Annotated in this window: 50 protein-coding genes (1 of these 50 running past the window's edge); 23 read left to right on the forward strand and 27 right to left on the reverse strand. The window is 73.6% G+C overall.

The window, feature by feature from the left end; all coding sequences use genetic code 11:
- Positions 1–286: 286 nt before the first annotated feature.
- Entirely contained in the window at positions 287–3,601 is a 3,315-nt protein-coding gene (locus AB0K25_RS21070) for a BTAD domain-containing putative transcriptional regulator (protein ID WP_219460549.1), read from the forward strand.
- A gap of 76 nt (positions 3,602–3,677) precedes the next feature.
- Here the strand turns inward: AB0K25_RS21070 and AB0K25_RS21075 are convergent, their stop codons facing one another.
- The 3 genes from AB0K25_RS21075 to AB0K25_RS21085 form a co-directional block, all read right to left on the reverse strand.
- Entirely contained in the window at positions 3,678–4,520 is an 843-nt protein-coding gene (locus AB0K25_RS21075; protein WP_208570499.1) for an AfsR/SARP family transcriptional regulator, read from the reverse strand.
- A 469-nt stretch (positions 4,521–4,989) separates the two neighbouring features.
- The gene (locus tag AB0K25_RS21080; protein ID WP_357537213.1) at positions 4,990–6,318 is read right to left on the reverse strand and encodes an FAD-dependent oxidoreductase; all 1,329 of its coding nucleotides are present in this window, start codon (positions 6,316–6,318) and stop codon (positions 4,990–4,992) included.
- Positions 6,318–6,902, reverse strand: coding sequence for a 4'-phosphopantetheinyl transferase superfamily protein (locus AB0K25_RS21085; protein ID WP_219460542.1), 585 nt, complete (start codon positions 6,900–6,902; stop codon positions 6,318–6,320). The genes AB0K25_RS21080 and AB0K25_RS21085 overlap by 1 nt, the downstream gene beginning before the upstream one ends.
- Before the next feature lie 401 nt (positions 6,903–7,303).
- Between AB0K25_RS21085 and AB0K25_RS21090 the strand changes: the two genes are divergently transcribed.
- A complete protein-coding gene (locus tag AB0K25_RS21090; protein ID WP_219460539.1) occupies positions 7,304–8,323 on the forward strand; it encodes a methyltransferase in 1,020 nt (339 codons plus the stop codon).
- A 39-nt stretch (positions 8,324–8,362) separates the two neighbouring features.
- Here the strand turns inward: AB0K25_RS21090 and AB0K25_RS21095 are convergent, their stop codons facing one another.
- From AB0K25_RS21095 to AB0K25_RS21110, 4 genes are read right to left on the reverse strand one after another with little or no spacing between them, the layout of a single operon-like run.
- Positions 8,363–9,292, reverse strand: a complete 930-nt coding sequence (locus AB0K25_RS21095) for an acyl-CoA thioesterase domain-containing protein (RefSeq protein ID WP_363822130.1) — start codon at positions 9,290–9,292, stop codon at positions 8,363–8,365.
- Positions 9,289–10,548: a glycosyltransferase gene (locus AB0K25_RS21100; RefSeq protein ID WP_357537219.1), complete on the reverse strand. Its 1,260-nt coding sequence runs from the start codon at positions 10,546–10,548 to the stop codon at positions 9,289–9,291. The genes AB0K25_RS21095 and AB0K25_RS21100 overlap by 4 nt, the downstream gene beginning before the upstream one ends.
- The gene (locus tag AB0K25_RS21105) at positions 10,511–11,440 is read right to left on the reverse strand and encodes an SDR family oxidoreductase (protein WP_363822133.1); all 930 of its coding nucleotides are present in this window, start codon (positions 11,438–11,440) and stop codon (positions 10,511–10,513) included. Before AB0K25_RS21105 ends, AB0K25_RS21100 begins: the two co-directional genes overlap by 38 nt.
- Complete coding sequence (locus tag AB0K25_RS21110) at positions 11,437–12,471, reverse strand: ketoacyl-ACP synthase III family protein (protein WP_357537223.1); 1,035 nt, start codon at positions 12,469–12,471, stop codon at positions 11,437–11,439. Before AB0K25_RS21110 ends, AB0K25_RS21105 begins: the two co-directional genes overlap by 4 nt.
- 368 nt (positions 12,472–12,839) lie before the next feature.
- Here AB0K25_RS21110 and AB0K25_RS21115 point away from each other — a divergent pair, with 368 nt between their 5' ends.
- The gene (locus AB0K25_RS21115) at positions 12,840–13,118 is read left to right on the forward strand and encodes an acyl carrier protein (RefSeq protein ID WP_219460528.1); all 279 of its coding nucleotides are present in this window, start codon (positions 12,840–12,842) and stop codon (positions 13,116–13,118) included.
- A gap of 178 nt (positions 13,119–13,296) precedes the next feature.
- Here AB0K25_RS21115 and AB0K25_RS21120 read toward each other — a convergent pair whose 3' ends face one another.
- Positions 13,297–19,779, reverse strand: coding sequence for a type I polyketide synthase (locus AB0K25_RS21120; protein ID WP_363822136.1), 6,483 nt, complete (start codon positions 19,777–19,779; stop codon positions 13,297–13,299).
- Positions 19,780–20,066: 287 nt separating this feature from the next.
- Here AB0K25_RS21120 and AB0K25_RS21125 point away from each other — a divergent pair, with 287 nt between their 5' ends.
- From AB0K25_RS21125 to AB0K25_RS21145, 5 genes are all read left to right on the forward strand, one after another.
- On the forward strand, positions 20,067–20,297 hold the full coding sequence (locus tag AB0K25_RS21125; RefSeq protein ID WP_363822139.1) for a hypothetical protein: 231 nt from the start codon (positions 20,067–20,069) through the stop codon (positions 20,295–20,297).
- 176 nt (positions 20,298–20,473) lie between these two features.
- Positions 20,474–21,295 (forward strand): glycosyltransferase domain-containing protein, encoded by an 822-nt coding sequence (locus AB0K25_RS21130; protein WP_219460519.1) that lies wholly within the window; start codon positions 20,474–20,476, stop codon positions 21,293–21,295.
- Positions 21,292–21,990, forward strand: coding sequence for a class I SAM-dependent methyltransferase (locus AB0K25_RS21135; protein ID WP_363822143.1), 699 nt, complete (start codon positions 21,292–21,294; stop codon positions 21,988–21,990). Before AB0K25_RS21130 ends, AB0K25_RS21135 begins: the two co-directional genes overlap by 4 nt.
- Before the next feature lie 190 nt (positions 21,991–22,180).
- A complete protein-coding gene (locus AB0K25_RS21140) occupies positions 22,181–23,602 on the forward strand; it encodes a DHA2 family efflux MFS transporter permease subunit (RefSeq protein WP_363822146.1) in 1,422 nt (473 codons plus the stop codon).
- Between the two features lie 9 nt (positions 23,603–23,611).
- Positions 23,612–24,562 (forward strand): hypothetical protein, encoded by a 951-nt coding sequence (locus AB0K25_RS21145; protein WP_363822149.1) that lies wholly within the window; start codon positions 23,612–23,614, stop codon positions 24,560–24,562.
- Positions 24,563–24,568: 6 nt separating this feature from the next.
- Here the strand turns inward: AB0K25_RS21145 and AB0K25_RS21150 are convergent, their stop codons facing one another.
- The 6 genes from AB0K25_RS21150 to AB0K25_RS21175 all read right to left on the reverse strand — a co-directional run bounded on the left by AB0K25_RS21150 (position 24,569) and on the right by AB0K25_RS21175 (position 28,947).
- Positions 24,569–24,829, reverse strand: a complete 261-nt coding sequence (locus tag AB0K25_RS21150) for a hypothetical protein (RefSeq protein ID WP_363822151.1) — start codon at positions 24,827–24,829, stop codon at positions 24,569–24,571.
- A gap of 175 nt (positions 24,830–25,004) precedes the next feature.
- On the reverse strand, positions 25,005–25,265 hold the full coding sequence (locus AB0K25_RS21155; RefSeq protein ID WP_219460501.1) for a hypothetical protein: 261 nt from the start codon (positions 25,263–25,265) through the stop codon (positions 25,005–25,007).
- A gap of 136 nt (positions 25,266–25,401) precedes the next feature.
- Entirely contained in the window at positions 25,402–25,812 is a 411-nt protein-coding gene (locus tag AB0K25_RS21160) for a hypothetical protein (protein WP_219460498.1), read from the reverse strand.
- Positions 25,813–26,028: 216 nt separating this feature from the next.
- Positions 26,029–26,709, reverse strand: coding sequence for a hypothetical protein (locus AB0K25_RS21165; RefSeq protein ID WP_363822155.1), 681 nt, complete (start codon positions 26,707–26,709; stop codon positions 26,029–26,031).
- A gap of 137 nt (positions 26,710–26,846) precedes the next feature.
- Positions 26,847–27,425, reverse strand: a complete 579-nt coding sequence (locus AB0K25_RS21170; protein WP_363822158.1) for a TetR/AcrR family transcriptional regulator — start codon at positions 27,423–27,425, stop codon at positions 26,847–26,849.
- 13 nt (positions 27,426–27,438) lie between these two features.
- A complete protein-coding gene (locus tag AB0K25_RS21175) occupies positions 27,439–28,947 on the reverse strand; it encodes an MFS transporter (protein ID WP_219460491.1) in 1,509 nt (502 codons plus the stop codon).
- Between the two features lie 175 nt (positions 28,948–29,122).
- Between AB0K25_RS21175 and AB0K25_RS21180 the strand changes: the two genes are divergently transcribed.
- Positions 29,123–29,515 (forward strand): nuclear transport factor 2 family protein, encoded by a 393-nt coding sequence (locus tag AB0K25_RS21180; protein WP_219460487.1) that lies wholly within the window; start codon positions 29,123–29,125, stop codon positions 29,513–29,515.
- Positions 29,516–29,583: 68 nt separating this feature from the next.
- Here AB0K25_RS21180 and AB0K25_RS21185 read toward each other — a convergent pair whose 3' ends face one another.
- From AB0K25_RS21185 to AB0K25_RS21215, 7 genes are all read right to left on the reverse strand, one after another.
- On the reverse strand, positions 29,584–30,465 hold the full coding sequence (locus AB0K25_RS21185) for a fructosamine kinase family protein (RefSeq protein WP_219460483.1): 882 nt from the start codon (positions 30,463–30,465) through the stop codon (positions 29,584–29,586).
- Between the two features lie 156 nt (positions 30,466–30,621).
- Entirely contained in the window at positions 30,622–31,266 is a 645-nt protein-coding gene (locus AB0K25_RS21190; RefSeq protein ID WP_363822162.1) for a hypothetical protein, read from the reverse strand.
- Between the two features lie 84 nt (positions 31,267–31,350).
- Positions 31,351–31,746 (reverse strand): hypothetical protein, encoded by a 396-nt coding sequence (locus AB0K25_RS21195; protein ID WP_219460474.1) that lies wholly within the window; start codon positions 31,744–31,746, stop codon positions 31,351–31,353.
- A 36-nt stretch (positions 31,747–31,782) separates the two neighbouring features.
- The gene (locus AB0K25_RS21200; protein ID WP_219460469.1) at positions 31,783–32,595 is read right to left on the reverse strand and encodes an ABC transporter ATP-binding protein; all 813 of its coding nucleotides are present in this window, start codon (positions 32,593–32,595) and stop codon (positions 31,783–31,785) included.
- Complete coding sequence (locus AB0K25_RS21205; RefSeq protein WP_219460464.1) at positions 32,592–33,626, reverse strand: iron chelate uptake ABC transporter family permease subunit; 1,035 nt, start codon at positions 33,624–33,626, stop codon at positions 32,592–32,594. Before AB0K25_RS21205 ends, AB0K25_RS21200 begins: the two co-directional genes overlap by 4 nt.
- On the reverse strand, positions 33,623–34,663 hold the full coding sequence (locus tag AB0K25_RS21210; RefSeq protein WP_363822166.1) for an iron ABC transporter permease: 1,041 nt from the start codon (positions 34,661–34,663) through the stop codon (positions 33,623–33,625). Before AB0K25_RS21210 ends, AB0K25_RS21205 begins: the two co-directional genes overlap by 4 nt.
- Positions 34,663–35,700 (reverse strand): iron-siderophore ABC transporter substrate-binding protein, encoded by a 1,038-nt coding sequence (locus tag AB0K25_RS21215; protein WP_363822169.1) that lies wholly within the window; start codon positions 35,698–35,700, stop codon positions 34,663–34,665. The genes AB0K25_RS21210 and AB0K25_RS21215 overlap by 1 nt, the downstream gene beginning before the upstream one ends.
- Positions 35,701–35,799: 99 nt before the next feature.
- On the opposite strand from AB0K25_RS21215, the gene AB0K25_RS21220 reads away from it, so the two are divergent.
- Both AB0K25_RS21220 and AB0K25_RS21225 read left to right on the forward strand, forming a co-directional pair.
- Positions 35,800–37,521 carry an ABC transporter ATP-binding protein gene (locus AB0K25_RS21220; RefSeq protein WP_363822172.1) on the forward strand — a complete coding sequence of 574 codons (1,722 nt, stop codon included), beginning with the start codon at positions 35,800–35,802 and terminating at the stop codon, positions 37,519–37,521.
- A complete protein-coding gene (locus AB0K25_RS21225) occupies positions 37,518–39,377 on the forward strand; it encodes an ABC transporter ATP-binding protein (protein WP_363822174.1) in 1,860 nt (619 codons plus the stop codon). Before AB0K25_RS21220 ends, AB0K25_RS21225 begins: the two co-directional genes overlap by 4 nt.
- Here AB0K25_RS21225 and rpsD read toward each other — a convergent pair.
- Complete coding sequence (rpsD, locus tag AB0K25_RS21230) at positions 39,365–39,973, reverse strand: 30S ribosomal protein S4 (protein ID WP_219460451.1); 609 nt, start codon at positions 39,971–39,973, stop codon at positions 39,365–39,367. The genes AB0K25_RS21225 and rpsD overlap by 13 nt on opposite strands.
- A gap of 73 nt (positions 39,974–40,046) precedes the next feature.
- On the opposite strand from rpsD, the gene AB0K25_RS21235 reads away from it, so the two are divergent.
- The 6 genes from AB0K25_RS21235 to AB0K25_RS21260 all read left to right on the forward strand — a co-directional run bounded on the left by AB0K25_RS21235 (position 40,047) and on the right by AB0K25_RS21260 (position 44,728).
- Positions 40,047–40,781, forward strand: coding sequence for a DUF2470 domain-containing protein (locus AB0K25_RS21235; RefSeq protein WP_219460448.1), 735 nt, complete (start codon positions 40,047–40,049; stop codon positions 40,779–40,781).
- A gap of 338 nt (positions 40,782–41,119) precedes the next feature.
- Positions 41,120–41,668: a hypothetical protein gene (locus tag AB0K25_RS21240; protein WP_363822178.1), complete on the forward strand. Its 549-nt coding sequence runs from the start codon at positions 41,120–41,122 to the stop codon at positions 41,666–41,668.
- Positions 41,669–41,691: 23 nt separating this feature from the next.
- Positions 41,692–42,087 carry an Imm7 family immunity protein gene (locus AB0K25_RS21245; RefSeq protein ID WP_363822181.1) on the forward strand — a complete coding sequence of 132 codons (396 nt, stop codon included), beginning with the start codon at positions 41,692–41,694 and terminating at the stop codon, positions 42,085–42,087.
- 140 nt (positions 42,088–42,227) lie between these two features.
- On the forward strand, positions 42,228–42,764 hold the full coding sequence (locus tag AB0K25_RS21250) for an ATP-binding protein (RefSeq protein WP_357537247.1): 537 nt from the start codon (positions 42,228–42,230) through the stop codon (positions 42,762–42,764).
- A 363-nt stretch (positions 42,765–43,127) separates the two neighbouring features.
- Positions 43,128–43,703, forward strand: a complete 576-nt coding sequence (locus tag AB0K25_RS21255) for a hypothetical protein (protein WP_363822184.1) — start codon at positions 43,128–43,130, stop codon at positions 43,701–43,703.
- A gap of 341 nt (positions 43,704–44,044) precedes the next feature.
- Positions 44,045–44,728 (forward strand): lytic polysaccharide monooxygenase, encoded by a 684-nt coding sequence (locus tag AB0K25_RS21260; protein WP_219460433.1) that lies wholly within the window; start codon positions 44,045–44,047, stop codon positions 44,726–44,728.
- A 177-nt stretch (positions 44,729–44,905) separates the two neighbouring features.
- Here the strand turns inward: AB0K25_RS21260 and AB0K25_RS21265 are convergent, their stop codons facing one another.
- Entirely contained in the window at positions 44,906–45,403 is a 498-nt protein-coding gene (locus AB0K25_RS21265) for a cellulose binding domain-containing protein (RefSeq protein WP_363822187.1), read from the reverse strand.
- Positions 45,404–45,791: 388 nt separating this feature from the next.
- On the opposite strand from AB0K25_RS21265, the gene AB0K25_RS21270 reads away from it, so the two are divergent.
- The gene (locus AB0K25_RS21270; RefSeq protein WP_208570537.1) at positions 45,792–46,820 is read left to right on the forward strand and encodes a hypothetical protein; all 1,029 of its coding nucleotides are present in this window, start codon (positions 45,792–45,794) and stop codon (positions 46,818–46,820) included.
- Between the two features lie 127 nt (positions 46,821–46,947).
- Here AB0K25_RS21270 and AB0K25_RS21275 read toward each other — a convergent pair whose 3' ends face one another.
- The 3 genes from AB0K25_RS21275 to AB0K25_RS21285 are packed head-to-tail and all read right to left on the reverse strand — an operon-like array spanning position 46,948 to position 49,370.
- Complete coding sequence (locus AB0K25_RS21275; protein WP_219460426.1) at positions 46,948–47,412, reverse strand: hypothetical protein; 465 nt, start codon at positions 47,410–47,412, stop codon at positions 46,948–46,950.
- On the reverse strand, positions 47,387–48,028 hold the full coding sequence (locus AB0K25_RS21280; RefSeq protein ID WP_219460421.1) for a sigma-70 family RNA polymerase sigma factor: 642 nt from the start codon (positions 48,026–48,028) through the stop codon (positions 47,387–47,389). The genes AB0K25_RS21275 and AB0K25_RS21280 overlap by 26 nt, the downstream gene beginning before the upstream one ends.
- 28 nt (positions 48,029–48,056) lie before the next feature.
- Positions 48,057–49,370, reverse strand: coding sequence for a S8 family serine peptidase (locus AB0K25_RS21285; RefSeq protein ID WP_357537255.1), 1,314 nt, complete (start codon positions 49,368–49,370; stop codon positions 48,057–48,059).
- Between the two features lie 186 nt (positions 49,371–49,556).
- On the opposite strand from AB0K25_RS21285, the gene AB0K25_RS21290 reads away from it, so the two are divergent.
- Positions 49,557–52,169, forward strand: a complete 2,613-nt coding sequence (locus tag AB0K25_RS21290; protein WP_363822192.1) for a CHAT domain-containing tetratricopeptide repeat protein — start codon at positions 49,557–49,559, stop codon at positions 52,167–52,169.
- A gap of 26 nt (positions 52,170–52,195) precedes the next feature.
- Here the strand turns inward: AB0K25_RS21290 and AB0K25_RS21295 are convergent, their stop codons facing one another.
- Positions 52,196–52,978: an inositol monophosphatase family protein gene (locus AB0K25_RS21295; RefSeq protein WP_363822195.1), complete on the reverse strand. Its 783-nt coding sequence runs from the start codon at positions 52,976–52,978 to the stop codon at positions 52,196–52,198.
- A gap of 277 nt (positions 52,979–53,255) precedes the next feature.
- On the opposite strand from AB0K25_RS21295, the gene AB0K25_RS21300 reads away from it, so the two are divergent.
- The 4 genes in view from AB0K25_RS21300 to AB0K25_RS21315 are tightly spaced (at most 6 nt apart) and all read left to right on the forward strand, a layout consistent with a single transcriptional unit that may run on beyond the window.
- Entirely contained in the window at positions 53,256–54,983 is a 1,728-nt protein-coding gene (locus AB0K25_RS21300) for an aminotransferase class V-fold PLP-dependent enzyme (RefSeq protein ID WP_363822198.1), read from the forward strand.
- 6 nt (positions 54,984–54,989) lie between these two features.
- Positions 54,990–55,130, forward strand: coding sequence for a hypothetical protein (locus AB0K25_RS21305; protein ID WP_363822200.1), 141 nt, complete (start codon positions 54,990–54,992; stop codon positions 55,128–55,130).
- Positions 55,127–55,555, forward strand: a complete 429-nt coding sequence (locus AB0K25_RS21310) for a hypothetical protein (RefSeq protein WP_363822202.1) — start codon at positions 55,127–55,129, stop codon at positions 55,553–55,555. Before AB0K25_RS21305 ends, AB0K25_RS21310 begins: the two co-directional genes overlap by 4 nt.
- Before the next feature lies 1 nt (position 55,556).
- On the forward strand, positions 55,557–57,671 hold the 5' portion of the coding sequence (locus tag AB0K25_RS21315; RefSeq protein ID WP_363822204.1) for a DUF4132 domain-containing protein. 318 nt of this gene lie beyond the right edge of the window; only the first 2,115 of its 2,433 coding nucleotides appear in the window; its start codon is at positions 55,557–55,559; its stop codon lies off the right edge, out of view.

The following is a 57,671-nucleotide window of genomic DNA, read 5'->3' on the forward strand; positions in this document are numbered from 1 at the left end:
GGTCGAATCGCCCACCTACCCGAACGCGCTCGCCGCGTTGGCGGCCCGGCGGGCCCGGATCAGCACCCACGGGCTCGCCGTCGATGCCGGCTGGCCGACGTCCCGTTCGGACACCGGACCGACGGGACGCCCGGCCACGGACCAGCGGGACACCCGGTCACGGACCTACGGGACACCCGGTCACGGACCAGCGGGACGCCCGGCCACGGACCGGAGCCCGACCGGAGCGGCCACGGGCGTCGGACGCGGGATCCCCCGGCCCCGCGTGCCCGGCTAGGGTCACCGGGTGACGACGATCGGCGTGTTCGGCCCGGTGCGGGCCAGCCGTGGCGGCGTCACGATCAACCTCGGCGCTCCCCGGCAACGCGCGGTGCTGGCCCGACTGACCGCCGGTGGCGGCCACCCGGTCTCGGTCGACCGGCTGATCGAGGATCTCTGGTCGGGGGACCCGCCCCCACGCGCCCAGGCCGCCCTCCAGGTGTACGTGTCGAACCTGCGCCGGGCGCTGGAGCCGGACCGTCCGTCGCGCACCCCCGCCCGGACCCTGCTCACCGCCGCCCCGGGGTACGCCCTGCGACTGCCGACCCCGGACGTGGACGCCTGGCGGTTCGAGGCGGCACTGCGGGCCACCACGCCCGAGCCGGGGCAGCGACCCGCGGTGGCGATCGCCGGGCTGGACGAGGCCCTGGCCTGCTGGCACGGCGGCAGCCCGTACGCCGAGTTCGTCGGGGAGCCGTGGGCGGACCGGGAGCACGACCGGCTGACCCAGCTGAGGCTGTCCGCCGTCGAGCAGCGGGCGGAACTCCTGCTCGTCCTGCACCGGCCGGGCGAGGTCGTCCGTGACCTCGACCCGCACGTGCGCGACCACCCCCTGCGGGAGCGGGCCGCCGTGCTGCTCGCGGTCGCGCTGTACCGCCTCGGCCGGCAGGCCGACGCGCTCGACGTGCTCCGTACCGTGCGGGCCACGCTGGCCACGCAGTTGGGCATCGACCCCGGCCGTGAGTTGCGGAGCCTGGAGACGGACCTGCTGCGCCAGAGCCCACGCCTGGACAGCGCCGCTCCCGCGCCGCCCGGGGCGACCGTCAGGCTCCTGCCCGCCCCCATCGTCGGGGCACCCGAGACGCGCCCGGTGGGCCGGGCGGCGGAACTGGCCCGGCTCCGGGCCGCCGCCGCCCGGGCCGCCGTGACCGGCCTGGGCATCTGCTGGATCGGCGCCGAGGCGGGGGCGGGGAAGTCGACGTTGGCACGACAACTCGCCGACATCCTCACCGCTGACGGCTGGCAGCCGGTCGTCGGGCACTGCCCGCAGGTGGAGGGCGCACCGCCGGCGTGGGCCTGGCGCGACGTGGTCACCGCCGCCGGACGGCTCCTCCCCCTCGACGAGGCGGAGGCATCGGGCCTGCGCCTGCTGCTCGACCCCGAACCCACCGGCCGGGCCCGTGGCGAGTACGACGAGTTCCACCTGCGCGGGGCGCTGGCCGCCTACCTGGCCCGACTGACCGCGCAGGCCCCCGTGCTCCTCACGGTCGAGGATGTGCACCGCGCCGACGGGGAGACCCTGCGCATCCTTCGGCACCTCGTCGCCGCCCTCACCGCCGCGCCAATGCTCATCGTGGCGACGTACCGGCCGGACGAGGTCACCGACGACCTGGTGGGGGCACGGGCGGCGCTGGCCGCGGTGCCGGCGGTCGATCTCGCGCTGCACGGCCTGGACGGGGAAGCCGTCGCCGAGCTGCTGCGCCGGCACGGGGTGGACAGCACCGATCCCGAGCTTACGCACACGGTCGGACAACGGTCGGCGGGCAATCCCCTGTTCACCATCGAGCTGGCCAAACTGGTCGCGGCCGAAGGACCGGCAGCGGCGCTCGACGGCGTGCCCGCCGGCCTCGGCCACGTGCTGGCCCGCCGACTGGCGCGACTGCCTGCCGACGCGCGGACGGTGCTGCGACACGCTGCGGTGTTCGGTGCCGAAGCCGACGTCGACACCCTGCTCGCACTCGACGGCGGCCCGGAGGAGCCGGTCCTCGACGGCCTGGAGGCCGGAGTGACCGCGGGGCTGCTCGTCGAACCCGCGCCGGGTCGGGTGCGGTTCGCCCACGCCCTGATGCGCGACGCGCTCTACCACAGCGTGCCGCTGCTGCGCCGCACCCGGATCCACGCCCGCATCCTCACCGTGCTGCGGGAACAGGGCAGCGACGACGCGGCGGCGCTGGGGCGGCATGCGCTCGCGGCCCTCACCCGGTCCACCGCCGTCGACGCCATCGGTCATCTCGCCACCGCCGCCCGTCGCGCCGGCGACCTCGGCGCACCGAGGGAGGCCGCCGCGCTCTGGGCCGGTGCGCTGCGCGCCGTCGGCCTGGCCCCGGCCACCGACGCCCGGACCCGGCTCGACCTGCACCGCGAGCTGGCCGCTGCCAGCGCGCTCGCCGGGGACGTGGTCGGCGCCCGCGCCGCCCGCGCCGAGGCGGTACGACTGGCCACCGGCGTCGGCGACCCGGCAGCCGTCCATGCCGCGCTGACCTGCATCGACGCCCCGGTCACCTGGACCATCCGGCCCGACCGCCTGGTCGACGCGCCGCTGGTCGGCCTGCTGGAGCAGGAGTTGACCCGGGTCGGTCGGGACCGTCCGGTGCTGCGCTCGCGCCTGTTGAGCACCCTCGCGTTCGAGATCGAGGGCGCCGACCTGGGCCGTGCCGACGAGGTCACCCGGGAGTCCCTCGCGTTGGCCCGCCGGCAGGACGACCCGGCGGTGCTCTGCCGCGCGCTCAATGCGCGCTACTTCGTCACCGTCGCCCCCGCGTACCGCGCCGAACTGCCCGGGGTCGGCCGGGAACTGCTGGCGACGGCCGAAGCGGCAGGGCTGACCGCGTACCGCTGCCAGGCCCACCACATCCTCTACCAGGCGGCGCTCGCCGACACCGACTTCGACCGGGCCCACCACCACGTCGACCGGGCGGTCGAGGAGGCCACCACCGGGCAGCTCGGCCTGATCCTCGCCGTCATGGGCTGGTTCACCGGCCTGCGCGCCCTGTTCCGGGGCGACCTCGACGAGGCGACACGCCGGTACGCGGAGATCAGTGACCGGATGGGCCGCGTCGGTGGCCCGAACGCGGCGGCGATGGGACTGATGGGCCGGTTCACCGTGCTGACCGCCGTCGGGCGTGGGCACGAGGTGATCGAGGAGCTCCGGCAGGTGCACGCGCGGGTGCCGGACGACGCCCACGACGTGCTGGCCCACGCCCTGCTGTCGGCCGGTGACCACGACGCGGCCCGGGCGGTGTGGCGGCCGGACGCGCCGATCCGCCCGGACTACCTGTGGCTGTACTGGATGACGGTGCGTGGCCAGGTCGCGGCCCGCCTCGGCGACGCGCCCGCCGCCCGGCGCTGCTACCGGGAGTTGACGCCGTGGGCGGGGCGCTTCGCCGGGCTGGAGTGCGGCTCGATCTCACTCGGACCGGTGGACCAGACCCTCGCCGAACTGGCCGCCGTGCTCGGTGACCCGGCCGCCGCCGCGCACCGGGCCGCCGGGCTCGACCTGGCCCGGGCCGTCGGCGCGGTGCCGTGGTGCGACGAGTCGGCGTACGTGCCGGTGCCGGCCTGAACGGTCCACCAGGCCCGCTCCTCCTCGACCGGCCGTTGGCTCCCCGCGTCGCACGAGGGCGGTGCCTGCGCGACGGCTACCGCACGCGGGGACGCTGCAGGACGAGGTGGTCGAGCAGCTGGGTCAGCCCGTCGTCGCGGGGTGCCACCTCCAGCGCCGGATCGTCCGCGAGGACCGCCTGCTGGAGCAGGTGCAGCCGCTTGGACGGCTCCAGCCCCAACTCCTCCACCATCGCCGTACGCAGCCGGTGGAAGACCGCCAGGGCCTCCCGCCGCTGGCCGCTGCGGTGCAGCGCGACCATCAGCTGCGCGCACAGGTTCTCGTTCAGCCCGTGTTCGGCGATCAGCAGGGTGAGCTCAGCCAGCACGTCCTGGTGGTGGCCGAGCCGCATCCGCGCCTCGATGCACTGCTCGAGGGTGTTGAGCCGGACCTGTTCCAGCGCCTTGAGCCGGGGCTCGGCCACGGTGCCGGCCCGCACGTCGGCCAGGGCCGGACCACGCCAGAGCGCACAGGCGCGCACCAGCAGCGCCGCCGCGTCGACGTTCTCGCCGGCTGCCAGGGCCCGCCGGCCGGCCGAGGCGAGCTGTTCGAACAGGCGCAGGTCGAACTCGTCGGCACCGACCCGCAGGACGTAGCCGCCGGGCACGGTGACCAGCACCCGCTTGGCCACCTCGGAGACCGGCACGCCGAGCAGGCCGGCGAAGCACTTGCGGATCTGCAGGACGTACGTCTGGAGCGTCGTCAGCGCGCTCACCGGCGGGGACCCGCCCCACAGCTCCTGGATCAACGCGGAGACCTGCACGGTCTGGTCGGCGTTGAGGAGCAACAGGCCCAGCACGCTGCGGGGCTTCGGGGCGGTCGGTGTGGTGACCGCCCCGGCGTGGGCGAGCACGAGCGGTCCCAGGATCTGGATTTCCATGGCCCCTCCCCCGAGAGCGGTCCGCCCTCTTCTCGACGTGCCGTTGCGGGGATCCGCATGAAAGCGACAGCCTTACCCATCACCATAGATAAGCGTCAGTTCCAAGCAGAATTCACGTCTTTTCGTTCCGTGATCGTGCGCGGTTCGACTGAGAGGCTAGCCGGTTTTGGGGCGACCGTCGCAGATTGCTCAAGCCATCTTCGAGGAGCGATGGAAAGCCCGAGGTCAGACCGCCAGGAGGGGCCGAGAAGGCCGGCCCGGCGGGCCCACCGGCCAGGCCCCGGGCGGGTCGTCACCCGGGCTTTGGCCCGCGACGGCACATCGGTTCGGCGGCACCCCGCACCGCCGCCCGACAACACCACACCGAGCAGCAGAAAGCCCTTTTGTCCACACATCAACACCATTGACAGTCTTCACTCATAAGGGGTTGGTCGTGCGGAAGGTCCGACTGCCGCGCCTGCGGCGGGGGTCAGGCCCGGTGCCGGCGCAACACGGCGGCACCGACCCGCCAGAGGATGTCCGGACGACGCAGCCGCGCGGGCCCGGTCGTCAGGTTGACGACCTCCAGGAAGGCCCGGTGCACCACCTCGTCGGTCACGGTCGCGTGCTGGACCGCCTCGGCCAGGCCCCGGCGCAGCCGCCACCCGAACGGCCGGGCGGCGGTCACGTGCGGCAGGTAACGGTCCTGCGCGGCGGAGAAGTCCCAGGCGTCGTCCACCACCGCCCGCACCCGCCGGAAGTACGCGTACGCCGGCCCGTCCACCGCGCCGGGCTCGGCCAGCCACTCGTCCAGCGCGACCGCCTGGATGGCCGCCACCGAGATGCCCTGACCGTAGGTCGGGTTGAACGAGGCGACCGCGTCGCCGATCGCCACCAGGCCCGCCGGGAACCGGTCCAGCCGGTCGAACTCACGGCGGACGCTGTCCGGGAAGCGGTGCACGTACACCTCGCTGGCCGGCTCGCACACGTCCGGCAGCAGCCGCAGCGGGGTGGCCGGGTTCGACCGGCAGCGGGCCAGGAACTCGCCCAGGTCACGGCCCGGTCGCCGGTCGCCGTAACCGCTGACCAGCGTCAGCCAGCGATCGCCCTCGACGGGGGTCATCGAGCTGGGACCGTTGCGCGCCCGGCTCGGCGTGTGGACCGAGTAGACCGCCACGTGGCCGGCCAGCCGTTGGCCCGGCTCCCGGTGGAACAGGCAGGTGGCGTAGCCGAGGTCCAGGGCCATCCGACGCTTGGCCGGGGCGGGGTAACCGAGCCGACCCAGCCAGTCGGCCAGCCGGCTGGACCGGCCGGTGGCGTCCACCACCAGCTGCGCGCCGTGCCGCTGGGCGTCGGTGCCGCCGGTCGGGCGGACCAACGCGCCGTCCACCCGGCCGGCGGTCGCGGTCAACCCGACGGCGGTGCCCCCGACCAGGGTCACGTTCGGCAGCGCCAGGACCCGCCGGCGGATGTGCCACTCCAGGAACGGACGGGACACGCTGACCACGCTGCCGCCGCGCACCGGGACCTTCGCCCGGCCGTCGAGGAACCACTGCGCGCCGCCGGGACCACTGCCGACCAGTTGGCCACCCTCGCGCACCAGCTGCCGGACGAAGCCGGGCAGCAGCCGGTCGATGACGGTCCGGCCCCGGCCGAGCAGGGTGTGCGCCTGGCTGCCGTGCGGCGCACCCCGGCGGATCACCGGCGCGTCCACCAACACGTCGGGTTCCACGATCCACACCTGGTCGGCGTGGTCGGCCAGGACCCGGGCGGCGATCATGCCGGCGACGCTGCCACCGAGGACGAGAGCGGTCCGCATCAGCGGCCGGGGACCGGCCGTGGGTGCCCGGGGCACGCCGGCGCGCTGGCGAGCGCCAACACGTGGCCGGACAACTCCCGGTGGGTCACCAGGACCCCGGGATCGTCGACGGCGGGCCGCCAGGCAGGTGGTGCCGGTGGGGCGGTACGCCGGCGCAGCAGCCGGCCACCGCGCAACCCGGTGCCGTACACCTTGGCCACCGCCTCCTTGCCGGTCCACAGGGCCAGGAAGTCGACGCCGAGGCGGTCCGCCGGTCGGCCGCGCAGCCAGTCGGTGTCCTCGGGGGCGAACCACCGTCGACTCAGACCGAGCGCGGGCAGCGGACGCACCTCCTCGACGTCGACGCCGACCGGTCCGATCCGGGACACCGCCACCGCGACCAGGCCACGGGTGTGACTGAGGCTGGCGTGCCAGCCCGTGGCGACGCCGCACAGCACCGGCGCACCCGCCGCCGAACGCTCCACCGCGATCGCGGCCGGCGGGGCACCGGCCATCGCCGCGACCGTCTCGACGAGCAGCGCACGGGCGGCCGGCCGGCCGTCGCCCGCCGTGCGGCGCAGCCGTACCACCAGGTCCGGCGTCACCACGGCACGCCGTGCCGGCCGGGGACGGCCCCGGGCACCCGCCGGGCCCTGCGCCGCCCGCGACGACCCCGGGCGGGGCGCGGCCCGGTCCGGGCGGCTCCGACGGCACCCATTCAATCCCCCACCGCCCGCATTTCCGATAATTGTCAGCACGCCCTGGTTAATGCGAGGATGACCCGGGTCGAATTGACGATACCGAGGCGTGGGCGGGCCCGGACCGCACTTCTCTCGACATTCACTAGAGGTTCGGTGGAGAACGATTATGCCGCGGCAGCGACAGGGCACGGAAGGGCATTGCCCCCGGCGACGGGGGCCGGCCGCACCGCCGTGGGGACGGTCGTCGGGGTGGGCCCGGTCGGGTCGCCCGGCCCCGGTGCGGGCCGTGGCGCGGGGAGCCGTCCGTGGCGCGTGACGACGAGTACTTCCGCAAGCGGCTGCTGAACGTCCTCTGTGCCACCTGGACGGCGCAGGCATGCTCGGTCTTCGCCCTGCTCGGCCTGGCCGACCGGATCGCCACGGGCACCACCGGCGGCGCCGCGTTGGCTGCCGCCGCCGGGCTGGACCCGGTCGCGCTGCGCCGGTTGCTCGCCGCGCTCGCCGACGCCGGCGTCCTGCGCCAGACGGGTCCCGACGACTTCGTCCTGTCCGGCATGGGGGAATACCTGCGCACCGACGTCCCCGGTTCGGTCCGCGACACGGCCGTCCTGTACGGCCAGGAGGTCTTCGCCTCGTTCGGCGGCCTGCTCGACACCGTCCGCACCGGCCGGCCGGCCTTCACCGACCGCTTCGGTGAGCCCTTCTACCAGTACCTGGGCGGGCATCCGGAGCTGGCCGCGACGTTCAACGGGGCGATGGCCACCGCCCCGGAACCGCCGCCGCCCCCCGCCCGGCTGTTCGACGACGCCCGTACGGTGGTGGACCTCGGCGGCGGCGACGGCGGCCTGCTCGCCGACCTCCTGCGGGCCCGCCCCGAGCTGCGCGGAGTCCTCGTCGAGCTGCCCGAGGCCGCGGCCCGGGGACGTGCCCGGCTCGCCGCCGCCGGGGTCCTGGACCGGGTCGAGATCGTCGTCGGCAGCTTCTTCGACCGGGTGCCCACCCACGGCGACCGGTACGTGCTGCGGCGGGTCCTGCACAACTGGAACGACGGCAACGTCGCCCGGGTGCTGGCCCGGGTGCGCGCGGCGATGCCGACCGGGGCGCGGCTGCTGGTGCTGGAGGAGCTGCTGCCGGCACAGCCGCAGCAGACCGGAGCCGGCGCGGGCACCTGGGGGGCGCCCCGCAACCGGATCGTGGATCTGCTGATGCTGGTCCTGATGGAGGGCCGGGACCGCACCGCGGCGGAGTACGGCCAGCTCCTCGCCGACGCCGGCTTCGCCGTCACGGGCGTCACCGACGGCGCGATCGAGGCGGTACCGGTCTGAGGGCGGCGGCGGGCCGTCCCGGGTCCGTCGTTCACCGGCTCAGCGGGCGGGCCGGGTCAGCAGCAGGCCCTCCTGGGCCACCGTGGCCACCAGGTCGCCGTCGCGGGCGTACAGGCGGCCGGTCGCCAGGCCACGACCGGTGGCCGCCCACGGGCTGTCGCAGTCGTACAGCAGCCACTCGTCGGCCCGGCAGGGCCGGTGGAACCACACCGTGTGGTCGATGCTGACGCCGAGGTCACCCGGACCCCACTCGGTCGCGTGCCCGGCCACCATCGCGCTGAGCAGCAGGGGCAGATCCGAGATGAGCACCAGCGCGCCGGCGTGCAGCGGCCCGTCGTCGGGCAGCCTCCCGACCACCCGCACCCAGGCCCGGCGGTGCGCCTCACCCGCCCGCTCCCCGTCGGTCCGCCCGCCGGGCGGCGGGCCGAGGTACCTGACGTCGAACGCGAAGAGCATGTCCTGCACCGCGGCCAACCGGCCGGGCGCGTCGGCGAGCAGCCGGGCCAGGGTCGGTACCTCGTCCGGTGGCGGGACCTCGGGCGCCGGCCGCCCGTGCGCCGGCCCGGTGCCGGGATCGTGGAACGAGGCGGTCAGGAAGAAGATCGGGGTGCCACGCTGGAGGGCGACCACCCGTCGGGCGGACATGGACGGGCCGTCGCGCAGGGCCTCGACCAGGTAGGTGACGGGCCTGCGGCTGTCGCCCGGCCGGGTGAAGTAGGCGTGCAGCGAGTGCACCGGTCGACCGGACCGCACGGTGTGCGCGGCGGCGGTCAGCGCCTGCGCGGCGATGAGCCCCCCGTACCGGCGGGTGGTGCCCCGCGTCGTGCCGCGACCGGAGAACACCCCCGCGACGGGCACCAGCCGGTCCGTGGTGACCGTGGCGGGGTCGACGGTCACCAGGTCGAGCAGCCCGACCACCTCCTCGACGACCGCCCGGGCCCGGTCGGGGGCGGCTGCTCCGCCGCTCATCCGGCGAGGTACTTGTCGACCTCGTCGGCGGCGACGAGCGTGCCGTGGGGTTCCGCGCGCATCTGCTCGCCGAGCTGTACCGCGCGCCGCCGCAACGCAGCGGTGGTCAGGTGGGACATGCCGGAGCGCAACACGTCCTCGGACAGGTCGGTGAACCGCACGTGCACACCGACGCCGAGCCGTTCCAGCTGGCGGCCCCAGAACGGCTGGTCGGCGTAGGAGGAGCAGACCATGGTGGGGATGCCGGCACGCACCCCGGCGGCGGTGATGCTGGCGCTGCCGTGGTGCACCACCATGGCACAGTGCGGCAGCACCAGGTCGTAGTCCACGTAGGGCACCACCCGCAGCTGCGGTGACGTGGACGGCGCGACCCCGGCCAGGCCCCAGCCGGTGGCCACCAGGGCACGCACCCCCAGCGACCGGCAGACCCGCTCGATGCCCGCCATCATCGCGGCCGGATCCGCCACGTGCGTGCTGCCGAACGTCAACAGTGCCGGTGGTTCGCCCGCCGAGAGCCACCGCGCCAGCTCCGGATCGAGGGTGGACATCCCGGCGCGGTGCAGGTCGTCCGGGGTCAGCCGGAGGTCACCGACGATCGGACGGTAGGCGTCCCAGGTCAGGCCCGGCACCAGGGTGGGGCTGTAGCCCTGCAGTTCCAGCGGCCGCCGCAGCTGCTTCGGGTGCGGCGGCATCGGAGGCAGCCCGAGCTGGCGACGGAAATCGAACATCAGGTCCCGCCGGTACCGCCAGGCCCGCCGGGTGTAGTGCAGGTAGGTCGCCCGGTTCGCCTCGGGGGTCGGCAGCGGGTCGACGGACACCAGCGGATGCGGCACCACGTCGTTCGGCCGCGACGGCGTGAGGTCGTACGCGATCAGCGGGACGTCGTGCGCCTCGGCCAACGTCGCGGCCCACTGCTCGCTGACCACGGCACAGACGATGGCCTCACAGCCGGCGGTGAGCTGAATCGCCTCGTCGCCGAACCGCCGACCGTAGTCCCGGTACGCCTCGATCGTGATCTGGAGGAAGGAGTCGAGGGTGCTCTTGGTGACCCACTCCCGGCCCCGCTCGGTCTGCATCATCGACTGCTGGTTCCACCCGACCGGCACCACGTCGAGCCCCAGCTGCCGGGGCAGGTCGACCAGGTTCATCGACGCCCCGACGAGTACCTCGTGGCCGTGGCGGGCCAGCTCCGCGGCGAGTGCCGTCAGCGGATAGACGTCACCGCGACTGCCGAGCGCCAGGACGGTGATGCGCATCGTCGTTCCCCTCCGGTCCTCGGTGCGGCGTCGACGGCGTCGACCCGTCGCCTGCGGTCAGGTCGGTGGAGAACGCGATCTCCCGCTGCTCCTCCAGGTCCGCCAGCCGGGCGGTCAGTCCGCGCCGGATCGCGGCGTACGCGTCGCTGCCGAGCGCGAGCCGCAGCGGGACGGTCGGCCCGGTGGCGACGTCGACCACGGCGGCGGCCATCCTGGCCAGGTCGCCGCGGCACGGCAGGCGACCGTCCTGCGCCCGGCGACGCAGGATCGCCGCCGGGGTGCCCGCGTAGGCGGGCGACTCGGCGGTCAGCTCCTTGCTCCGCCCGAAGAATCCGGTGCTCACGGTGCCGGGCTCGACGATCGTCACGCCGATGCCGAAGCCCTTCACCTCGGCGGCCAGTGACTCGAAGAACCCCTCCACGCCCCACTTGGTGGCGCAGTAGACGGCCGTGCCGGGCGACCCTCGTTGCCCGGCCATGCTCGAGATCTGGATGATCCGCCCGCCGCCCTGCGCCCGCAGGTGCGGCAGCACCGCCTGGGCCAGGTGGATGGGGCCGGTCAGGTTGGTCCGGAGCTGCCTGTCGACCTGCTCGCCGCTGGCCTCCTCGGCCGCGCCGACCAGCGCGTATCCGGCGTTGCTGATCACCACGTCGATCCGGCCGAGCGCCCGGGCGGCGTCGTCGACCACCTGCCGGATCTGCTCCGGATCGGTGACGTCCAGTCGGGCCGTCCACAGCGCCTGCGCCGAGGGGGGTCGCAGGTCCGCCAGGGTACGCGGATCGCGGGCGGTGGCCGCCACCGTCTCACCGCGGGCGAGCAGCTCGGTCACCAGCGCCCGGCCGAGACCGGCCGAGCTCCCGGTGACGAGCCAGGTACGTGCGGGCCGGGTCATGCCCCGGCCCACGCCGGGACGTCGAGGATCTCCAGGACCGCGCAGGACAGGGTGGCCGGCGCACCGCCGTAGAGCAGCAGGTGGTCACCGGCGGCCAGCTGCCCGGTGACCAGCAGGTGGTTGAGCGACAGCAGCTGGTCGCTCGCGCCGGTGTGCCCGACGCCGCGCCCGAACTGCCAGGTGGTGCGCTCCATGGTGATGCCCAGCGGCTCCACCAGGTCGTGCTGCACCATGTAGGCGGCGGAGTTTCCGCAGATGACCCGGGTCATGTCGGTCAGCTTGCGGTCGGCCTCGTCCAGCGTCCGTTCGATCAGGTCGAGCCGGGCGCGGGTCCTGATCTCGGCGGCGTCGGTCAGCGACATCACGTTGTTGCGGAAGTGCTCGGCACGTTCGCGCATGTCGATCGTGCGGCCCTGCGCCGCCAGCGGCGGATACAGCGGCTCGCCGCCGCGGTACAGCGGCTCCACCTCGGGCACCACGACGCTGCCCACGGCGCGCAGCCGGGCGAAACCGGTGTCGCGGTCCAGCAGCAGCGCGCTGCCGGCGTCGCCCAGGATGAAGCCGGGCGCGGAGTTCCACCGGTCGATCAGCGGTGTGCCGAGGTTCTCCGCCGTGGTCACCAGCACCGTCCGGCCCGCCGCCGCGACGGCCAGGTGCCCGGCGGCGATCTCCAGCGCCGCGAACACGCCGTTGCAGCCCAACCGGACCTCGAACGCGGGGGTCGACGTGCCGACGACCTCCCGCTGGATGTACGGGCCGGGCAGCCACATCTCCGGACCCTGGTGGTGGATGGAGGCGTGCAGCACCAGGCCGATCCCGGTCGGGTCGACGGCGGCCCGGGTCAGCGCCTGCCGGGCCGCGTGCACGGCCATCTCCGGCGGTGAAACGTCCCCGGCGATGCCGACGCCGGTCAGCCGGTTCTCCAGGTAGGAGGCCGGGCTGTAATCCCCGCGCCGGGCGGCCTGTCCGGCGTCGGTCACGGGCGGTTGAAAGACACCCAGCCCGGACAGGTGAACGTTGGTGATCTTCAACCGCGTCTCCCGGATCGGCCGGCCATGGCACCACGTCCGCCATTCTTCAAGGACTGTAGTGGCCGTCCACGGGGGCACGGCGCACGTGACCTTGACGCCGGACTGAGAACTGCTTGAATCCGGCCGCCGTTGCGACTTCAGCACGCATGGAGGCGACCGGTGTCGCATTGACCGCTGCGAGTGGCCGTTGCTAACTTCGGGCCACGCATCGGGGAGATCTGTCGTCGGCTGGCGTGATGGCGCTGCGGGTCGTCGGTGACCACACACGACGTCGTCGATTGACGGCAGTTCGTCCGGAGAATGTGCGACCGGTCCACCGAGGACGCCGCCCCGCCACTCCCTGCCACCCGAGAGAAGGTAGCTGAACCATGTCAGCCGACGAGGTCCTCGCGTTCACCATGCAGGCGCTGCGGGAGATGAACTTCTACACCGACGACACCGGCCCCGACTCGATGCTCGGACCGTCCGGCGTCGACCTCGACTCGCTCGCCGTGTCCGAGCTCGCGCTGCGGGTCGAGGACCAGTTCGGCGTGACGTTCGACGACGACGACATCGAGACGCTGGCCATCATGACGCTGGGCGAGTTCGCCGCGGAGGTGGCCAAGCGGGCAGAGCTGATCCCGCAGGCCGACGCGGCGCGCGGCTGACGGGCGGTCCGACACCCGGCTCGACGACAGGCTCTACCGCACGACCACGGTGGCGGTGACCGGCACGCTCGCGGTCACCGCCACCGCCCGTACCGGACCAGTCCGCCCCGGGGCCACCGCGTCGGGCGGACGGCGTCGGGCCGCACGGGCGGCAGGTGGTACGGCGGGCCACTCCCGGTCAGTGGCGGCCCGGGTCGCCCAGCTGGCTGAACACCTCGCCGGCCAGGTCGGCGACGCTGTGGCCACCGAGCATCTTCGCGATCGGCAGCATCATGCCCAGGTCACGTTGGACCCGGGTGCGGACCTCCACGGCCATCAGCGAGTCCAGGCCCTGCCGCTTGAGCGGACGCCGGGGGTGCACCTGGGCCGACGGCATGCCCAGCACCTCCGCGAGGACCCCTGCCAGGTAACGCTGCACCGCGTCCTGGTCGGTCAGCGTGTCCGCCACCCCGGGAGCCGCCACCTGACCGACGCCCGGTCCCACCGGTACGGAACCCGTGGCGCTGGCGACGGCGGTGACGGGGGCAGCGGGGACGTGGGCCGTGACGTCGGGGACCGGGGTGCCGGTGTCCGTGGGTCGGTGCGTGGGCGGCGTCGCGGGCGACGGCGACCACGGCACTGCGGGTGCCGGGGTCGCAGCGGTGGTGGGCTCGGCGAGCAGGTCACGCAGCAGCGGCGAGGCCGCCGCGTCCGGATGCGCCGTCGCCCACCGCCGCCAGTCCGCAGGCAGCACCACGCCATGGGTGGCGTCCCTGGCCAGCAGCAGGCGCAGGGCCTCGATGCCCTCCCGAGGGCTGAACGTGTCCATCCCGGCGGGATTGATCGCCCGACCCTGCTGACGCCCGACCCGCGCCGGCATGCCGACCGACCAGAAACCCCAGTTCACGCTGAGCGCGGTCGCCCCGGCGAGGCGGCGTTGGTCGGCCAGTGAGTCCAGGGCGGCGTTCGCGGCGGCGTACGCGCCGAGCATCGGGGAGCTGAGCACCGCCGAGCCGGAGGAGAACAGCACGAAGAAGTCCAGCGGCCGCTCGGCGAACAGCCGGTGCAGCACGGCCGCACCGGTGACCTTCGGGCGCAGGACCGCCGACAGCACCCCGTCGTCCAGCTCGGACAGTGCGCCGTACTCGATGACTCCGGCCGCGTGCACCACGCCCCGGATCGCCGGGCCGTCCTGCTCGTGGTGGCGCAGGACCTCCCGCATCGCCTCCTCGTCGGCCACGTCGACCGCCTCGTACGCCACCCGCACCCCGTGCCGTCGCAGGTCAGCCAGCCAGCCTTCGCCGCCGGTCCGGTCGAGCGGGGTCCGCCCGGTCAGCACGACGTGCCGGGCACCCTCGCGGACCAGCCAGTCCGTGACCACCCGGCCGAGGTCGCCCAGCCCGCCGGTGACCAGGTAGCCGGCGGCCGGATCGAGCCGGACCGGCCGGTGCGGGGCGGCGACCTCGACCGCTGCGGGCACGGTCAGTTCCGCCGTGGACACCAGCACCTTGCCGATGTGCCGGGCCTGGGCCATGTGCCGGAACGCCCCGACCAGCTCGGCAGCGGGAAAGACCCGGTGCGGCAGCGGTTCGAGCAGACCGGCCTGCACCAGGGCCAGGGTCTCCTCCAGGATCGCGCCGAGCCGGCGCGGGTCACTGAGCCCGAGATCCACCACGTCTACCACGAAGAACGAGGCGCCCCGGGCCAGCAGCCGCAGGTCCAACCGGGTGCCCTCGACCAGGTCACGGCGGCTCAGCTCGACGTAGCGCCCCCGGTCGGCCAGCAGCTCCACACTCTTGAGCAGGCCCTCCCCCGCCAGCGTGTTGAGCACCACGTCGACGCCCTCGCCCCGGGTGGCTTCCCGGATCTCGTCGGCGAACCCGGTGCTGCGCGAGTCGGACACGTGCGCGACACCCATCATCCGCAGCAGCGCCCGCTTCTCCGGGCTGCCCGCGGTGGCGTACACCTCGGCGCCACGCCAGCGGGCCACCTGCACCGCGGCCAGGCCGACCCCGCCGGTCGCGTGGTGGATCAGCACCCGCTCGCCCGGCCGCACCTGGGCCAGGTGCACCAGCGACTGGTAGGCGGTGACCAGGGCGACCGGCACGGTGGCCGCCTCCTGCGGGGTGAGCCGGGCCGGCCGCCGGCGTACCAGGTGCGCGTTGACGCACAGGTAGCTGGCGGCGGGCGTCTCCAGTGCGACCGCCACCACCTCGTCACCGGGCCGCAGCCCGGCCACGCCCGGTCCGACCCGGGTGACCGTGCCGGCGCACTCACCGATCACGGTCGCGGGTCGGTCGGACAGGCTCGGATACATGTCCATCGCGACCAGCACGTCGCGGTAGTTCAACGCGAGGTAGTCGGCACGCACCTCCACCTCGCCCGGCCCCGGCGCGCGCCGCGGCACCGGCACCAGGCGCATCCCGTCCAGCATGCCGGGCACGGTGGCCTGCACCTGGTGGGCGACCTCGACGCCGTCCGGCCGACGGACGCCGACGGAGCTGGACCGCAGCCGCGCCGCGTACCGCCGGTCGCCCCGCAGCGCCACCTGGTCCTCCGGGCCGGCACCGGCCAACTCCCGGCCCAACGCGGCGGCGAGTTCGGCCGGCGACCCCGCCGGGTCCAGGTCGACCAGGGCACAGCGCAGATCCCGGTGCTCGTGGGCGAGCACCCTGCCCAGCCCCCAGACGGCACCCTGCCACATCGACACGCTGCGGTCCGTGTCCCCCGCCCGGTGCGCGCCCCGGGTCACCAGGGTCAGCCGGGGCGGCTCGGCCAGGCCGGCGTCGGCGAGGGCCCGCAGCAGGCGCAGGATGCTGGCACAGCCGAGACGCTCGGCGTCCTGCGCCTGCCGCTGCACCGGGGCCGAGTCGTCGGGCTGGTCCACGTCCAGCGCCCAGAGGTGCACCACCTCGGTCGGCGTCAGGCCGTCGAAGTCGGCCCGCACGTCGGCGAGCAACCGGCGGTACTGCGCCGGTGCGGTCGGGTCGATCTCGTAGTGGTCGGCTGCCAGCCGCCGGTAGCCGGTGCCCGCGAACACCCGCACCTCGGCGTCGAGCGCGCCGCCGACGCCGGTCCGGTCGGCGAGGACCAGGCGGCGGTCGCCCGGCCGCGGCACGTCGGACAGCGCCGGCAGCGGCTGCCACCGCAGCTCGTGGAACCAGCCGTCGGGGTCACGTACCGAGTCCGGCGGTTGCAGGTACTGCAGGCGCAGTCCGTTGATCTCCACGATCACCCGGCCGTCCGCGTCGGACACCACCAGGTCGCCGCAGACCGAGTCGGAGCGCCAGGCGGTGACCGCGACGGCGTGCGCCCAGGCGGGTGTGCCGGGATCCGGGTGGATCGACAACTCGTCGATGCTGCCCAGGACGAACGCCGACGACCGGTCCCCGGCCGGGATCAGCGACGCGAGCACCTGCCCGCACGCGTCCAGCAGCGCCGGGTGGCAGGTGTACCCGCTCGGGTCGACCCCGGCGGGCACCTGGATGCGGCCCAGCGCCTGACCGTCGCCCAGCCAGAGCTCCGCGACGCCCTGGAACGCGCCCCGCCACTCGTTGCCCCGCTCGGCGAAACGCCGGTAGAAGTCCGCGCCGGTGAGGTGGTCGGGGCAGGCCGCCCGGATCGTGTCCAGCGGCAGCGTGCGCCGCCCGGCGGGTGGGGTCCGGGTCACCGTGCCGGTGACGTGGGTCGCCTCCGCACCGGTCACCGCGAAGTCCCAGGTGTCCGGCCCGCGCGGGGTGAACGTCGTGGCCAGGGCGGGTGCCGGCTGGTCCGGGCGCAGGAACAGCGCGTCGACGTACCGGATGTCGCGCAGGACGGGCGTCTGCCCGCCGCAGATCCCGTCGGCGGCGGCGTGCACCATCTCCGCGTACGCCGTGCCGGGCACGACCACGGTGCCCTGCACCTGATGGTCGAGCAGGTAACGCTCGCGGGTGAGGTCGACGACCCGCTCCACCCGGTGCGGGGCCGGCCGGCCGGCTACGGGCGGGATGAGCCAGTACCGCTGGCGCTGCCAGGGGTAGGACGGCAGTCGCACGTAGCGGGGCGGCGGCCCGCCGGACACCCGGTGCCAGTCGACCGGGCACCCGGCCCGGTGCAGGGCGCCGACGGTGTCGAGCAGGCTGGCCCGTTCCGGCTCGTCGCGGCGCAGGCAGCCGACGGCGGCACCGCCGGACCCGGCGAGGGCCAGGGCCTCCCGGATGGCCGGCAACAGGACGGGGTGCGGGCTGATCTCCACGAACACCGTCTCGCCCCGCCCGGCCAGGTGTGCCACCGCGCCGCCGAAGCGCACCGGCTCACGCAGGTTGCGTACCCAGTAGGCCGCGTCCCACCCGGAGCCGTCGCACGGCGCGTCGTCCACGGTGGAGTGCAACGGGGTACGCCCCGCGCGGGGCGCGATGTCGCCGAGGCAGGCCAGCAGCTCCTCGCGCAGCTGCTCCATCTGCGGGCTGTGCGAGGCGACGTCCACCTTCACCTGGCGGCAGAACACGCCGCGCCCCTCGAGGTCCGCGACGATGGCGGTCAGGGCCTGCGGGTCGCCGGAGAGGACCGTCGAGCCGGGGCTGTTGCTCACCGCCACGCCCACCAGGTGCTCGTGGCCGGCCAGCGCGGCCTGCGCGTCGGTGACGGACAGCTCCACCGAGTACATGGCGCCCTGCCCGGCGACCGTCTTCAGCAGCCGACTACGCCGGCAGATCACCGCTGCGGCGTCGGCGAGGCTGAGCGCGCCCGACGCGCATGCCGCGGCCACCTCGCCCATGCTGTGCCCCACCACGTGGTCCGGCTCGACGCCCCAGTCGCGCAGCAGCGCGCACAGGGCGGTCTGCATCGCCCACAGGGTCGGCTGGATCGTGTCGATCGACGCCGGGGCGTCCGCCTCGCCGGTCAGCCGGGCCAGCAGCGACCAGCCGGTCTCGGCCCGGACCGCCTCGTCGCAGCGGGTGAGCATGTCGCGGAAGACCGGCGAGCCGGCCAGCAACTCGCGCCCCATGCCGTCCCACTGCGAGCCCTGGCCGGGGAAGACGAAGACGACCGCCGGCCGGTCGCCCTCCACCGGCGCCGACGCGGTGACGCCCAGCCGGGGCCGGGACTCACCGGCGGCGTACGCCCGCAGCCGCTCGACCAGCTCGTCCGGCGACGTGCCGACGGCGGTCAGCCGGTGCTCATGGTGGTCGCGCCGGGTGGCCGCGCTGAAACACACGTCGCGCAGCGGCAGTTCCCGCCCGGCACCACCCGGTTCGAGAAAGCGTGCGTACCCGGTGGCGAGCGCGGCGAGCGCGTCCGGGTCGGGTGCGGAGAGCACCAGCAGCTGCGCCTCGTCCCCGTCGGCAGGTGCGGGTGCGGGTGCGGCCGGTGGGTACCCGCCGAGCACCACGTGGGCGTTGGTGCCGGAGATGCCGAACGAACTGACCCCGACCAGGCCCGGCCGGTCGGTCTGCGGCCACGGGGTGCGTTCGCGCACCAGCCGCAGCCGCAGGCCCGTCCAGTCGACCGCGCCGGTCAGCTCCTCGGCGTGCAGGCTCGGCGGGATCTCCCGGTGCTGGAGGGCGAGCACCGCCTTGATCACCCCGGCCAGCCCGGCGGCCGCCTCGGTGTGGCCGATGTTCGTCTTGACCGAGCCGACCAGACACGGCGACCGCCCGTCCCGACCCTCGCCGGTCACCACGCCGAGGGCCCTCAGCTCCACCGGGTCACCGGCCGCCGTCCCGGTGCCGTGCGCCTCGACGTAGTCCACCAGCCCGGCCGACACGCCCGCGTCGGCGTACGCCGCGCGCAGCGTCTCCTCCTGGCCCGGCTGGGACGGCGTGAGCAGGTACCCGCCGGACTGGCCGTCGTTGCCGACCGCGGACCCGTAGATCACCGCGTGGATCGCGTCGCCGTCCGCCTCGGCCCGGTCCAGCGGCTTGAGCACCAGCACGGCGACCCCCTCGCTGCGGACGAAGCCGTCGCCGTGGGCGCTGCCGAACTTGCACCGGCCGTCGGGCGCGAGCATCCTGGCCGCGGAGAACGGGATGGTCTCCTCGGGAGAGAGGACCAGGTTCACCCCGCCGGCCAACGCCAGCTGGGTCTCCCCGTTGCGGACGCTCTGGTAGGCCAGGTGCAGCGCCGCCAGGCTGGAGGAGCAGGCGCAGTCCACCGCCATGCTGGGGCCGCGCAGATCGAAGGCGAACGACACCCGTCCGGCCAGGAAGCTGCGGGCACCGCCAGTCGCCGCGTGCAGGTCCAGCACCGACGCGTCACTGAGCAGGTGCCCGTAGGCGGAGGACATGCCGCCGATGTAGACACCGGTGCGGGTCGTGGACAACCGCTCGCGGGTCAGGCCCGCGTCGGCGAGCGCCTCGGCCGCGGTCTCCAGCAGCAGGCGCTGCTGGGGGTCCATCCGCTCCGCCTCCCGGGGCGCCACCCCGAAGTAGCCGGCGTCGAACTGGTCGATCTGGTCGAGGAAGCCGCCCCGGCGGCTGATGATCCGGTTCGGCGTGCCCGGTCGCGGGTCGTGGTAGGCGTCGATGTCGTACCGGCTGGCCGGCACCTCGGTGATCGCGTCACCGCCACCGCTGAGCAGTTGCCAGAGCTGCGCCGGTCCGTCGGCCCCCGGGAAGCGGCAGCCGATGCCCACCACGGCGACCGGAGTCCCGGTCGGTTTCCCGACCTGCGACCGTGCCGACTCGCCCCGTCCGGTCATCCGGCCCGCCTCTCTCGGCATCGTGTGATGGCTGCGACCCGAGTCTCCCGGCCACCACTAGGAAATGGCTTGAGAAACTACGGACATCAATGGTCAGACACGCTTGCCTCTCGGTCGGGACCATCGGCGTGAGGCCCCAATTCCCCTCTTCTGCGGGTGCAGATGAAATTCGGATCCTCGGTCCACTGGTCCTCAGGGGTGCGAATCCGCCGGTCAGCGCACAGACCACGCTGTAGACGTACGTCCTGCAGGTCCGCAAGTGCCTGGGCCGGCTGCTGGACGCCGCGGTGACCGAGGTCGCCCGGCGTCTGCTGGTCACCGTGGCCGGCGGATACCGGCTGGGGCTCGACACCAGCGAGTTGGACCTGCGGACCTTCGAGCAGCTCGCCACGACCGGGCGGCGCTCCCTCGCGGCCGGCGAGCACGTCGCGGCGGCGGCGAGCCGGCTCCTCGACCACCTCGTACGTCGTCAGGCCCCCGGGCGGCGGTGCGGGAACCCCGTCGACCACTGCGCTTGAGAACGGCTCGACAACAGCTCTTGCGGGCGGCGGGGGTGGGTGGCGCTGCTCGACAGCGACCATGGTGGATAGATAGTTTGGCAGCCGGTCGACCCCCGCCCAGCTCGGGCAGCCGTCCCAGCGCGCGTCCGGTGCGGTCCCACGCCACGATCCGCCAGCACGATTGGACGCCGAAGATGAGGGTCATCACCATCGCCACCGACCTCGAACATCCCTTCCTACGCAGACTGCTGGAACCGTCCTGCGCGGCTGCGGGACTCAGGCTGGTCGTCCTGGAGGGCACGCAGAAGGGTTTCCGGCCGAGGGACAAGCGCGCGTTACTGACCGAATACCTCGACCGGCACGTGGCGCCCGACGAGTTGGTGATGTTCACCGACGCGTACGACACGCTCTTCCTGCGGGGGGCGGATCACATCCTCGACACGTACGCGGGCTTCCCGCAGCGTGTCGTGTTCAGTGCCGAGTCGAACTGCTGGCCGCTGGGCAACGTCGGCCTCGCCCTGCACGACAGCCCGCCCGTGCGCCCGTACCCCTATCTCAACAGCGGTGGCTTCATCGGGCCGGCCGGCGACATCGTGGCCCTCTCCGCGAAGTACCCGAAGCCCCCCAGCGAGCACTTTCCCCTCCTGGGTCGCCTGAGGGCGCACGGCGTCGACCCGGACCGGCTGCACGCCACCAGCGACCAGTACCACTGGATGCTCGTCCAGCTCCTCGAACCGGACACCGTCGGGCTCGACCACGGCGCGGTCCTGTTCGAGAACTTCGCCCCGGCGGTCGCGAACTTCTGTGAGCTGTCCCGCTGGACGAGTGACTTCCGCACCAACGGCCGGCAGGCGGCCAGCTACCGACGGGAGCGTACGAGGCTCGAGTCGCGGTTGCAGTCACCAAGCGGCGCCGCCCAGGTGCACTTCGCCTCCGCCCTGGCCAAGACGGTGGTCCTCGACCTCCTCGACGAGGGGCAGCTGCCCTCCTGGCTGGCGGGGGTGTTGCCGCGGTGAGCGCCCGGCCGGAATACGAGGAGCGCCACCGCCCCTCCCTGCAACGCAACGAACTCCAACGCAACGACCTGCTGGCCATGCAGGCACTGGCCCCGCTGTCGCTGACGTACCTGCCGTGGAGCGCGAGCGCCATGCGGCCGAGCGGAGTCGTCGCGGTGCTCAACGAGATCCTGGTCAACCAGCGTCGGTCCGTCGTCGAGCTGGGCAGTGGCGTCTCCACCTTCTACATCGGCCGGCTCCTGCGGCAGCGGGGCGGGCACCTGTGGACCGTGGAGCACGACGAACGCTGGGCGGAACTGCTCGGTCAGGAGCTGGCGCGCGAGGGCCTCGGCGACGTGGTGACCGTGGTGCACGCCCCCCTGGTGCCTGTGGAGTCCCGCTGGCCGGACGAGGAGTCGACCTGGTACGAGCAGCGCCGTCTCGCGGAGATGACCGCGGGCCGGGCCGTCGACCTGCTCGTCGTCGACGGACCTCCCGCCTACCAGGCGGCGAACGCGCACGCCCGTCATCCCGCCGGGCCCTTCTTCGCCGCGCGGTTCGCCGAGGACTTCGCCGTCGTGCTCGACGACATCGACCGGCGTGGTGAACAGGACATCATGCGGTGCTGGGAAGACGAGATCGGGGTGACGTTCGAGCACCGCCCGACCAACGGCCGGATCGGCATCGGCCGGCCCGGACCGGCATTCACCGTGTAGGAACGGGCCGACCATCGCGCCCGCCGAGCGCCCCGGCCGGTCACCAGCAGCCGGGTGCGGACCGGGAACAAGCCCCGCACCGCCGCAGCGACGCCCGGCTCCGGCTTGACCTGGAGCGCACTCGAATACCTAGCATCACCCCGGTCACGACGTGACATCAGATGATGACCGTACGTATCGGGAGAACCTGGTGAGCGAGCTCAGCCCACGCCGTCGCACCCTGGTGCTGGCGATCTGCTGCGCCAGCATGGTCCTGGTGGTGGTGGACATCTCCATCGTCAACACCGCCCTGCCCCGCATCCGCGACGACCTGGTCGCCACGGTGACCGGCCTGCAGTGGATCATCGACGCCTACACACTGGTGCTGGCCGCCTTCCTCCTGCTGGCCGGTTCCACGGCGGACCGGGTCGGTCGGCGGCGGGTCTTCCAGACCGGCCTCCTCATGTTCGGCGTCGGCTCGCTGCTGTGTGGCGTGTCGCCGGGCATCGGCTGGTTGATCGCGGCGCGGGCCGTGCAGGCCGTCGGCGCGACCATGCTGAACCCCGTGGCGATGGCGATCGTCGCGAACACCTTCACCGTTCCCGCCGAACGGGCCAGGGCCATCGGCGTCTTCGGTTCGATGTCCGGCCTGTCGCTCGCGCTGGGCCCCGTCCTCGGCGGTGCGCTGATCGACGGCTTCGGCTGGCGCTCCGTCTTCTGGATCAATGTGCCGTTGGCGCTCGTCGCGTTCGCCCTCACCGCGAGGTACGTGCCGGAGTCGCGCGCGCCGCGGCCCCGCCGGTTCGACCCGGTCGGCCAGCTCCTGGTGATCGCGGTGCTCGGCAGCGTCGTCTACGCGGTCATCGGGTCCAACCGGCAGGGCTGGACGGCACCGGTCATCCTGGGGCTGCTCGTCGTCGCCGCGCTGGCCACGGTCGGCCTCGTCGGGTACGAGGCCCGCCGGGTCGATCCACTGCTGGAGTGGCGGCTGTTCCGCAGCGTGCCGTTCAGCTCGGCGATCCTGATGGCCCTGTTCGCGCTCTGCGCCTTCGGGGCCTTCCTGTTCGTGACCACGCTCTACCTCCAGCACGTCCGCGGCATGTCGGCGCTGACCGCCGGGCTCAGCCTGCTGCCGCTCGGTGCGTCGATCGCGCTGCTCTCGCCGTACACCGGGACGGTGGTCGGGGCCCGTGGGCCGCGCCTGCCGCTGCTCGCCTCGGGGACGGCGCTCGCGCTGGGCGGCCTCACGTCCCTGCTGATCGGGCCGGCCACCCCGCTCGTCGCCGTGCTCGCGAGCTATCTGCTCTTCGGAATCTTCCAGGGCACCCTCAACCCGCCGGTCACCAACACCGCGGTCTCCGGGATGCCGCGTTCGATGGCGGGCCTGGCCACCTCACTCGCCTCGGCGGGCCGTCAGACCGGCACCACCCTGGGGGTCGCGATCGCCGGCACGATGGTGGGCTCGGTCGGTGACGGCACCTCGTTCACCGACTCCACCCGGCCGGTGTGGTGGCTGGTGTCCGGTCTCGGCGTGGGCATCGCCGCCCTGGCGCTGCTCAGCACCGGACGGTGGGCGAGGGGCACCGCTTCGCGGGCCGCCACGCGGTTCGGTGCCGTCGGTCGGGTTGGTTAGCATCGGGCCATGATCGAGGAGCTGGTCCGGAAGGTGTCCGCCGGTGACGACGACGCGGTCGAGGAGTTGTCCCTGATCGCGGACACCGAGCCGGGCAGGCTGACGCCGCACCTGAGCTCGCTTCTCGACCACGACGTGCTGTGGCCGGGAAAGCTGTACCGGGCGGCGGACGCCGACGTGGTCCGCCGGGTCGTCGCGCGTGTCGACGGCGGGCGGACACCGGAGCAGCTCAACCACCTGCTGGTCGTCCTGGCGCACACCGCCCACCCGCTGGCCGAGGACGCCCTACGTCGCTGGTCGGCTCAGCCCCCGCCCGGCGCGGACACGCTGCACGTCGACATCCTGGACTACGCGTCCGAGGGCGGCTGGACGGTCGACCCGCAGGGCCACCGGCGCGACCTGTGCGGGGACACCGCGTACCGGTGGCTCATGCGCGAGGCACCACGGCGGCCGGACGTGGCGATCTGCCCGTGGTGCGCGTCGCCGCTGTGGACGGCTGCGGACCTCGACCCGGCGGACCCCGCCGTCGGTGTCGCGTTGGCGCACACCGGCTGGTCCGGTCGCCTGGTGATCGAGACGTGCCACTTCTGCGCCTGTTACACGACGCTGTACAGCCGGGTCACGCCGGACGGCGGCACCGGCTGGTGGACCGGTAACACCCGCCCCGACCATCTCGGTCCCGCCGGGACGGAGGATCCGCCCGCGCTGCTGCCGGTCCCCGGGGAAGCCCGGGAGAGCCCCTATCAGGCCAGCGCGTGGGACCGGGGCGGTTCGACGCTTGGTGGCCGGCCCGACTGGATCCAGGACGCCGACCACCCCGACTGCCCCGGGTGCCGGCAGCCGATGGACTACGTCGGTCTGGTCGGCGGCGCGGACCTGGACGAGTACGGCGAGGGCGCCTACTACCTGCACCTGCACCGGCCGTGCGGGTTCGCCGCCGTCAACTACCAGCAGAGCTGACCTGCGTCACCCCTGCCGCTCAGCGGCGCTGCGGTGCAGGCGGGCGGCGACGGCGGCACCGATGGTGCCCGTGGGGGTCGTGACGACGACCATGACGCCCATCGTCACGCGGTGGGCGGCACGGGGAGAAGGACCGGTTCGGGCGCGATCATCACCCTGGCGCTGCCGACCGGTCACCCGCTCACCGCGCCGCCACGGCTGCGGCTGGCCGACATCGAGGCCGGGCACCAGCAGGTCGTCCCCGGCGCGTACCACTACGTCCGCCACGGTGAGCAGCGGCCACCGTTCGCGGACATGGTGCAGATGCTGCGGCAGATCGAACTCGGACGGATGGTCGCGCTGCTGCCCGCCTCGGTGGCCGCCCGGGCGTACCGGACGGGTGCGGTGAACCCGTCCGGTACGCCCGGGCGGGCCGTGGGCCGGGGCCGCCCGTCGTCGGGGCTCAGCCCGCGATCGAGGCCCGGAAGTACCAGCCGTTGTACTGGCTGTCGGGCAGGGTGCGGTAGACGCAGTTGCTGGCCACCTCGCCCCAGTAGCTGGCGTCGATGCGCCACTGCTCGCATTCCTCGTACGTGGCGAAGGCCCCGTTCCAGTCGAACGGCACGGCGGCGGCCGGGGCCGGCTGGACGGTGAAACTGACGGCGGCCGCCGCGGTGGCGACCACCGCGAGTCGGGTGAACCTGCGGCGCATCGGCTGGGGCATGGGGGTCCTTCCGCAGGGGTGACGGGACTGTGACCGATCGTAGATCCACAGTGGCCGATCGCTGATCCACCGTTCGGGCAGGCCCCGGGGACCCGACGCGGGACGGCCGGGCCGCCCTGCGCCGGCACGGGAGGTGTCAGTCGTGGACGCCGACGTGGAAGTTGAAGACCGCACCGTTGCGGGTGAGGGTGAGGTTCCACTTCCCGCCGTTCTTCAGCACCACCGGGTTGACGGTCGGATACCGCTGGAGGAACCAGTCCTCCAACTGCTGCGCCTGCGCGGCGGCGAGCACCCCGACCTCCCCGATCGCCGCTGCCTGGTGCGGTTCCTGGTTGCAGCCGGCGTTGAACCGGTAGCTGGTGTCGCGGTTCCACCGGCCGCTGCCGAGCATCGTGACCGTCACCGGGCCGGAGTGCTGGAACGCCAACTGCGGGACCGCGGGGTCGGCGACGACCACGCCGGGTGGTGTCTCCAGGGACGGGAACGGCACGGCCACCGTCTCGATGACGGCCTGCGATGCCCAGTTGAAGTCGACCTCGAACGGCATGCCCATCCTCCTGACCGGGGTGTCCCGTCCGCCGGCCTGTCGCGACGGCACGTCAACGTGACCCATCATGGGTGGGACCCGAGGTCCCATGGCGGCTACTGTCCGTGCCCGGACACTGCCGGCCAACCGACAGCGTCCGGCACGGACCCGGCCCCGGCGGGCGGTGGCGACGCCGACCGTCGGTTGACGGATCGGTCGTCGCGCCACCGGCCGTCGTCAGCAGGCGGCGCGCTGGCCGGAGTAGTGGACGCCGATCCGGCCGACCACGGTCAGGTCGGTCAGGGCGGTGTCGGCGGCGCGGTTGACGTAGCAGGAGTACCGGTGCTGGTTGATCACCTCAAGGTGGATGTGCGCGCCGCTGTCCCCGTTGACCTGGTAGCAGCTGGAGTACCGGAACCGGCCGGTCTCACCGAGCTTGGTCCACGGGCCGACCGAGGCCCCGACGACGACACCGCCGGGTTTGTCGTTCACGTGCATCACGTCCGCCCGGCCGATGATCCCACCGGTCGTGGTGTCCCGGGCTTCGAGTCCGATCCGGTAGCCGCCGTCGGCGAGGTTGCCGGTCGCGCAGCCCGGACGGACGGTGACCACGGTGACCGCGACCGGGTGCCCGGCCGCCGTCTTGGTGCCGAACGGGGAGACGACGGTGGCTCCCGGGTTGCGGTAGATGTCGACCGCCCAGTCGTTGGTGTAGCCCCAGTTGCCGAACACGATGTGGTGGTTGGCCGGCCCGGACCCGCCGAACCTGTTCCAGGTGGACGAGTCCTGGATCGGTGGGTACACCGCGATCGCGTCGGCGGTGTCGTGCGCGGCGGCCGGGGTCGCCGGTACGGCGACGGCTCCCAGCACGAGCGCGAGCGCGAGCGCGCCGAGCGTACGGGCGATGCGGAACCTCATCGTGCCTCCGAAAGGGTGCGCGGAGCGGAACGAAACCACCTCGCCGATCGACGAGAGTGGATGAGGATACCGCCGGTGGCGGGACGTGGAACAGCCGCCGACGTCGCGGCCGTGACGGGCCGTGCGGGTCGCCCGGCTCAGGGCGTGAGCGTCTCCCACAGGTGCGGGTTCCGGGTCAGGTGCAGCAGCCGCTCCGCCAGCCGTCGGTGGGCCGGGGTGTGCGTCGGGGCGCCCCACAACGGCGCGGTGCTCATGCCGTCCGCCGCCGCCACCACGAGCGCCAGCACCTCGGCGGGCAGCCCGTCGGCGGCGAGGGCCGCCTCCAGCCGTTCCGCGTCGGCCCGGGCGAGTTCGGCGACCGCGGGCACCGTCATGAGCTGGGTGATCAGCGACAGCGATGCGCGTACCGTGGCGTCGTCGGCGGGCGCCACCGCCGCGCGCAGGTAGGCCCGGGTCAGTCGTCCCGGTGCGGTGTCGCTGGGGTCCAGCGCGGCGTCGATGCTCGCCTGGAAGGCGGCGAGCTGATCGCGGGCCAGTTCGGCGATCAACTCGTCCTTGCTGGCGAAGTGGTAGATCAGCCCACCCTTGGACACCCCGGCGAAGCGGGCGATGTCGTCCAGCGAGGCGTGGATCCCCCGGGCGCGCACGGCGTCCGCGGCGGCGTCCAGCAGGGCACGTCGGGTGGCCTGCGGCGACCGGCCGGCGGTACGTCCCACGGCGACACCGTACCTACGGCCGGGGCGGGCGCGGCGACGGGATCAGCGCCCACGCCAGCACGGCCGCGCCGAGGGTCAGCACCGCCGCGACCGACGAGCTGACCTGCACTCCGGTGATGAAGGCGTCCCGCGCACCGGCGGTGGACTGCGGCGGGAGCACCTGCAGCGCCGAGCCCAGCGAGTCACGGACCCGGGCCGCGTCCCCGGCCGGCAGTCCGGCCGGCACGCTCACCGCGTGGCGGTAGACCAGCGACAGCAGGGAGCCCAGCACCGCGATGCCCAGCACCACACCGAGTTCGTTGGCGGTCTCGGTGATCGCCGAGACGGAACCGGCCTTGCGTGGTGGCGCGGCCGAGAGGATGGCGTCGCCGGTCAGCGTCATCGCCAGTCCGATGCCGAGGCCGATCGGCACCAGCGCCAACCCGAGCCAGAGGTACGGCGCGTGCGCGGCCGCCGCCACCGCGCCCAGCCCCGCGGCGGCGAGGCCCAGGCCGAGCGCGATGGCCCGGCCCCGGCCGAACCGGGCCACGACCAACGCGATGATCACGACGACGACGATCGAGGCCAGGGTGGCGGGCAACTCGGCCAGACCCGCCTGCAACGGGCTGAACCCCCGGGCGAACTGGAGGTACTGCGAGAAGAAGAAGAGCATGCCGACCAGTGCGAAGATGGCGATGACGTTGGCGACGACCGCCCCGACGAACGCCGGGTTGCCGAACAGTTCGACGTCGAGCATGGGCTGTTCCAACCGCCGCTGCCGCCTGACGAACAGCACGCCGGCGACCAGCCCGGCCAGCAGGCAGGCCACGGTCACGCCGTCGAGGCCGGCCCCGACCACGTGCTTGACGGCGTACACCAGGGGCACGACCGCCGTCATGGACAGCACGGCGGAGAGCACGTCGAAGCGGCCCGGTCGCGGGTCCCGGGACTCCGGGAGCAGCAGCAGACCGGAGACCACCACCAGGACCATCACGGGCACGTTGATGAGGAACACCGAGCCCCACCAGAAGTGTTCCAGCAGGAACCCGCCCACCAGCGGCCCGATCGCCGACCCGGCCCCGAAGGCGGTGGACCAGATGGCGATGGCCCGGGTCCGTTCGCCGCTGTCGGGGAAGATGTTGCGGATCAGCGACAGGGTGGACGGCATCAGCGTCGCGCCGGCCACACCGAGCAGCAGACGCGCCCCGATCAGCGCGGGCGCGCTGGGGGCGAACGCGGCCAGCAGCGATGCCGCACCGAAGGCCACCGAACCGATCAGCAGGACCCGTTTGCGTCCGAACCGGTCGGCCAGGTTGCCCATCAGCACCAGCAGCCCCGCCAGGGTCAGCGAGTAGATGTCACCGATCCAGAGGACCTGTTCCGCGGTCGGTGCCAGGCTCGCGGTCAGCGCCGGCACCGCCAGGGAGAGCACCGTCCCGTCGACGGCGAGCAGCAGCACCGCCGCGGCCAGCACGGCCAGCGCCGCCCACCGTCGGCGGGTCGACAGCGCCGCTGCGGCGACCGGGGTCGAGGGCGTGATCATGCCGGAACTGTACCGACCAGCCGGTACAGTTTGTCAGGGTGACGTACCGCACTCCCGCCTGTCGGCCTTCCCGGCCGCTCCCGGCGCGATCGCGGCGGCAGCGCCGCCGGTCCGCTGCCCGCGGTGTGGGCGGTGTGCGGCACTCCATCGTCTGCCGGATGGCAGGGTGGGGCGCATGGACAGGAAGCATGTCGACGACTGGCTCGTCGCCTACGAGCGGGCCTGGCGGACGCCGGGTACGGACACCCTCGGCGCGCTCTTCACCGAGGACGCGAGCTACCAGCAGGGGCCCTACCTGACCCCCGTGGTGGGTCTGCCGGCCATCGCCCGGATGTGGGAGGCGCAGCGCAAGGGCCCCGACGAGGTGTTCCGGATGACCAGCGCGATCGTCGCGGTCGACGGCGACACCGCCGTGTCCCGCCACGAGGTGCACTACGGCGACCCGGTCAGGCAGGAGTACCGCGACCTGTGGGTGATGCGCTTCGCCGACGACGGGCGGTGCCGGTCGTTCGAGGAATGGCCGTTCTGGCCGGATCGGCAGCCGCCCGCGGTGCCGTCGGGATCGTGACGGCGCCCGGCCGCCCGGGTCGGCCGCCGGCTCCCGGGACGTTCCCGGTGCTCGACGATCGCGGCCGGTCAGGCCCGCGACCGGAACGGGGCGAGCGTGGCGCGGATCGTCTCGGCGGCACCCCAGTCGTCGTCGAACTGGGCCAGCACCGCCAGGTGTTGCCGCAGTTGGATGATCGGCATGCGGTCCCGCCAGTCGGCGTCGAGGCCGGTCAGCTCGGCATAGACGGCGAAGAACCGACGCGACTGCGGTGGCGCAGCCGTGGTCCACAGGTGGGCCAGGTCCACCTCAGCCCACAGGTACGACACCGCCGGGTCGATCAACGCCGCCTGTCCGTCCCCGGTGGACAGCACGTTCTGCGACCAGAGGTCGCCGTGCGTCAGGCACGCCGGCCGGTCCGGCAGCAGCTCGGGCAGCCGGGCGCACAGCCGTTGCATCGCGGCCCGGTCGGCGGCACCGAGCGCCGCCTCGACCCGGGGCTCGGAGAGCCAGCGCAGCAGACGGCGTTCGGCGAAGAAGGCGAAGCCGTCGTCGGCCCAGGTGTTGACCTGCCGGCGACGCCCCAACCAGTTGTCGCGGTGCCAGCCGAAGCGGGGGTGGACGGTGCTGGTGTGCAGGTGGGCGAGCGCGTGAGCGAACCGCTCCCAGAAGGCCCCGTCCTGCGGCCTCGGCGACAACAGCGACAGCACCAGCAGTTCGTGGTTCGCCACGAGCACGTCGGGGGTCGCCAGGCCGCCCAGTTCCCGCAGGGCCGTCAGCCCGTCGGCCTCCGCGACGAACGCGTCGCCGTCGGGTGGATCGGCGAAGGTCTTGACGAAGACCGGTGGCGCGTCCCTGCGGTGGGCGATCCCGGCGAGCGCGGCGAGGCCACCGCTCACCGGCTCGACCGTGACGACGTCCCCGATCCCGGCCCGCACCAACCGTTCGGCGAGCAGTTCCGTCGCGGGCATCGGTGCGCTCCGTCCGGGTCGGGGGTGCGGCGGGTCCACCATGGCATTCCCCGTCGCGCACCGCAGCCCCGCCGGCCGGTCGACGCCGCACGGGCACGACCCGGGTGGCGCGGGTACGCCGGACCGAACCGGGTGGCTGGCCCGGCCCGGCCCCGGTCACCCGCCGGTGCCCTCCTGCGCGCCGTCGTGCTGGTCGCCGTCCAGGTAGACGTGCTGGTGGCCGTGGCCGGCGTCGACGTTGACCTGATCGAGTTGGGTAGCGGCGACGGACCAGGCGGCGGCGGCCTGCTCCGCCTGCCGTTTCGCCAGTGCCGTCAGCGCCGCCCGCTGCGCGGGTGGCCCGGTGACCGCGAGGAGGTACGACTCGACGGCCAGGGACGTCTGCTCCACGGCACCACGCAGACCACCGCGTGCCACGTTGGTCGCCGTGCTGCCCGACGGTGGGTCGGCGAACGGCTCCGCCGCCCGCAGCACGGTCTGCTGCCACTGGCGTGCCTGCTGCTGGTCGGCGGTCGGCCCGGCCCGCAGGGCGTCGAGCACGGGGGTGATCTCGTCGCGGAGGCGTCGGGCGGTGGCCGTCAGCTCGGTGATCTGCTGGGCGTCCCGCTTCGCCTCGGCCCGGCGCAGGTCGGCGATGGCCGACTCGGTGGCGTCCGGTCGACCGACCGTGTATCCGATGCCGCCACCGACCAGTGCGACGACCAGCCCGATCGCGGCGACGACGGCGAGCCGGGACGGCCGGCGGCGTGGTGAAGGCGACGCGGCCAGCAGATACGAGGGCCTACCGGTACGACGCGACACGTCATCTCCCTGCTCGACGGGGACTGGTCGCAGCATAGTGCCGTCCGGCCGGCGGCGGGTCGGCCGTTTGCCGACCCGCCGGGGTCACCGCAGCGCCACCACTGCGTCGGTGCCCCCCTGGTGACGCAGCACGGTCTCCGGTGCCGGATCGTGGCGCAGCAGCGTGTGCCGGATGAGGTCGGTGCCGGCGGCGAGATCGTCGAAGACCGCGATGTCCACGCTGACGGCGTGGGTGACGTAGCCACCGGAGGCGTCCCGGCGCATGCTGCTGCCACTCTGCTCGGCGTGGCCCAGGCCCCGGTCGCGCAGCGCCCGGTCGAGGTCGCGGGTCACCGTGGTGGCGTACCCGCGCGAATCGGGCCGTCCGCCGACCTCCAGGTGCAGGTCCAGCCGGTAGCGGCGGGCCACCCGCAGCGCACTCGGGCCGAACCACCGGGTGCAGATCCACGACGGCGAGGGTGGGACAGGGGACCTCCGCAACCCGTACCGGCCGACCCGGCAAGGCTCGTCGTGGGGCTAGGTGCGAGCGGCCGAGACGTGATGGCGACCGATCGGCAGCATCAACGGCCGGCCGGAGACCGGATCGACGATGACCCGACTGTCCAGGCCGAAGACGGCCCGGACGCACTCCTCGGTCAGCACCTCGGTCGGCGGCCCCGCCGCGTACAGGCCACCGTCGGCCAGCGCGATGAGGTGGCCGGCGTAGCGGGCGGCCATGTTCAGGTCGTGCAGCACCATCACGATCGTGGTGCCGCGGGTGGCGTTGAGGTCGGTGAGCAGGTCGAGCACCTCGACCTGGTGGCTGACGTCGAGGAAGGTGGTCGGCTCGTCGAGCAGCAGCAGTTCGGTCTGTTGGGCCAGCGCCATCGCGATCCACACCCGTTGCCGCTGCCCGCCGGAGAGTTCGTCGACCGACCGGTCGGCCAGGTCGGCGGTGTGGGTGGCGTCGAGGGCGGCGGCCACCGCACGGTCGTCGTCCCCGCTCCAGCGCGACAGCAGTCGCTGGTGCGGGTTGCGGCCCCGACCGACCAGGTCGGCCACGGTGATGCCCTCCGGGGCGATCGGTGACTGGGGCAGCAGGCCGAGGGTGCGGGCCAGCTCCTTGGCCGGCGTCCGGTGCACCTGCCGGCCGTCGAGCATGACGTGACCGGCGCGCGGGGCGAGCAGTCGCGACATCGACCGCAGCAGCGTCGACTTCCCGCAGGCGTTGGCGCCGACGATCGCGGTGATCCGGCCGGGCGGGACGAGCAGGTCGAGCGATTCGATGACGACGCGGTCGCCGTAGCCGACGGTCAGTTTCTCCGTCGTCAGGGCGTGGTCGGTGGTCACAGCGAGCCTCCGGCGCGGTTCGTGCGGACGAGCAGGTAGATGAGGTACGGGGCACCGAGCACCCCGGTGATCACCCCCACCGGGAAGCGGATGTCGAAGGCGAACTGGCCGAGGAAGTCGGCGACCAGCACCAGCAACGCGCCGACGAGGGCGGACGGCACCAGCGGTGAGCCGCCGACGCCGACCAGCCGGGCGGCGATCGGCCCGGCCAGGAAGGCCACGAACGCGATCGGCCCGGTGGCCGAGGTGGCGAACGCGATCAGGCCGACGGCCGCGACGATCGAGACCAGCCGGGTACGTTCCAGCCGGGTGCCGAGCGCTGCGGCGGTGTCGTCGCCGAGTTGCAGCATGGTCAGGTTCCGGGCCTGGCTCAGCAGCACCGGGCCGAACAGGGCCAGCGCGGCCAGCACCGGAACGGTCTCGTCCCAGGTGGAGCCGTTGAGGCTGCCGTTGAGCCAGCGGGTCGCCGCCTGCAGGTCCCACTGGCCGGCCTGGTTGAGGACGTACGAGGTGGCGCTGTTGAGCATGGCGGCGATGCCGATGCCGATCAGCACCAGCCGGGTGCCGGCCACCCCGTCGGTGAACGACAGCAGGTAGATGAGCACGGCGACGCCGAGCGCGGCGACGATGGCGAAGATCGAGACGCCGGTCTCGCCGAGGCCGAGCACGATGATGCCGAATGCCGCCGCGGCGCTCGCCGCCGAGCTGATGCCGATGATGTCGGGGCTGGCCAGCGGGTTGCGCAACATGGTCTGGAAGGTGACGCCGCCCATGCCGAAGCAGAGCCCGGTCGCCAGGGCCAGGACGGTGCGGGGCAGCCGGAGTTCACCGACGGTGAACGACGCGCCGGGCACGGTCTCGCCGAGGATCACCCGCAGCACGTCGCCGGGCGGGTAGAACGTCTGCCCGACCATCAGCGAGACGACGACCAGCGCGGCCACCGCCGCCGAGAGTGCGGTCAGCACGGCACGGCGTCGTCGGCTGCGCCGGACCCGGCCGCGGGTGACGGCCCTCAGGGTCGTGGTGCTCACAGTTCGCGTACCTTCTGCCGGCGGACGATGTAGATGAAGAAGGGGGCGCCGATCAGGGCGGTGATGATCCCGGCCTCGATCTCGTCGGGGCGGTTCACCACCCGTCCGGCGACGTCCGCGACGGTCAGCAGCACCGCGCCGACCAGGGTCGCGAACGGCAGCAGCCAACGGTGGTCGAGTCCGACGAGCAGCCGGCACAGGTGCGGGACGATGAGGCCGACGAAGGCGATCGGTCCGGCGACCGCGGTGGCCGCGCCGCAGAGCACCACCGCGCCGGCGGCGGCGATCCCGCGGACCAGGGCGACGCGTTCGCCGAGGCCGGCGGCGAGTTCGTCGCCGAGCGCGAGGGAGTTGAGTGCCCGGGCGCACAGCAGGCAGCTGGCCAGCCCGGCGAGCAGGAACGGCAGGACCTGGCCGATGCTGTCCCAGCTGGCCCCGCCGACGCCGCCGACCTGCCAGGACTGGAAGTTCTCGGCGATGTCGCCACGCGGCAGCACGACCGCGACCACCAGCGAGGCGAGGGCGGCGGAGGTGGCCGCCCCGGCCAGGGCGATCTTGAGGGGGGTGGCGCCGCCGCGACCGAGTGAGCCGACCGCGTAGACGAACAGCGCGGACACCGCCGCTCCGGCGATGGCGACCCAGATGTACATGGTGGCGGTGTACAGGCCGACGGTGGTCATGGCGACGGCGATGGCCAGCATCGCGCCCATGTTCACCCCGAGGATCCCCGGGTCGGCGAGCGGGTTGCGGGTGACGCCCTGCATCACGGCCCCGGACAGGGCCAGTGCCGCGCCGACCAGGGCCGCGAGCACCGTCCGGGGCAGGCGTTTGACCACGGCCGCCTGGTCGAGGGTGTCGTGGGTGCCGCCGAGTGCGGCGGTGATGTCGGCCCAGCCGACGATCCGGGAACCGAAGGCGACCGACGCGATCAGGGCCAGGGTCAGCGCGGCGAGGACGACCAGGAGCCAGGTCAGGCGGGTCCGGGCCGGACGTCGCAGCAGGGCGACGTCCGGCCCGGAGGTGGCTGCACCGGTCATCAGAGCTTGTCGGCGGCTTTGCCGAGCAGATCGACGTAGTCCTTGAGGACGAACGAGACGCCCAGGGGTGTCGGGTTGGCGGCGGTGGCGACGGGGGTGCTGCCGGGCAGCGTGACGAAGGAGCCGCGCTTGATCGCGGGGATCTTGGACAGCAGCGGGTCCTTCTGGAGGGTGGCCAGGGTGGTGCCGTCGGCGTCGCCGTAGGTCACGATGATGTCGACGTCGCTGAGGTTCTGTACCTGCTCGGCGCTCTGGGTGAGGCTGAACTCCTTGGTCGCGGCGGAGGCCTTCGCGATGCTCTGCGGGTGCGTCATGCCGAGGTCGGTGAAGAACTGGGCCCGGGTGTCGTTCGTGGTGTAGAAGCTGATCTTGCTGAGGTCGGTCGGGTCGAGGTGGGTCAGGAACATCGCCGACCGGCCGGCCAGTTTCGGGTAGCGGGCGGCCTCGTCCTTCATCTGCTTCTCGATCTTCGCGATCAGCGCGTCACCCTCGGTGGCCAGGCCGAGGGCCTTGCTCTCCAGCTTGATGCTGTCGCGCCACGAGGTGGCCCAGGGCGCCTGCGGGTACGCGACGACCGGCGCGATCTTCGTCAGGGTGTCGTAGTCCTGCTTGGTCAGGCCGGAGTACGCGGCCAGGATGACGTCCGGCCTGGTGTTCGCCACCGCCTCGAAGTCGATGCCGTCGGTCTCGTCGAACAGCACCGGGGTCGACGCGCCGAGTTCCTTGAGTCGTGCGGCGTCCCAGGGCAGCAGCCCGTCGCCGTCCTCGTCGCCGAAGTTGGCCTTGGCGTAGCCGACCGGGACGACGCCCAGGGCGAGGGGGACCTCGTGGTTGGCCCAGTTGACGGTGGCGACCCGCTCCGGCTTCTTGTCGATCGTGGTGGTGCCCAGCGCGTGGGTGACGGTGAGCGGGAAGGTCGCCGTCGCGGGCCCGGACGCGGCGGGCTTCCCGTCGGAGTCGGACGACCCGCCGCAGGCGGCGAGGGCGAGCGTGGTGGCGACCGCGACGATTCCGGTGAGCAACCGGGAGGGGCGCATACGGAGTACTCCAACTCACATAGTAAGGACAGGCTTACCTAATACTTGATCGGTAAAGTACTCCACGTTCCTGAGCCGTTGACCAGGGGGTATGAGGCAGTGAGCAAGATCAGTGCTGGCACCGTCATCCTGCGTAGGGCGGTCGCCCGCAACGGGCGACGCCTCTGGAGCGGAACGGCACTGGCCGGCGTCTACCAGCTCTGCGCGGCCCTGGTGCCGATCCTCATCGGCGTCATCGTCGACCGGGGCGTCGCCACCGGCGACCTGACCGCACTGCTCGTCTGGATCGCCGTCCTGGCGGCGGTCTACCTGGTGCTGGCGGTGACCTACCGCTTCGGCGCGCGACGCCTGCAACGGGCCATCGCCGAGGAGGGTCACCAACTGCGGGTCGAGCTGGCGGCGCGGATCCTGCACCCACGCGTGCTCCGGGCCGAACGGCACACCGGCGACCTGCTCGCGGTCACCACCACCGACGCCGAGTACACCTCCTACCTGCTCGACCACATCCCCCGGATCACCAGCGCCCTGGTGGCGGTCACGGTCAGCGCGGTCGCGCTGCTGCTGATCTCGCCACCGCTCGGACTGACCGTGCTGGTCGCCATCCCGGTCGTGCTGGCGGTCCTCAACCGCACCGCGCCGCTGATCGCCCGACGTGTCAAGGAGCAACAGGATCAGGCCGGCCGGGCCACCGCGCTCGCCACCGACCTGGTGACCGGGCTGCGGGCGTTGCGCGGCATCGGCGCGCAGGACGCCGCGGTCGAGCGGTACCACCGGGTGAGCCGCCACGCCCTGGCGGCCACGCTGCGCGCCTCCCGGACCCAGAACGCCTACCTGGGCGCGTCCACGATGCTGAGCGCCCTGCTGTCCGGAGGCATCGCGCTCATGGCGGGCTGGTTCGCGCTCACCGGCCGCATCACGGTCGGCCAGTTCATCACGGTGATCGGCTCCGCGCAGTTCCTCGTCGAACCGTTCGGCGTGCTCGCGGTCGTACCCAGTTGGACCGCTGCCGCCCGCGCGGCGGCGGAGCGGGTCGCCGCCGTCGTCGGGGCCGACGTGGTCCTGCCGCCGGGTGCCGCCGTGCCCCGCAGCAGCGGCCACGAGCTGCGCCTGACCGACGTGACGTACGGCCCGCTCGCCGGGCTGCGCCTGCACGTGCGCGGCGGGGAGTTCGTCGGTGTGGTGGCTCGCCGACCGGCGGACGCCGAGGCGCTGGCGCGGCTGCTGGCGGTGCCCGACGGTCACACGGGTGACGTCCTGCTCGGCGGCGAACGGCTCGAGGCCGTGGACCGGGGCCGGGCGCGGCAGGTGCTGCACAGCGAACCGCACCGCACCGACCTGTTCACCGGCACCCTCGCCTCGAACATCGCCCTGCGCGACGACGGAGGGCGGCACGACGACGGACGGCACGACGGCGGACGGCTCGACGAGGCCCTGCGCGCCGCTGCCGCCGCCGAGGTGGCACACCTGCACCCGGAGGGCCTACGCATGCCGGTCACCGAACGCGGCGCGAACCTCTCCGGCGGCCAGCGTCAACGTGTCGCGCTCGCCCGCGCGTTGCTCGCCGCGCCGCCGCTGCTGGTCCTGCACGACCCGACCACCGCCGTCGACGCGGTCACCGAACGGGCCGTCGCCGACGGCATCCGCGCCCTGCGGCACGGTTCGGATGCCGGCTACGGCACCGTCGTCATCACCACCAGCCCGACGCTGCTGGCCGCCACCGACCGGGTGGTGTTCATCGGGGACGGCGCCGTCGCCGCCGAGGGTACGCACGCCGAACTCGTCAGCCACGACGACAGCTACCGCCGGACGGTGCTGCGGTGACCCACCCGATCCTGCCCGTGGCCGGCCCGCACGAGAGCAGGGCGTGGCTCGGTGCGCAACTACGGGCCCGCCCGGGCGGCACCGGCGGCACCCTGGTCGTCGGGCTGCTCGCCGCCGCCACGGCGATCGTCCCCGCATACGCCCTGGGCCTGCTGGTCGACCGGGTCCGGGCCGGTGGCGGCACCGACGCGCTCGTGCCGGTCGCCGTGGTCATCGTGGCCGCGGCGGTCGTCGGCGGGGTGGCCACCGGCGTCAGCGCCCACCTGATCCGCCGGTTGGGTGCGGGGATCCTCGCCGACCTGCGTGAACGCGCCCTGGACGCCGCGCTGCGCCTGCCGGCGGCGGTGCTCGACCGGGCGGGCCGGGGCGACCTGGTCTCGCGGGTCGGTGCGGACGTCAGCGCCATCGACCGGGCCGTCACCGAGGTTCTGCCCACCCTGATCTCGGCCCTGCTGCTGGCGGCGATCAGCCTCGGCACGATGATCGGCATCGACTGGCGGCTGGGGCTGGCCGGCGCGGTCGCCGTCCCGCTCCATGTGCTCGGCCTGCGGTGGTACCTCCCCCGGGCCGCGCCGGCCTACGCGGCGGAGCGGGTCGCCATCGCGCAGCGGTCGCAGCAGTTCGTCGAGAGTGTGCAGGGCATCCGTACGGTGCACGCCTACCGGCTGGAGGACCGGCACCTCGCCGGTATCACGGCGGTCTCGGCCCGCGCGCGGGACATCTCGACGAGCGTGTTCGCCCTCTACACCCGTTTCGTGGGCCGCATCCACGGGGCGGAGCTGGCCGGGCTCGGCGCGGTGCTGGCGGTGGGATTCCTGCTCGTCCGCCGGGACGCCGTCACTCTCGGCGAGGTCTCCGCGGCCGCGCTGCTGCTGCACCGCCTGTTCGGCCCGGTGCTGCACCTGATGGTCACCTTCGACAAGGCCCAGGATGCGGGGGCGAGCCTGGCCCGTCTCGTCGGTGTGCTCGGCACGGACCCCGAAGGCCGTGGCGGCGGCACCGCGCCGACGGCGCACGACCTCGTCCTGACCGGCGTCGGCTTCAGCTACGACGGGGCCACGCCGGTGCTGCGCGACGTCTCCCTGCGGGTCGGGTCGGGCCAGGTCGTCGCGCTGGTCGGGTCCACCGGCGCCGGGAAGACCACGGTCGCGTCGATCGCCGCCGGGGCCCTGCGCCCCGGGCACGGAACGGCCACCCTGGGCGGCGTACCCGTCACCGAGCTGCCCGCCCGGACGGTCGCCCTGGTCAGTCAGGAGACCCACGTGTTCGCCGGGCCCCTCGACGAGGACCTGCGGTTGGCCCGCCCGCACGCCACACCGGAGGAACTCACCGCGGCCCTGGCCCGCGTCGGTGCCCTGACCTGGGTGCTCGCGCTCCCCGAGGGCCTGGGCACGGTGGTCGGTGAGGGCGGCCACCCGCTGACTGCGGCGCAGGCGCAGCAGTTGGCGCTGGCCCGGGTGGTGCTGCTCGACCCCGCGGTGGTGGTGCTGGACGAGGCGACCGCCGAGGCGGGCAGCGCGGGTGCGCGCGACCTCGAACAGGCCGCCGCCGCGGCGTTGGCGGGACGCACCGCCCTGGTCGTCGCCCACCGCCTCACCCAGGCCGTGGCCGCGGACCACATCATCGTCATGGACCATGGCGAGATCGTCGAGAGTGGTCCGCACGCCGATCTGGTCGGTGCGGGGGCAAGCTACGCCCGGCTGTGGGCGGCGTGGACCGCCCGGGCCGCCGACGGTCCCGGGCCGACCCGCACCGACGCCGCTGCGGGGCCCGTGGTGGGCAGCGGCGACCCGCCGGTGCCGCAGCGGCGGCAGGTGCGGAGGGACGGGCCGCCGCTGACCGCTCAGCGGGAGTAGAACTCCACCACGAGCTGCTCGTCGCAGACCACCGGCACCTCGTGCCGGGCGGGCTCGCGCAGCAGCGTGGCGCGCAGCCCGGTCAGCTCCACCGACAGGTACGGGCGGGGTCGGTCGTCGGCGTGCGCGCCGGTGGCGGCGAGCTGGAACGGTGGCAGGGCGCGGCTGCGCTCGCGTACCGCGACCACCTGGCCGGGCCGCAGCCGGTACGAGGGCCGGTCGACCTTGTGCCCGTCGACGGTGAAGTGGCCGTGTCCGACGAGCTGGCGTGCCTGGTAGATGCTGCGGGCCAGCCCGGCCCGGAGCACCACCGCGTCGAGTCGCCGTTCCAGGAGGGCGACCAGCGACTCACCGGTCTTCCCGGCGCCCCGGGCGGCCTCGTCGAACGTCCGGCGCAGTTGGGCCTCGCTGACGTTGTACTGGTGGCGCAGCCGCTGCTTCTCCAGCAGCCGGACCTGGTAGTCGGAGGTCTTGCGCCGGTTGCGACCGTGCACACCCGGCGGGTAGGGACGTCGCTCGAAGTACCGCACGCACTTGCGGGTGAGCGGGATGCCGAGCGCGCGGGAGAGCCGGGCCTTGGGGCGGGGGTGGTTCACGTTCGACGTCTCCGATCGAATGGTCTAGCCTGCAACTTAGGTAAGGCTAACCTACATTGAGGAGTCAGGGATCATGCGACCCAGCCCGGCGGAGATCGTGCGTACCCTCGTCGCGGGCGGGCTGCCGGCCCTCGCCCAGCTGGCCGGCAGCACCGGCCCGCACCAGGTCCGGCACGCCACCGACCCGGCCGGCCGGGTGCTGCTGCTGGTGCCGGCACCCGGCGACCTCGCCACGGCGCTCACGCCGCCCGCCGGGGACACCGCCGTCGCCGCCGTCCTCGACGTGCTCGACCTGCCGCCCACCGCCGGTGCCCCCTCGCTCGGCCGGGCCTGGGTCTCCGGCTGGGCCGAGCGCCTCGACGGCGACGCGGCCCGGCAGGCCGCGATGGACTTCGCCGCCACCCGGCCCACCGGCGACCTGCTCGACGTGGGCAGCAGGTTCCAGCTGCACCGGTTCGAGGTGACCGAGGCCCGCTGGGAACGCGCCGGCGCAACGCGCCCGATCGACCCGCAGGCGTACGCACAGGCCGAGCCCGACCCGTTGCACGCGGCCGAGGCGGGGTTGCTGGCCGACCTCGCCGACCACCACGCCGAGCAGGTCGCGGCCCACCTGCGCCGGCAGTTGAAGCTCACCGGTGCCGAGTCGCCACGGGTGGTCCGGATCGACCGGTACGGCCTGCTGGTCGCGTACGGCCAGCCCGGCGCGGCCCGACGGGCGAGGGTGAGCTTCGCGCGACCCGTCGCCGACGTCGCCGAGCTGTCCCGGCTGCTGCACCCGATGCTCTGCCCCCGGCAGGCAGCCGCCTGAGCCCGTCGCGACGACGCTGACGCCCACCGCCCACCCCGGATCCGGCACGCCCAGGACGTCCTCGACGCACGACGGCTCCTGGCACGCCTGCAACCCGGTCTGCCGGATACGGTGGTGCGGTTCACCGGGAACGTCCCCTGCACGGAGGCGGCAACGCCACGGTTCGAGGGCTTCCTGCGCCGATGGGGGTCCGGAGCCGCCCCGCAGTCCAGCCACCCACCTGCACCACCTGCTCGGCGGCCGCCCTCACACCGCCACCTGGCCGGCCCGCGGCCCGACGGGGTGGACCCGATCGGTCCGGGGTTTCACCGGTCGCCGGTTGCGGGTAGCGGTTGGTCGTGAACCGCGATCTCGTGACGGCGCTGCAGGCCGCCTGGGGCCTGCCGGAGTTCCGCGACGGGGTACGCCACGTCGTCGACCTCGAGGAGGTGGCGCTGCTGCTGGCCACGCTCTCCGTTGCGGACCATGACCGCGAGGTGGAACGCAGCCTGCTGCGGCTGCTGCGGTCCAGTCTGGACACGACCGAGATCCGGGAAGCGGTGTTGCTGCTGCTGGAACGCGACGAGGTACGCCGACCGCTCCTCGCGGCGGTGGTCCGACCGCGTGCCGACCGACCGGGTCAGGCTGCCGCCATCACCTCGGCGGCCGAGGACCCCAGGGTGCGGCGTGAGGTACGGGCGGTGCTGGACGACGCCAGGGTGCGCGAGCTGGTCTGGCAGGCGGTCGAGAACCAGATGGACGCCGACCGGGTCGGCCTGGCCCGCCGCGTCGCCGTGCTGTTCATCCGGCACCCGAGCGTCCCACGCCTCACCTGGGCCCTGCGCCGCCACGGCGTACTACGCGAGCTACGCCGCACCGGCACGCCAGGCGACGGCACCGCGACCTGAGGAGGTGCACCTACACTGCCGCCATGTTCGAGTACCACGGGTGGATCACCCTCCGCTCGACAGCCGAGGCGGTCGACGACGACCCACCCCTGCGCCTCGACGAGATCCAGCACCTGCTCGACGGTCTCACCGGCCACGGGCTGATCGACCTACGCCCGGTCAACGGCGCGTACCACGTCCATCTCGGCGGGTTCCCCAACCACCGGGGCACGTCGGGTGCCGACATCCTCGACCTGTTCACCAGGATCGGTCAGCTCGCCCCCGGGTCCTACGGGCTGCTGTACGTGCACGACGACGAGGACCCCGGGCACGAACTGGCCTTCCGGGTCTTCCGGCTGGTGCGCGCAACGGTCACCGAACACGCCGACCGCCTGCTGTCCCCGGTGATCCCCACCCTCGAAGACGAGTACCTCGGCTGACCATGGCGAGGCCCGCCCGCACCATGTGACACCGCCCGTCCACCCGTCGCCGTACGTCAGCACGGCGGGGAACACCGGGCAACGGGGAGCGGCCCGGGTGGCGGTGCGCGATGATGGGGGCGTCCGGCCGGAGGATGTTGATGGAGAAACCGACACTGTTCCTGACCGTGGGCCTGCCCTGCGCCGGGAAGACCACGGCTGCCCGGCGCATCGAGATCGAACGGAGAGCACTTCGGCTGACCAAGGACGAGTGGGTGAAGGCTCTCTACGGGCCCGGGAATCCGCCCCTGGCGGGAGCCGTGATCGAGGGAAGGCTCATCCAGATCGCGCTGCGCGCCCTCGAACTCGGCACCAACGTCGTGCTCGACTACGGCCTGTGGGACCGCAACGAGCGTTCCGCCCTGCGCCGCGCGGCGCTTGACGTCGGCGCGACGGTGGAACTGCACTACTTCGCTCTCAGCCCGTCCGAGCAGCGGAAACGACGTGACCAACGCCAGGCCGAGGAACCGCACACGACGTGGCCCATGTCCGACGGGGAACTCGTCGAGTGGGCCGCCCGCTTCGACGTCCCCACGCCGGGCGAGCTCGACGGCGGCGAGCCCATCGACGACCCCCCGGCGGGATTCCCGACCTGGTACGAGTGGCGCACCCACCGCTGGCCGCCCTCGGTCCACTGACCCCCGCCGACCGGCCGTGCCGCAAGTACCCGAGCGGGTCGAAAGCCCACTGAGATCCGTCAATGTTGCCAGAGTGCATCCAGACGTGTTGGAATAGCTCATATCGCCGCAGCGCGGGGGCAACCGCACTGAGAACGGCCAGCACGGGAGCAGCACGGCATCGACAGCGCGCCGCCTCGACGGACGCTCGCACACCGCCTCGACGGGCCATCGCCGTGCTGACGGGCACCCCGCCGGGTGGGCACTCCCGCCCGCCACACGTATCCGCCGCCACGCGCCCCGACGGTCGACACGCTCGACGCCTGCCCGGGGTCGCCTGACGGGCCTGCCAGAGCACCACAACCGGCGACGAGGTGAGAAGCGATGAGTTCCCCAGAGAGTTCCGCGTGGTACCGGCACCGCCTGGTGTGGGTGGCGGTGATCCTGCTGGTGGTGTCGGTCGGCACTGTCGTGTTGGCCAACCGGAGCAGCACGGGGGCGGAGCCGGCGGATCTGCAGGCGCAGATCGTGGCCCGGATGCGTACCACGCTCGAAAAGGCGGATCCGGGGCAGCACCAGCATGCCGGGCACGACGCCCAGCAGGGCGCCACCACGGAGAAGCCGCCGGTGATCTGTGGGGTCCGCGTCTACGGCTTCGAACCGGCCGGGGCCACCACGTTCACCGACGTCCAGAAGATCTACGGCTTCCATCTGTGCGGCATCGCCGAGCAGAAGCGCCCCTGGGACGTGGCGGTCAAGCTCGCCGGCCCACTGATCATGGACATGTCCACCGATCCGCCGGGAATCCAGGTCGTCGAGGCGACTGCGGAGGTCAGGTTCGTCGACCGGCTCCGGGAGATGTTCCCGCCCGTGTACGCGACGATCGCGCAGCAGGAGGCGCTGGGTGCCTCGGAGATGGCCGACCTGCGCCGGAGGTACGACGCGGCAGCGAAGCTGTGACCCGTCCGGCCGGCAGGCCGGCACGCCCCGCCACGTGGTGACCGCCCGGCGGCCGACCCGGGGTCACCGTGCCGGGTGGCCGACGCCCGGTTGCCGCCCCCGGTGGTCGGCCCGACACCACGCCGTCCGGCCGCCCGGACCCGGATCTGCGGTGACCTCGGGTCCACGGCCCGGCCGCCCGCCGGCGATGCGGCGATCTCGGACAGCTCGCTCCACATCCGACAGCTCGATCCAATCCGACTAAATATCGATCAACATTGATATTTGGCTGCATGGGTGCAACAGTGGATTCGGGAGCATTCACCACTCGATGTCCCGTACCGACGAATGGAGGATGAACAGTGCGTTCACACCAGTCCGACCGATCCGGCGGACGCCCCCGGTCAACCGTCCGCCGGTCCCTCCAGGCGCTCGTCCTGATGTTCGCCATGGTGGTCGGCACCCTGCCCCTGACCAGCCCCGCCCAGGCCCACGGGACGATCATCAACCCGGCGACCCGGGCGTATCAGTGCTGGAAGACCTGGGGCAGCCAGCACACCAACCCGGCCATGCAGCAGCAGGACCCGATGTGTTGGCAGGCGTTCCAGGCCAACCCGGACACCATGTGGAACTGGATGAGCGCGTTGCGCGACGGCCTGGCCGGCCAGTACCAGCCCAGCACCCCGGACGGGCAGCTGTGCAGCAACGCCCTGTCCCGGAACAACTCGCTGAACACGCCCGGGGCGTGGAAGGCGACCACCGTCGGCCGCAACCTCACCGTCCAGATGTACGACCAGGCCAGCCACGGTGCGGACTTCTTCCGGGTCTACGTCACCAAGCAGGGGTTCAACCCGGCCACCCAGCGGGTCGGGTGGGGCAACCTGGACCTGATCACCACGACCGGGCGGTACGCGCCGGCACAGAACATCTCGTTCAACGTCTCGATTCCGTCCTCGCGCAGCGGAAGCCACGTCCTGTTCTTCATCTGGAAGGCGTCGCACGCTGACCAGACCTACATGTGGTGCAGCGACGTCAAGATCGCCTGATCGGCGACGCGGTACTCCCGGCCCAGGACGTCACCGTCCTGGGCCGGAGCCCGTCTCGGGGTCCTCCAGCGGCACCGCGTGACGCTGGTGGTGGCGGCGGGCCGCCGTCAACCGACGCTCTCCGGTACGCAGCCGACCGCCACGGCGGGGACCCGGCCCGGCCGGCGGGACTCCGCCTCAGGTGAGCGAACAGGGCGTCCCGTTGAGGGTGAACGAGGACGGGCTGCCGGTGTCACCGGTGTGCTCGGCCACGAACCCGATGGCGATCGAGGCCCCCGGCCCGAGGATGACGTGGTCGTCGAGTCCACGGGCCGTGACGGTGCCGCCGGACGGCGAGTACACCGCGTTCCAGTCGGTGGTGATGCGTTGCCCGGCCGGCAGCGGGAACGTCAGCCTCCAGGAGGTGATCGCGCTGGCACCGGTGTTGGTGATGGTGATGCTGCTCGTCAGGAAGGTGTCCCAGGTGTAGACCGAGTACCGGACGGTGCACGCCGCCCCGCTGGGCGGCGGGCTGCCCGGCACCGCCGTACCGAGTGGTGGGCTACCCGGCACCGCCGTGCCGGGTCGTGGGCTCATGCTGGCGGGCACGGTGGTCGGGACGCTGACGCCGTCCAGGGCGGCGGCCAGCGTCAGGGTCGCCGCAGCGGCACCGAGATGACTGCTCCTCAGTCTCATGGCGGCGGTTCCCTCCCGGGGGTCGGCGCACGGCGGGGCGGCGGGACACGGGGCGCGAGCCGCCCCGATGACCGCCCGGCGCACGTTCGCGAGCCCCAACATTAATTCACCACAGTCGATTGTCAAAGGCATCGCGCCGGCCCCGCCGCCGACGGGCCGGACACCCCCGGGGGGCGGACCACGGGATCGATCGCGGCCATCGAGACGGGCGGTCGACCCCCGCATGCATCGATGACTGTCGTTTTTGCCGGTCCTCGCGCCATCTGACGGCAGGCACCCGGGACGGTATTTCCCGGCGCATGGCCAACTCCTCAACTACGTCATCGCGCCGACACGACATCGAAACACGTCGTGATCGACGTCCCCCGCCGATGGGAGAAAACCTGTCATGGGCAAGGTAGGAAAGCGCGTCCGCCGCTCCACGCTGGCCGTACTCACGGGTGCGGCGCTGGCCGGGCTGCTGGCGGTCACCGCAGCCGCCGCGGCACCCGGCGAGGCACCGCAGGGCAAGGCCGCCGCGGCGGCCCGCACCGACGTCTACATGAAGGACGTCGCCGCCGACACCGGCGTCCAGCCGCACTCGTACGGCCCGTTGTGGGCCAGCCCCGACATCAAGGTCTGCCCGACCGCCGTCGAGTGTGCCGTCAGCCAGAACCCGATCGTCGGGGTCACCAACTATCTCTTCCTGAAGGTGCGCAACAACGGACCGTACGGCTCGGGCATCGACAACGGGGTGCTGCGGGTCTACCGGACGACCCCGGGCGGCGGCGCCACCTGGCCGACGCACTGGACCCAGATCGGCGCGGTCAGCGTGCCCGTCTACCCCGGCGTCACCACGGTCACGATCCCGTGGACCGGGGTGCCCGGACCGGGTCACTTCTGCCTGTTGGCGCGCTGGGTGTCACCCACCGACCCGATGACCTTCGAGGGTCCGAGCACGAGCGTCAACACCCAGCACAACAACAACATCGTCTGGCGCAACGTCGACTCGGTCCGGCTCGTCGCTGGCGGACCGCGGGTCGTGCGGCCGTTCGCCATCGGCAACGTGACCACCGCGGAGACCAAGAACGACCTGGTCTTCACCCAGCCGGCGGAGCAGGCCCGGGGCGCCCGGGTCTTCGTCGACCTCGGCCCGACCCTGTTCGAGCGCTGGCAGTCCACCGGAAAGGTCGGCACGGGCATCCGCCAGGTCGGCAAGACCGAATTGGAGATCGTCGAACCGACGAAGGCCAGCATCAGCGGGCTGGTGTTGAAGCCCGGTGAGCGCCTCGAGTTCTCGTTGGCCTTCTCGGCCGAGACCGCCCTGGCCAAGGAGACCGCGCTCAACGTGACCCAGTTCGGGCCGGACGCCGACGGCACCGCCCGCGCCGACCTCGGCGGGGTGCAGTACCTGCTGGCGGACGGGCAGCGGGGATAACCCGGGTCGTCGCCACCTGCGACGGTGGGGCGTGGGCCGTCCGGCCCACGCCCCACCGTCGTCGGTCGGGGTCGGACACCGGACGCGCGGCACCGCCCGCGCCGCCCTCCCGGGAGCAGAGCGCCGGTCAGCGCAGACAGACCCAGGCGGTGGACAGGGCATACCCGACGGTACGCGCGCACAACTGGACCGGACCCGGCGGTGGGGCGCCCAACGAGAAGAAGCCCATCGCGTCCACCGACGCCTCGTCGTAGGTGCCGGCGGCCGTGCGGGCGCTCACCCGTCCGCCACCGGACGGGGAGAGCTGCCCGACGATCCCGGCGTCACTCACCTCGATCTCCACCAGCACCGACCCGCTGCGGAAGGAGAGCGTCCGCGCGGACGCGGCAGACCGGGTCATGCCCACCAGTTCGGCGTCGACCGCCGAGTCGAAGGTCAGCTCGGCGACGGCCAGCTCCGCGTCGGCGGTACGCCAGGTGAACGCGGCCAACGCCGCGCTCAGGTAGGCCTCCGAGACCGGCCCCGTGTCCCACAGCGCCGCGCCCAGCTCCGTCGTCAGCGCGTCGTCATCGACCGGCGGCCACGGCTCCATCCGGCTCACCCCCGTTCGTGCCGATGGCGGACGCTCCGAGAAACTCGACGATCGCCGGACATCTCCGCAGCCTACGCAGACAGCGGGCCTGGGTGGGTCCGATACTGCCGATCGGAATGCCGAGCCGCTCGGCGACCTCCCGGTAGCTCATCGGCGGGTCGGTCGTCAGCAGTGCCAACAGCGCCTGGCAGCGCGGCGGGAGCTGCACGAAACCCTCGCGCAACGCCTGCCGCCGCTCCGCGCGCAGCAGCTCGTCGTCCGGGGCGGGCGCCATCGCCGCCAGCTCCCGGGAGAGCCCGTGATAGGTCTGCAACGACTGGTCGTACGGGTCGACGGGCTGGGCCCGACGGCTGAGGCGGGACAACCGGTAGCACTCGCGCCGGGCCGTGGTGGCCAGCCAGCCCGGTAACGCCTCGGGTTCGCGTACCCGGCCGAGCTGCTCCACCAGGCGGAGCCAGACGGTCTGGTTGACATCCGCCGCGTCGGCCCGGCTGAGGTCGTACGCCCGGATGACCGAGTAGACGACCGGGGTGTACCGGCGGACCAGTTCGGCCCAGGCCGACTCGTCCCCACCGGCGGCGGCGGACAACAGGCTGGTCGTGCTGGCACCGGTCACCGGGCCACCGCCCGGGGCGTCGCACGGCTCATCCGACGAGCACCCCGTAGTCGGGGTGCCACCGGGGGGCGGCGAGCAGGGTCGTCCGCGCCTGGTCCGCGCTGAGGCCCCCGGCCGTCATCAGGGCGGCGAGCCGCCCGGAGACGTGTGCGGTGGCGAACGAGGTGCCGGCCCAGACGGCGAACCCGTGGAACTGGCGTACCGGCCGCCCGGGTAGCGACAGTTGCCCCTCGACGTAGGTGCTGTGGCGCTCGCCGAGGGCGCAGGCGTCCACCCAGGGGCCGAAGCAGCTGTCGACCGCCGGCACCAGACCGCCGGACGTCTGGGCGACCGCCGCGACCGCCAGCACCCGGTCCAGGGCGGCGGGCCAGAGCGGACGACTGGTGCCCGCGTTGCCGGCCGCCGCGACCACGGCGCTCGTCGTCGGCAGCGCGGCCAACGCGTTGGCCAGTGGCAGCGACGGCTGGTCGTCCAGGGTGTAGCCACCCAGGGAGAGGTTGAACACGGACACCTGCGGCGCGAGCCGGCTCAGGGCGGCCACCACGCTCGCCTCGTCCCCCACCCCGGTCGGGTCCAGGGCCTGCTCCGGGTCGACGCGTATCCCCGGCGCGGCCTGCCGGACCACCCCCGCGACGAAGGTGCCGTGCCCGCCCTGCGGGGCGAGCACGTCGGTGTGGACGTAGAGCGGGTCCTCGTCGTCGGGCTGCGGCAGGTACGTGCCGCCGAGCCACTGCGGGTGACACGCGCCGGCCTGCTGCCAGATCCCGGTGTCGCAGATCCCGACGGTGACGCCAGCCCCCTCACCGAGCCGGGTCGGGTCGGGCGGCGGCAGCGCCGCCGCCGGGCGGGGCGGCGTGCCCGGGTTGCCCATGATGTTGCCCAGGCCGAGCAGCACGTGGTGCGGCTGCACCGCCGGCACCGGTTGACCGGGCCACTGCTGGGGGTCGCGTAGTTTCCCCACGACGCCGGGGATGTCGGTCTCCCGGTCGAACAGCAGCCGGGTGACACCGGCGAAGCCGGCGCCGACGGTCACCGGATAGTCGTGGGCACGCAACCAGGTGGTGACCCGTTTGGCGTCGGCGGCGGCGGCGAGCAGTTGCCGGGGCCGGTAGAGGATCTCCCGCCCCGGCACGGTGTACCGACGCACATTCTGGTCGGCGGCCAGCGCCGCTTCGAACGCCTTCTGGTAGGCGTTGGCGTCCGCGTCGCCAGCGACCGCCGGGGCAGGGCGCGGCACGACGCCGAGCGGTGCCGCCACGGCCAGCGCGGACAGCGCCAGGACCCGCCGTCGGGACAGCCGGCCGGCCGGACCCGGCACGGTGGGGTGGTCGGACGGCGGCACGGATCCTCCATGCTCGTGAGAGAAGCGCGCCCACCGATGGTGGACGCGGCGAATTCCCCGACCGCCAATTATTCCGGACCATCGCCGGTTGTCAATTGTGAAACCAAGCAGGACACCCATTGACGAAATTCCCGCGACGGATTCTCGACGTTGACTCGCGGCTGTCCGTCGTGGACTCTCTAGGGCATGTCCGACAGCACCGGTTCCGGTGCCACGGCGGCCCAGGCGGCACTCGACGCCGTCCAGCGATACCCACCCGAGGCGATCACGATCGCCCACCGGGTGCTCGCCGGCCAGACCGCCGACGACGACGAACGCTCCACCGCCGAGCGGGCCATCGGTCTGGCCCTGCGCGAGTTGAACGACCTGACCGGCGCACTGCGCCACCTCCGGCGGGCGGTACGGGCCGCCGGCACCCCCCGTACCCAGGCGTTGGCCCGGATGAGCCTCGGGTACGTGCTGGCCAACGCCGGCCGTACCGCTGCGGCGTTGCGGGCGGTGACCGCCGCGCTGCCCCAGCTCACCGGTGCCGACGCCGGTCGGGCCCGGATGCAGCGGGGGGTGGTGCTGCACTACCGCGGACGCTACGCCGAGGCGGTGCGCGACTACGGCATCGCCATCGACATCGCCCAGCGTGAGGGCGACCCGCTGCTGGAGGCCCGTGCCCGCAACAACCGTGGTCTGCTCAACGCCCACCGGGGCTCCCCCGGCGGCACCGACGACGACCTCTCCCGGGCGGCGGCGGCCTTCCGCCGGCTCGGCCTCGACCTCGCGGCGGCCGACGCCCGCTGGAACAGCGGCATCGCCGCCGGGCAACGCGGCGAGATCGCCATGGCCCTGCGCTGCTTCGCCGACGTCGACGAGGAGTACCGGCGGCTCGCCGTGCCCCGGCCGGCGCTGCTGCTGGACCGGTTCGAGCTGCTGCTGTCGGTGCCGCTGCTCGACGAGGCGGTCGAGGTCGCCGCCGCCGCGGTCCGCGAGCTGCACCGCAGAGGGATGGCCTCGGACCTCGCCGAGGCGCTGCTCGCCCAGGCCCGGGCCGCGCTGCTCGCCGACGACCTGGACACCGCGACCGCCGCCGCCGCCCAGGCCCGGGTCCGGTTCCGGCGGCAGGGCCGACGCACCTGGGCCGTTTTCGCCCGGCACGTCGAGTTGCGCGCCGAGTTCCGCCGGGGCACCCGCACGCCGGCCCTGCTCGCCGCGATGGTGCGCACCGCCGGCCAGCTCGACGCCACCGGGTGGTCGGGTCCGGCGCTGACCACCCGCATCGAAGCCGGTCTGCTGGCCGCCGCAGCGGGTCGCGTCGACCGGGCCGTCGCCCTGCTCGACGTGGCCGCCCTGGCCCGCCGGCGCGGCACCGCCCCCCGCCGCGCCCAGGGGTGGTACGCCCTGGCCCGGTCGCGGCGGCTCACCGGAGACGATGCCGGTGCGGCCCGGGCACTGCGCCGGGGGCTGGCCGTCCTCGACCGGCACCGCACGTCGCTCGGGGCCACGGAGTTGCGGGCCCACAGCGGCACGTACGGGCAGGAGCTGGCCGCCGAGGGCCTCGACATCGCAGTCCGCGCCGGCTCCCCGGCCCGGACGCTGGCCTGGGCCGAACGCTGGCGGGCCAACACGCTGCGGATGCGCCCGGCGTTGCCTCCCGACGACCCGGACCTGTTCGCGGCGCTCACCGAGCTCCGGCTCGTCAGCAGCCTGCTGGAGGACGAGGTGCTGGCCGGCCGGCCCGCCCATGCCCTACGCAGCCGGCAGGCCCGGTTGGAACAGCGCATCCAGGACCTGGCCCGCCGGGTGCCCGGCGGGAGTGGCGTGGTGACCCCGCCCGGCGTGGGGGTGCTCGCCGGGCGGCTCGGTTCCCGCGTGCTGGTCGAGCTGGTCGCCCACGGCGAGCGGCTGCGGGCGGTGCTGGTCCGCGACGGCCGGGCCAGCCTGCACGACCTCGGCCCGCTGGCCGAGGCGGTGCACCTGACCCGGTGGCACCGGTTCGCCCTGCGCCGGCTGGTCACCACCGGCGACACGCCCACCGCGCAGGCCGGGGCCCGCCATGCCGCCGCCACGCTGGACCGGCAGCTCTTCGAGCCGCTGCGCCGGCACCTCGGCGACCGCCCCCTGGTGATCGTGCCGGTCGGGGCCCTGCACGCGGTGCCGTGGTCGGGCCTGCCGACCTGCGCCGGGCGCGCGGTGACCGTCGCCCCGTCGGCCACCGCCTGGCTGCGGGCGGACGGCCGGTGTCCGCCGGCCGGGCCCTCGGTGCTGGCCTGCGGGCCGCGCCTGCCGGCCGGCCTGGCCGAGGTACGCCGACTCGGGCAGGTCCTGTCCGACGCCACCCTGCTCACCGGTGCGGACGCCACCGCCGACGCGTTGACCACGGCCCTGGACGGGGCCGGCCTGGTCCACATCGCCGCCCACGGCACCTTCCGCGCCGACAACCCGCAGTTCTCCACGTTGGAGCTGGCCGGTGGACCGCTGTTCGCCTACGAGTGGGAACGGGTCGCCCGGCCGCCCGGCTGCGTGGTGCTCTCCGCCTGCGACTCGGGGCTGACCGGGGTGCGGCCCGGCGACGAGGTGATGGGCTTCACCGCCGTGCTGCTCGCCCTGGGTGCACGGTGCCTGATCGCCACCGTGCTGCCGGTGCCGGCCGAACCCACCACCGCGCTGATGCTGGACCTGCACCGACGGATGCGGGGCGGGGTCCGCCCGGCGCAGGCGCTCGCCGACGCCCAGCAGGCCTTCGCCGTGCCCGGCGACGGCACCGCCGGGGCCACGGCGGCGGCGTTCGTCTGCCTCGGTGCCGGCTGAGGCCGAGCCGCCCGGCGGACGCGGTGTCAGCCCAGCGTGGCGACTCGGGGACGCAAGCCGTCGATCAGCTCCGGTGGGGCGGCGAGCACCCGACTGCCGCTCACCTCGACGGCGACACCGGCTTCGACGGCGATCACCAGACCGGCGGCCCAGTCCCAGCGGAACGTGCGGTCCTCGACGTAGGCGTCGCAGCGGCCCGCCGCGATCCAGGCCAGCGCCAGGGCCGTCGAGCCCAGCATCCGCACCCCGCGCACGTCACCGGCCAGGTCGGTGACCACGGCCGCCTGCACCCGGCGGTGGGCGACGTCGTAGGCGTACCCGGCGGCGAGGACGACCTCGCCGAGCGTGATCCCGGCGGGCCGGGTCAGCGGCGTGTCGTCGAGGAACGCGCCCCGGCCCCGGACACCACGGAACGTCTCGTCGTGCACCGGGTCGTGGACCACCCCGACGACGGGCTGCCAGCCGTCCGGTGTCTGCTGTTCGCAGGCGACGCTGACGCACCAGAACGGCATTCCGGCGACGTAGTTGACGGTGCCGTCGAGGGGGTCGAGCACCCAGCGCAGCCCGGAGTCGCCGAGGTGGTCGCTGCCCTCCTCGGCGAGGATGCCGTCGCGGGGCCGGCGGGTGCGCAGCAGCTCGACGATGCGCGCCTCGCTGGCCCGGTCCGCCTCGCTGACCAGGTCGGTGGAGGCGGTCTTGTAGTCGACGCGGCCGTGGTCGCCGAAGCGCCGCAGCAGCTCCCGGCCACCGAGGCGAGCCGCCTCCTCGGCGACCCGCCGGCAGTCGTCCAGCTCGGCACCGGTGGCCATCGCGTTCTCCTCGGGTCGTCGGCAGGGCCGGTCGAAATCGTCGCACCCGTACGGGCGCGGGCGCCAGGTTCCCGGCGCGGGCACGGACGCCGGTTGCCCGACCGGCCGGCTCCCGGTCGCCGCCCGGCGTGGCCCCGGGGCGTGCGGGTCGGCATCCCGGGCGGCGAGCGGCGGGGGCGGCCGGTCGGGCACACTGTGGACAGCGGTCGGGACACCGACGCCCGCCGACGCGCCGTCGACCCGCCCCGTCGCCATCGCCGTGGGGAGGCAGCGCGACATGGGTACGGTGGACACGTCCAGGGTGGACCGGTTGCTGGCGCGGATCCGCGACGGGGTCATCGGCGAGGGTGAGCTGCTCGACGGGCCCTACGGGCCACGCCGGATCACCTACGCCGACTACACCGCCTCCGGCCGGGCGTTGGACTTCGTGGAGGACACCATCCGCGACCGGGTGTTGCCCCGCTACGCCAACACCCACACCGAGAGTTCCGCGACCGGTCGGGCGACGGGTCGGTTGCGCGAGGACGCCCGACGGACCATCCTCGACGCCGTCGGCGGCACCGACGAGCATGCGGTGCTCTTCTGCGGTTCCGGGGCCACGGCGGCGGTCGACAAGCTGGTCGGGCTCCTCGAACTGCGGCTGCCCGCCGGCCCGGCGCACCGGCACAAGCTGCTGGACGGCATCCCCGTGGCGCAGCGCCCGGTGGTCTTCGTGGGCCCCTACGAGCACCACTCCAACGAGCTGCCGTGGCGGGAGACGTACGCCGACGTGGTGGTCATCGGCGCGGACGCCGACGGGCACATCGACCGCGTCGAACTGGCCGAACGGCTGGTCCGGTACGCGGACCGACCGCTGCGGGTCGGCAGCTTCTCCGCCGCCTCCAACGTCACCGGCATCCTGTCCGACGCCGACGCGATCGCGGCCCTGCTGCACGCCCACGGGGCACTGTCGTGCTGGGACTACGCCGCCGCCGGCCCGTACGTGCCGATCCGGATGGGTGAGTCGACGCCGGGCGCGGCGGACGGCAAGGACGCGGTCTTCCTGTCGCCGCACAAGTTCGTCGGCGGCCCGCAGACCCCCGGTGTCCTGGTGGTGCGGCGGGATCTGATGCGCAACCGGGTCCCGGTGGTCCCCGGCGGGGGCACCGTGGCGTTCGTCGACCCCGCCGGGCACCGGTACCTCGACGATCCGGTGGCCCGCGAGGAGGGCGGCACTCCGGCGATCGTCGAGTCGATCCGGGCGGGCCTGGTGTTCGCTCTCAAGCAGTCCGTCGGCGCCGACGTCATCCAGGCCCGCGAGGAGCGGCTGTGGTCGCGGGCGCTGGGCCGCTGGTCGGCCAATCCGGGGATCGTGGTCCTGGGCAATCCCCGGGCGCGGCGGCTGCCCATCGTGTCGGTGCAGATCCGCCACGGCAGCCGCCATCTGCACCACAACTTCGTCGTCGCGCTGCTCAACGACCTGTTCGGCATCCAGGCCCGTGGGGGGTGCTCCTGCGCGGGCCCCTACGGGCACCGCCTGCTGGGCATCGACGAGGAGCGCTCCCGGGCGTTCCGGGAGCAGATCGCCCTGGGCTGGGAGGGGATCAAGCCCGGGTGGACCCGGATCAGCTTCGGCTACTTCGTCTCCGACCTGGTCGCCGACCATCTGATCGACGCGGTCGACCTGGTCGCCCGCCTGGGGCACCGCCTGCTGCCCGACTACCACTTCGATGCCTGCAGCGGTCTGTGGCACCACCACCGGGGCCCGGGGCAGTCGCTGCGCCTAGCCGAGCTGGGCGGCCTGTTCACCGGCGACGACCAGCCGGTCCCGCCGCGGCGGTGGGCCGGTGAGGACGCCCTGGCCGGTCACCTGCACGAGGCACACGAGATCCTGGCCGGGCGTGGGGACCACGTCGACGAGGGACCCACCGGCCTGCCGGCCGGCGTGGAGGCGCTGCGCTGGTTCCACCTACCGCCGGCCTGCGTGACCGCCCCGAACGTGCCGCCCTCGCGCCGAGCAGGGTGAGTGTCGGTGGTGGCGCTGGTCGTGTCACGCGTCGAGATCGGCCCCGGCGTACGCCGGCGGTACCCGGCTGCCGGCACGCTGCTGCGCGCGGCGACAGCGCTGCCCGGCGGGCTGACCGGACGGTCCCGTCGGACCGTCGTGCCATGATGCCGCTCACCCAAGGCAAGGAGCACGGCGCAATGGCCACGGTGACGGTTCGGGACGAGACGGCGACGGGCAGGGCGATCGATCAGTGGCCGCTGGCCGGCCTGCCGGAGCGGATCTCCGCGCGGGAGCTGGTCCGGTTGCGCGTCCGCGAGGAGGTGGCGCGGTTCAACGCCGACCGGACGGACCTCTTCCGGGGTCTGGTGCGGCCGACCGACGCGGAGGCGACGTGGAACGGCTACCGGGTCGGTCAGGGTAGGCGGCTGGACTGGGAGCGCCAGGCGGACGCGGCCTGTGCCGCCTTCGCCCGCAACGGCTTCGTGCTGCTGGTGGGTGACCGCCAGGTCGAGGACCTGGACGAGGAGATCGACCTGCTCGCGGAGCCCGACGTGGCCTTCGTGCGGCTCGTCGCCCTGGTGGGTGGCTGAGGTGGCTGACTGGGCACTGCTGCTTCCCCCGCTGGGCGCGGCGGATCGCCGGCGGGTGGAGACCGGGGTCGCCGAAGCCGATGCCCAGGTTCGGCCGCTGCTCCGGCTGGCGAGCACCCACCACTGGACGTCGTCGGTGACCCGCACCCCGCAGTGGGCCGTCACCGGGTCGTGGCCGTCCGAGCTTCGCCGCTGTGCGGCGCTGGCCGTGCACCGGGAGGTGGTGGCCAGTTCGATGCCGTCGGTGCTGAACGACGTCGTACGGAGTCTCGCCGACGGTGAGCACGACTGGACCCGGGCGGATCTTCTGTGGTGTCTGGAGGTTGTCGGACAGGGCCTCGACTACGACCTCGGCGTCCGCCTGGAGTTGCCGGCGGCGATCGCCGCGCACCTGGCTCCCGCCGACCTGGCCGATCTCGCGCCGGTGCTCTCGGGCCTGTTCGACGAGCTCGCCGCCAGCAACTTCCCGACGGCCGGCCCCCGACGTCGGGTCGTCATGCTGATCGGGGAGGCGCTCGACCGTGCCACGGGTCGCCGGGTGCCGTCCTGGTTGCTGCACCACGGGGACGAGTTCGGTCCGCTCGTCCGCGCCGACCTGGGGGACGTCCTCGCCGCGCCGGGCGTGCCCGGGTTGCTGGCGCACTGTGCCTCGCTCGGCAGGCCGGCGGCGTCGGCGACCTGGCTGCGCGGCCTGGACCAGCAGCTCACGACCGCCCCCGACGGGAGGAGGGCGGTCCGTACGATCCTGGAGGTGTTCGCCGCCCACCGGCACCCGGTGCACGACGACTCGGACCGCCTCCTGCGGGGCCTGGTGTGGGCGTTGTCGCGGGAGTCGGACGCGGCGGCGACGGACCTGCTGGCCCGGGTCACCGCTGCCGCCTCGGCAGCACCCCGCCAGGCGGCGGGTTTCCCGCATGCCCAGCGCACCGCGATCGCGGCCGTGCAACTGCTCGCCGGGCGCGACGGTGAGACGCCGCTGCGGACCCTGGCACGGCTCGCGGTGACCGTGAAGAACAAGGCGGTACGCGCTCGGGTGCACACCGCGCTGACCCGCCTCGGCGCTCTGCGGGGGTGGTCCCTGAGCGAGGTGCTGGAACTCGCCGTCGACGACCACGGGCTCGACCCGGCCGGGACCCGGCGGACCCCGGTCGGCCCGTACGAGGCGACGGTGCGGATCGAGGGTGAGCAGGCCCGCCTGACCTTCGCCCGCGGCGACGTCGGACTCAAGGGCGTTCCCGCGGTGCTCAAGGAGACGCACGCCGACGAGCTGAAACAGCTACGCGACTCGGTGAAGGCCGGCAACGCGACGCTGACCGCCGAGCGTCAACGGGTGGAGGCGCTGCTGTCCGAGGAGCGCACCTGGGCGTACCCGGACTGGGTGTCCCGCTTCCTGGACCACCCGGTCACCGGGGCGTACGGGCGGCGGCTGCTCTGGGAGACCAGCACCGACGGGTACGACTGGTCGGCGGGCCTGCCCCGCGAGGACGCCGACGGGTGGGTGATCGTCGGTCTCGACGGGCGGCCGGCACGCGGGGGCCGGGTCCGGTTGTGGCACCCTGTCCGCGCCGGGATGGACCAGGCCCTCGCCTGGCGTGACCGGGTGCTCGTCACGGGCCTGACGCAGCCGTTCAAGCAGGCGTTCCGCGAGGTCTACCTGCTCACGCCGGCCGAGGAGCGGACCGGTTCCTACTCCAACCGGTTCGCCGCGCACATCCTGCGCTACCGCCAGGCGAACGCGCTCATGCGCGCCCGCGGCTGGCAGGCCGGCTACCTGGGCACCTGGGACGGCGGGTACGACAGCGAAGCCACGAAGCTCTTCGGCGGCGGTGCGTGGCGGGCGTCCTTCCACCACCACCTGGTCGGCACCGGCGATCCCCACCACGACGACGTCGACCACTGTGCCACCGATCAGGTGCGTTTCGCCCGCTCCGACGGCGCGACCTGGCGACCTGTGTCGGTCGCGGAGGTGCCGCCGCTGGTGTTCACCGAGGCGATGCGGGACGTGGACCTGTTCGTCGGCGTCACCTCCATCGCCACCGACCCGCAGTGGGCCGACCGGGGCGAGGACCGGTTCCGGGACTACTGGCACCGGACCGTGGTCGGGGCACTGACCCCG

The organism is Micromonospora sp. NPDC049257 (assembly GCF_040678915.1).
Taxonomy (GTDB): domain Bacteria; phylum Actinomycetota; class Actinomycetes; order Mycobacteriales; family Micromonosporaceae; genus Micromonospora; species Micromonospora antibiotica.

Bases quoted from the DNA above. Each gene is read 5' to 3' on its own strand.
- AB0K25_RS21075 (WP_208570499.1), bottom strand. From the start codon at position 4,520: ATGGAAATCCAGATCCTGGGACCGCTCGTGCTCGCCCACGCCGGGGCG.
- AB0K25_RS21080 (WP_357537213.1), bottom strand. From the start codon at position 6,318: ATGCGGACCGCTCTCGTCCTCGGTGGCAGCGTCGCCGGCATGATCGCC.
- AB0K25_RS21095 (WP_363822130.1), bottom strand. From the start codon at position 9,292: ATGAGCGGCGGAGCAGCCGCCCCCGACCGGGCCCGGGCGGTCGTCGAG.
- AB0K25_RS21100 (WP_357537219.1), bottom strand. From the start codon at position 10,548: ATGCGCATCACCGTCCTGGCGCTCGGCAGTCGCGGTGACGTCTATCCG.
- AB0K25_RS21105 (WP_363822133.1), bottom strand. From the start codon at position 11,440: ATGACCCGGCCCGCACGTACCTGGCTCGTCACCGGGAGCTCGGCCGGT.
- AB0K25_RS21115 (WP_219460528.1), top strand. From the start codon at position 12,840: ATGTCAGCCGACGAGGTCCTCGCGTTCACCATGCAGGCGCTGCGGGAG.
- AB0K25_RS21120 (WP_363822136.1), bottom strand. From the start codon at position 19,779: ATGACCGGACGGGGCGAGTCGGCACGGTCGCAGGTCGGGAAACCGACC.
- AB0K25_RS21130 (WP_219460519.1), top strand. From the start codon at position 20,474: ATGAGGGTCATCACCATCGCCACCGACCTCGAACATCCCTTCCTACGC.
- AB0K25_RS21145 (WP_363822149.1), top strand. From the start codon at position 23,612: ATGATCGAGGAGCTGGTCCGGAAGGTGTCCGCCGGTGACGACGACGCG.
- AB0K25_RS21155 (WP_219460501.1), bottom strand. From the start codon at position 25,265: ATGCCCCAGCCGATGCGCCGCAGGTTCACCCGACTCGCGGTGGTCGCC.
- AB0K25_RS21160 (WP_219460498.1), bottom strand. From the start codon at position 25,812: ATGCCGTTCGAGGTCGACTTCAACTGGGCATCGCAGGCCGTCATCGAG.
- AB0K25_RS21165 (WP_363822155.1), bottom strand. From the start codon at position 26,709: ATGAGGTTCCGCATCGCCCGTACGCTCGGCGCGCTCGCGCTCGCGCTC.
- AB0K25_RS21175 (WP_219460491.1), bottom strand. From the start codon at position 28,947: ATGATCACGCCCTCGACCCCGGTCGCCGCAGCGGCGCTGTCGACCCGC.
- AB0K25_RS21180 (WP_219460487.1), top strand. From the start codon at position 29,123: ATGGACAGGAAGCATGTCGACGACTGGCTCGTCGCCTACGAGCGGGCC.
- AB0K25_RS21185 (WP_219460483.1), bottom strand. From the start codon at position 30,465: ATGCCCGCGACGGAACTGCTCGCCGAACGGTTGGTGCGGGCCGGGATC.
- AB0K25_RS21210 (WP_363822166.1), bottom strand. From the start codon at position 34,663: ATGACCGGTGCAGCCACCTCCGGGCCGGACGTCGCCCTGCTGCGACGT.
- AB0K25_RS21215 (WP_363822169.1), bottom strand. From the start codon at position 35,700: ATGCGCCCCTCCCGGTTGCTCACCGGAATCGTCGCGGTCGCCACCACG.
- AB0K25_RS21235 (WP_219460448.1), top strand. From the start codon at position 40,047: ATGCGACCCAGCCCGGCGGAGATCGTGCGTACCCTCGTCGCGGGCGGG.
- AB0K25_RS21245 (WP_363822181.1), top strand. From the start codon at position 41,692: ATGTTCGAGTACCACGGGTGGATCACCCTCCGCTCGACAGCCGAGGCG.
- AB0K25_RS21250 (WP_357537247.1), top strand. From the start codon at position 42,228: ATGGAGAAACCGACACTGTTCCTGACCGTGGGCCTGCCCTGCGCCGGG.
- AB0K25_RS21255 (WP_363822184.1), top strand. From the start codon at position 43,128: ATGAGTTCCCCAGAGAGTTCCGCGTGGTACCGGCACCGCCTGGTGTGG.
- AB0K25_RS21265 (WP_363822187.1), bottom strand. From the start codon at position 45,403: ATGAGACTGAGGAGCAGTCATCTCGGTGCCGCTGCGGCGACCCTGACG.
- AB0K25_RS21270 (WP_208570537.1), top strand. From the start codon at position 45,792: ATGGGCAAGGTAGGAAAGCGCGTCCGCCGCTCCACGCTGGCCGTACTC.
- AB0K25_RS21275 (WP_219460426.1), bottom strand. From the start codon at position 47,412: ATGGAGCCGTGGCCGCCGGTCGATGACGACGCGCTGACGACGGAGCTG.
- AB0K25_RS21290 (WP_363822192.1), top strand. From the start codon at position 49,557: ATGTCCGACAGCACCGGTTCCGGTGCCACGGCGGCCCAGGCGGCACTC.
- AB0K25_RS21295 (WP_363822195.1), bottom strand. From the start codon at position 52,978: ATGGCCACCGGTGCCGAGCTGGACGACTGCCGGCGGGTCGCCGAGGAG.
- AB0K25_RS21300 (WP_363822198.1), top strand. From the start codon at position 53,256: ATGGGTACGGTGGACACGTCCAGGGTGGACCGGTTGCTGGCGCGGATC.
- AB0K25_RS21310 (WP_363822202.1), top strand. From the start codon at position 55,127: ATGATGCCGCTCACCCAAGGCAAGGAGCACGGCGCAATGGCCACGGTG.